This window comes from Mesorhizobium sp. M0923 (genome assembly GCF_040319365.1).
Lineage (GTDB): Bacteria > Pseudomonadota > Alphaproteobacteria > Rhizobiales > Rhizobiaceae > Mesorhizobium.
The window spans coordinates 1-55283 of record NZ_JAMYNW010000014.1; the positions used below are offsets into that span (position 1 = coordinate 1).

A 55283-nucleotide genomic window follows, 5' to 3' on the forward strand; every position below is an offset into this window, starting at 1 on the left:
TTTCCGGTGCGCGCGCCGCCGACGCCGTCGTCGTCGCCGAGCCGGAACCCGCTGAATACGTCAAGATTTGCGACGTCTACGGCGCTGGCTACTTCTACATCCCAGGCACCGAAACCTGCCTGCGCATCGGTGGCTATGTCCGCTATGACATCGGCATCGGCGACGTCGGCTCCTTCGACGGTGCGAAGACCACGGACCAGATGGACGGCGGCTCGCAGGATACCTACTACAAGCACGCCCGATTCACGTTGAAGACCTGGACCGGCCAGGAAACCGAGCTCGGCACCTTGAAGACCTACACCGAGACCCGTTTCAACTGGGGTAACCACAACGATTATCTTGATGACAACTTTAACGGCGGTACGAGTGTTTCGCTGAACTTTGCCTGGGTCCAACTCGGTGGTTTGCGCGTCGGCAAAGACGAATCGGCCTTCGACACGTTCATCGGCTACGCCGGCAACGTCATCCAGGATACGCTAGTCCCCTATGGCGGCTTCGACACCAATGTCGTCCAGTACTACTTCGACGCCGGCAACGGCTTCTCGGCCGTGGCTTCGTTGGAAACCGGTTCGGGCAGTGCCGATGCGGATCCTGGCATTTTCCAAGACAGCAACAGCGGCAATGATTCGATCGACAGCTATGTTCCGTATGTGGTCGGCGGTATTAAATACACGCAGGGTTGGGGCTCGATCACCGGTGTTGCCGCCTATGACAGCACTTGGGAAGAGTGGGCCGGCAAGGTTCGCGTCGACGTTACGCCGATACAGAACCTGACACTGTTCGTCATGGCCGGTTACGGTTCGGACGACAACATCGACCGCAACTTCTATAAGCAGTGGGGCGGCAACTGGGCAGTTTGGGGTGGTGGCACCTACACCATCAACGAGAAGACCTCGTTCAACCTCCAAGCATCGGTTGACGACGACAAGAACTACGGCGTCGCCGCGAACATCGCCTACGATATCGTTCCCGGCTTCACGATCACTGCCGAAGTCGATTGGGCTCGCGACGGTCAGTTTGATAAAGCCTACGATCGCAACTGGACCAATGCCGACGACAAGGACAGCGTCGGCGGGATGCTGCGCTTCCAGCGCTCATTCTAACAATCCGAACCTGATTGAGATCGAACCCGGCGGGCCAACCGCCGGGTTTTTCGTATCGGGCGACGCAGCTAACAACTCTCGGTGCATGAATACAGGCTGCCACTGAATACCTATCGCAGGGCTGAGCTGGTCAATTGTAATGCTCGCCGCGCCCGCTTGTCCGAACGTGCAAAAAATGAAGATCTTGGCACGATCTGAAGGGCTGGCCTACAGGATCAACGGATCTCGACAGCAAGTCACCGTCGACCTCGGCCTGCCGAACGCCACCCACTCGTTCAAAGTTCGGCTAGATCTCCCAAGGCGTGAATCAGCGGCTGAATTGTGCTCTCATATTTTTTCCAGCGCTTGACCGATGATGTATAGATCGGCTGCCGCACCTGCCAGCGGCTGGGGGTATTGACCGACCTGTCCTTCTCGAAAAAGCGCAGGCAGGAATCGTCCCAAGGCAAGCCGAGATGATCGATGAGACGGCGCGACTGCGCCTCCTGATCCGCAATCAGCGTCTCGTAGCGGCTTTCGAAAATACGTCCGGGAAAGACCTTATTCCAATGCCGCATCAAGCGATCATATTCACGGTAGTATAGGCCGAGTGTCTCAAGGTCGGCGTTGTAGCCGTGGTCCTTGGTGAAATGCAAGACGAAGCAGGACACGCAATTGTCGATGGCATCGCGCCGACAATGAATGATGCGCGCGTGGGGAAAAAGAATTCCAATCACTCCGATAAACTCGAAGTTGTGCGGCATCTTGTCGACTATGCGGAGCGCGGCAGGCGCGTGCTGGCGCAGATAAGACAGGTATTCTTCGGCCAGCGCCCTCGACTGATCCCTCGTCATCGACATGATCGAACTGCGCAGGTCCTCATCCGATTGTGTTCTAAAGCCCATCGAGTTCGCGATTCGGCGCAGCTTCGTAAGCTCCCCGGCGCCATGGACGTCCGGATGGCTCGCGCAGATCTGCTCGGTCAGCGTCGTCCCCGACCGGGGCATGCCCAGCACAAACACAGGCACTTCGGATGGACTGCCGTGGCCAGCCTTGGCTTCCAATAGTGACGGGCTGAATATCTCGATCATGGAATCGACACTTCGGCGGTAGTACTCCAGGTCGAAATCGTGACCAGCGGCCTTTTTTGCCTTCTGGAAGTGATCCATCGCCTCATCGTAGCGCTCGAGATCGTTCAGCACTTTGCCTGCAGCGTGATGGAGCTGGGATGCAGCAACCGGTTCGAGCCTGGGATTGGAGAGTTCGCGCAGGATAGAGTCGAGCTCGGCAGGTTTTTCGGTGAACTTTTGCGTGTCGACCAGGTAGTTGTAGGCTGCCCCAACATCGACGCGACGTTCTATTGCCTGATTGAGATAGGCTCTGGCTTCGTCCATGCGACCGAGGCTGGCGAGCGCACCAGCCAGACCAATTCGGACCATGGGATGGTCGCCGTTGATCTTCAGTGCCTTCTCGTAAAGGGGCAAAGCCATCTCGGCCTTGTCGAAGTTGACGTAGGCACGCGCCAGTCCGCAAAGCGCTTCCACCAGATCGGGCTTCAATTCGCAGGCGCGCTGCAGGTGCCTGATCGCAAGCAAGCTGTCGCCAAGCTTCAGACCGGCCTCTCCCAGGCTAAGGTGGAAATACGGATTTTGAGGCGTCTGGCTTACTGCTCGTGCAAAATATTTGAGAGCCAACTCATCGTCGATACCGAGCCCCAGCGTGCCGAGGATGTACAGCGAAAGCGGGTGGTTTGGCGTGCGGGCGAGAACGCGATGGCATAACTCCTCGGCCTCTGGAAGCCGCTTGGCTTGCTGGAGTTCGAGCGCCTGTCGCAACAGCATGTCGTCAGCTTGCGCGCGCGACGGCGGTTTCGCTTTCGGCGGCTGCACTTTCGGCGCCGGGCGGGACTTTATGTGTTTGGACCAAGCGGGCGGCAGTCGGTTGCTCATCATGTCTCGCTAGCAAAATGATCTGGGAGAATCCAGCCTGACGTGCCCGCCCGCCGCAGAACTTGGCAGCCAGGCCGGCAGCTTAGTCTAGCAACCGGTGCCCCGCCGCAATTGCAGCCCCAGCCCACAAACCTGGCGATTCAGATCTCGTGGCCCACACAAATGCAAATTGCCGACTGCAATTCCCGAGTCAAATCTCGGCGAGATCACCGAGCGACTGGATCAGCGGCTGGATTGCGCTCTCATAGTTTTTCCAGCGCTTGACAGATGAACTGTAGATCGGTTGCCGAACCTGCCAGCGACTGGCCGTGTTGACCGATCCCTCCTTGTCGAAGAAGCGCAGGCAGGTATCGTCCCAGGGCAATCCAAGATGATCGATCAGACGGCGCGATTGTGCCTCCTGATCCGCAACCAGCGTCTCGTAGCGACTTTCGAAGATGCGTCCGGGAAAAACCTTGTCCCAATGTCGCATCAGGCGATCATATTCACGGTAGTACAGCCCGAGTGTCTGCAGGTCGGCGATGTAGCTGTGTCCCTTGGAGAAATTCTGGAAAAAACACGAGAGGCAATTGTCGATGGCATCGCGACGACAGTGAATAATCCGTACATTGGGGAAGAGAAGCCCTATGAGACCGATCAGTTCGAAATTCCGGGGCATCTTGTCGACGATGCGAAGCGCGGTCGGCGCACGCTCACGAAGATAGGACAGGTGCTCCTCGGCCAGCATTTTGGATAGGTCGGGGGTGATCGGAACGATCGATTGGTCCAAGGTCCGTGCCGAAACCTTCGTGAGGCCGATAGCATTTGCGGCTCGCCTTATCTTTTTCAGCTCTCCGGCGCCATGAACATTCGGGTGGCTCGCGCAAATCTGCTCGGTCAGGGTGGTGCCCGATCGGGGCATGCCCAATACAAACACGGGCACTTCCGACGGGCTTCCATAACCCGCCTTGGCGGCCAACATGTCCGGGTTGAAGAACTCAATCGTGGAGTCGATCCAGCGGCGATAGGTCTCCAGATCGAACTTATAGCCGGCGGCCCGCTTGCCTTTCTTGAAATGATCTATCGCGTCTTCGTAGCGCCCAAGGTCGTTCAGCACTTTGCCGGCAGCGTGATGAAGTGTCGTCACACTGTCCGGGTCAAGCTTTGGCTCACCAAGCTCGCGCAGGATGGACCTAAGTTCGGCCGGCTCCTCGGTGAACTTGCGCGTACGCACAAGCTCATTATAGGCGGCGGGCATAGCGATGCGACGTTCGATCGCCTCCTTCAGATAGATTTTGGCTTCATCCATGCGACCAAGACCGGTGAGTGCGCTGGCAAGCCCCGTCCGAACGCGGGGATGATCGCGGTTGATCTTGAGCGCTCTCTCGTAAACCGGCACAGCCATGTCAGCCTTGTCGAATTCGACGTAGGCGCGCCCCAATGCGCAAAGCGCCTCCACCAAATCGGGCTTCAACTCCAGAGCGTGCTGGATGTGCGTGATTGCGGGCGAATATTCGCTTACCCTCAGATAAGCTTCACCCAGACTAAGGTGATAATAGGGGTTTCGGGGCTCCACGCCGACGGCTCGCGCCAAATATCGCAGGGCCATTTCATCGTCGAGCCCGATGAATAGCGTGCCCATGATATACAAAGCCAAGGGATGGTTGGGCGTGCGCTCCAGCACGCGACGGCACAGTTCCCGAGCCTCGGCCAACCGCTTGGCCTGCTGCAAGCCATACGCCTGTTTCAGCAGCGCATCGTCGGCCTGCACGCGCGTCAATGGTTTCGCCTTCGGCGGTTCCACTTTCGGCGCCGGGTGGGACTTTATATGCTTGGACCAGGCGGGCGGCAGTCGGTTCCTCATCATGTCTCGCTAGCAAAATGATCCGCGAGAATCCAGCCTGACCGTCGCCGCCGTTCGTGGAACTTGCGCAGGCCCAGCCGGCAGGCTAGCAAGAAGGCTCCTTTTCGAACGAGCCTTTGCTATGCGCCCTCCCCTTACGCCGCTTATCGACGCGCTTCCCTCTACGGTGCCGTTTGTCGGCCCGGAGGCGCAGGAGCGTGGTCGCGGCCGCGCCTTTCGCGCTCGCATCGGCGCCAATGAGAGCAGCTTTGGCCCTTCGCCGCGTGTCGTTGCCCGCATGGCCGAGATTGCCGCCGACATGTGGATGTATTGCGACCCCGATAATCACGATTTGAAGGTAGCAGTAGCCAGGCATCTCGATGTCGGCGCCGAAAACGTCGTCGTCGGCGAAGGCATAGATGGGCTGCTCAGCCTGGTGGCGCGCATGTATGTGGCGCCCGGCGACGCGGTGGTGACGTCGCGCGGCGCCTATCCGACCTTCAACTTTCATGTCGCCGGCGTCGGCGGCCGGTTGGTCGCGGTGCCTTACGAGAACGATCGGGAAAACCTCGACGGCCTGTTGGCGGCCGTGGCCAAGGAAAAGGCGCCGCTGGTCTACCTGTCCAATCCGGACAATCCGATGGGCAGCTGGTGGGAAGCGACCGAGCTCGGCCGCTTCATCGAGGCCTTGCCGGAGACCACCATGCTGGTGCTCGACGAGGCGTATGGCGAATTAGGGCCAGCCTCAGCGCTGCCGCCGATTGATATCGCGCGGCCGAACGTCATCCGCATGCGCACCTTCTCCAAGGCCTATGGGCTAGCCGGCATACGCTGCGGCTACGCGGTGGCCGAAGCCCAGGTGATTCGCGACTTTGAGAAGATACGCAACCATTACGGCGTCAGCCGCATGGCGCAGATCGCCGGCGTCGAGGCGCTTGCCGATCAGGCATGGCTGGAGAGCGTGGTGGCGCGGGTCGCCGCCGGCCGCCGGCGCATCGCCGGAATAGCCGAGGCGAACGGGCTGAAGCCGCTGGCTTCGGCGACCAATTTCGTCACCATCGAGTGCGGCCGCGACGGCGCTTTCGCGCTGAAGGTGCTGCAGGCGCTGTTGTCGCGCGACGTGTTCATCCGCAAGCCGATGGTGCCAGTGCTCGACCGCTGCATCCGGGTCAGCGTCGGCCTCGATCACGAGCTCGACATTTTTGCCGAAGAACTGCCGGGCGCACTGGCGGCAGCGCGGGGGAATTGAGGCGCCAAAAGGGGCGACGGAGCACCACGACCTCCAGTACCGCCGCTACTTCTCCCCACCATCAAGCAGGCGCATGACCCGTTTCAAGGCGTCCGATAATTCGGCAGCCGCGTCATCGGCGAGGCTGGCCGTCAGCCGGGCGAGATCGCGATCCGTCGCAGCCTGAAGCCTGGCGAGTTCCGCACTTCCGCGAGCGGTTAGCGACAGGATGCGTCTGCGCCGATCGGCTGGGTCAGTGCGTATCTCGGTCAGGCCAGCGGCAGCGAATCTCCTCAGGACGCGCGTGACGTAGGCCGGATCGAGCCGGAGTTCGGCGGCGATTTCGGAGGCTGCCGGTCCGAGATCGAGGTGGAACGCCCGTGCCAGAAACCCAACCTCACCGCCGCTATCGGCGGCAGCGCGGGATCGGCGGCCCAATTCGAACAGCAGCCGCGCCTCGCCCAGCGTATAGGCGCTGCGCGTCAAGGTCAGGTCGAGCAGCCCGATCAGGCGCGTGTAGAAGCGATTGAAGCCACGTATCTCCGCGACAAGGGCATTCCGATCGGCCGGCATGTCGACCTCCTTCGCGCTGATCGCTCCTAAGGACCATGATGGTCTATTATTTGACTTAGTCAATCATTGATGGAGACGCCGCCTAGCTCGCACGTGAAGCTGGCAGATAGGGACCGGAGACAGACCTTCGATGCACGTTGCCTGGTTGAATTTGCACGGCGATGCGCCAGACTCGATACAGAGGATGGAGAGCGCGATGACCGACCGGACGGTGCAGGTGCGCATATACGGCAAGGTGCAAGGCGTCAGCTACCGGGTCTGGGCGCGGCGCGAGGCGTCTGGACTTGGCCTTGCCGGTTGGGTGCGCAACGAAGTTGACGGCTCGGTGACAGCCTCGATTGCAGGTGCCGATGCGGCGGTCTCGACAATGATCGAACGTCTCTGGCAAGGGCCGCCAGGGGCAGCAGTTTCGAAGGTCGATGTCGAGGAGATCGAGGCACGCAACATGTCCGGGGGTTTCACGATCGTTGCCTAGCAAGGCATGATCCTGCTCATTCGCTTCCATCGCACAAAATCTCCAGGGTGCAGATAGAGCAAACCTGAAGCCATTGCCTTACCCGAACACACTCCTTGAATTAATTGAACGTTTGTTTTATTGTTCTGAAAAGGCGGCTTGTCATGGCGCGTACGACCGGTTCCGACGGAGAGAAGACCGAAGCTGCGGTCCGGGAGGCGGCGGTCAGCCTGATTGCGCGTCTCGGCTACGAGGCGATGTCGATGCGCCAGCTGGCGGCCGAGGTCGGCGTCCAGGCAGCGGCGCTTTACCGCTATTTCCCGACCAAGCAGGACCTTCTGTTCACGCTGATGCGCGAGCATATGGAAGGCCTGATCGAGGCGTGGCGCACAACACGCCCTGTCGGCGCCGATCCGGCAGCGCGGCTCGCCGCCTATGTTGAAAACCACATCGCTTTCCACGTCGAACGCCGCCATTCCACCCATGTCTCGAACATGGAGCTGCGCAGCCTGTCGCACGAAAGTCTCACGCAGATCCTGCGCATGCGCACCGCTTACGAGAAGGAGCTGCGCGCCATTCTGCGCGACGGCGTCGAAGCGGGCTTGTTCAGCGTCGAGGACACCGGGCTCACCGCCATGGCGCTGATCCAGATGATGACCGGCGTCATCGTCTGGTTCCGGCCGGGCGAACGGCTGTCGATCGCCGAAGTCACCGCTACATATCTAGCAATGACAATGCGCCTTGTTGGAGCAAAGAGCGATGGCGCGAGGACGAGCCACGGCACCGTGCGTCCATTCGAGCGCGCAAAGGACGCTGTAGCACTTTGATTTCGCGCATGATCCCGATTTTCGCGGTCGTGCGCCGGGAGGAACGGCATGTACACGCAGACGCTCAACTTCGGGCTTGACGAAGACATCGAGGCGCTGCGCGATCTGGTGCGGCGCTTCGCCCAGGAGAAAATCGCGCCGATAGCCGCCGAGATCGACCGCTCGAACGAATTCCCGGCACATCTGTGGGCGGAGCTCGGCGGGCTCGGCCTGCTCGGCATCACCGCCGATCCCGATTTCGGCGGCAGCGGCATGGGCTACCTCGCCCATGTCGTGGCGATGGAGGAGATTTCGCGCGCCTCGGCCTCGGTCGGCCTCTCTTACGGCGCCCATTCCAACCTCTGCGTCAATCAGATCAACCGCTGGGCGACGCAGGCGCAGAAAGAAAAATATCTGCCTTCGCTCTGCAGCGGCGAAAAGGTCGGGGCACTGGCGATGTCGGAATCGGGTGCCGGCTCAGATGTCGTGTCGCTGCGCCTGCGCGCCGAAAAGCGCAATGATCGCTACGTGCTCAACGGCACCAAAATGTGGATCACCAACGGGCCGGATGCCGAGACGCTGGTCGTCTACGCCAAGACCGATCCGGAACTCCATTCGCGCGGCATCACCGCTTTCATCGTCGAAAAGGCCTTTGCCGGTTTTTCGGTGGCGCAAAAGCTCGACAAGCTCGGCATGCGCGGCTCGAACACCGGCGAGCTGGTGTTCGACAATGTCGAAGTGCCGTTCGACAATGTGCTGCACGAGGAAGGGCGCGGCGTCGAGGTGCTGATGTCAGGCCTCGACTACGAACGCGCCGTGCTTGCCGGCGGCCCGATCGGCCTGATGGCTGCGTGCCTCGACGTGGCGATCCCTTACGTGCACGAACGCAAGCAGTTCGGCCAGCCGATCGGCGAGTTCCAGCTGGTGCAAGGCAAGCTCGCCGACATGTATGCGACGATGAATGCGGCGCGTGCTTACGTCTATGCCGTAGCCGCCGCCTGCGATCGCGGTGAGACGACGCGCAAGGACGCCGCCGGGTGCGTGCTGTTCGCCGCCGAAAAGGCGACGCTGATGGCGCTCGACGCCATCCAGCTTTTGGGCGGCAACGGCTACATCAACGATTACCCTACCGGCCGGCTGCTGCGCGACGCCAAGCTCTACGAGATCGGCGCCGGCACCAGCGAAATCCGTCGCTGGCTGATCGGGCGGGAAATCATGGCGGAGGGCGCCTAATGGCATTCTTTTGAGATTTGCCAGAAGCCGCACGATATGGCATACTTCTGGACATATGCCATAAATACAAGCGAGACGGACCATGGCGGGCAGAACGGGAAAGTCCGGATTTGATGAAGATCCGCAAGCACAGTTCGATGCTGGCGCTCGCAAAACGCGGCTTCGGGTTCCGGCGAAACGCGAGCGCGTCAAGCTTGGCGAGGGCGGGCGCTTCGTCATCCCTGCTGCGATGCGCGAGGAGATGGGCGTGAAGCCTGGCGAGGACATGATCCTTCATGTCGAAAACGGCGAGTTGCGGGTAAGATCGTGGCTGCAGAATCTGCGACGCGTTCAGGCCGAATTGTCGGCGCTGAAACAGCCCGGTGAAAGCGTCGTCGACGAATTTCTGAAGGAGCGGCGGGAAGAGCAGCGTCGAAGCGACAAGCGTCTCGACCGGCTTCACGCCGAAGGGACGACAGGAAAGCGGGTGAAATGAAGCCCTACGTCATGGACAGTTCGGCGGCGCTCGCAATCCTGCTCAACGAGCAAGGCACCGAGAATGCTTTGGGGTTCGCGCCGGATGCACAATGCAGTTCGGTCAATGCGGCCGAGATCATTGCCAAGCTGATCGACAAGGGACGCAGCTTGGAACAGGCTGCCGACGACCTCGGAAGTCTCGGCATGCCGATCGCCGTTTTCGACCAAGCGATGGGCATCGCCGCCGGCCAGCTTCGCCAACTGACGCGGCATCGCGGCTTGTCGCTGGGCGATCGGGCCTGCCTGGCGCTGGCGATTCGCGAGAACGCCATTGCCGTCACCGCCGATCGCGACTGGGGCGACCTGGATGTCGGCTGCAAGATCGAGCTGATCCGGTAGCGCCATGGCCCCCCTCACCTCGCAGATCTCGCCCGTCTCCGATATTTTCCGCGCCAATGCCGAGCGCATGCGGGCGCTGGTCGCCGATATTGCGGAAAAGGCTGCTACGGTCGAACACGGCGGCTCGGAGGAAGCGCGTGAGCGGCATGTTTCGCGCGGCAAGCTCCTGCCGCGGCAACGTCTTGCCCAATTGCTCGATACCGGCTCGCCCTTCCTCGAGATCGGCCAGTTCGCGGCGTGGTCGATGTATGGCGAGGACATCTCCTCGGCCGGCCTCATCGCCGGCGTCGGCCGCGTCGAAGGCACCGAAGTCATGGTCGTCGTCAATGACGCCACGGTGAAGGGCGGCACCTATTATCCACTGACGGTGAAGAAGCATCTGCGTGCACAGGAGATCGCATTGCAGAACAATCTGCCTTGCGTCTATCTGGTCGACAGCGGCGGCGCCAATCTGCCCAATCAGGACGAGGTGTTTCCCGACCGCGATCATTTCGGCCGCATCTTCTACAACCAGGCCAACATGTCGGCCGCCGGCATTCCGCAGATCGCCTGCGTCATGGGTTCATGCACGGCCGGCGGCGCCTATGTGCCTGCGATGTCGGACGAGACAATCATGGTGCGCAACCAGGCGACCATCTTTCTCGGCGGGCCGCCGCTGGTGAAGGCGGCCACCGGCGAGGACGTCACCGCCGAGGACCTCGGTGGTGCCGACGTGCACACAAGGCTTTCCGGCGTTGCCGATCACTATGCGCTCGACGACGAACATGCGCTGGCAATATGCCGGCGTATCGTCAAAAACCTGAATCGGAACAAGACTGTAAGCCTGGCCCTGAAGAAATCGATTCCGCCGCTTCACGATCCACATGAACTCTACGGCATCGTACCGACGGATTTGCGCCAGCCTTACGACGTGCGCGAGGTGATCGCCCGCATCGTCGACGGCTCCGAGTTCGATGAGTTCAAGCAGAATTACGGCACCACGCTGATCACCGGCTTCGCCCACCTCAGCGGCATGCCGGTCGGCATCGTCGCCAACAATGGCGTGCTGTTTTCGGAAAGCGCGCTGAAGGGCGCGCACTTCATCGAGCTGTGCTGCCAGCGCAAGATCCCGCTGGTCTTCCTGCAAAACATCACCGGTTTCATGGTCGGGCGAAAATACGAGGCCGGCGGCATCGCCAAGGATGGCGCCAAGCTGGTCATGGCGGTCGCAACGGCCAAGGTGCCGAAGGTGACCGTGATCATCGGCGGCTCGTTCGGCGCCGGCAATTACGGTATGTGCGGACGCGCCTATTCGCCACGCTTCCTGTGGATGTGGCCGAATGCCCGCATCTCGGTGATGGGCGGCGAACAGGCAGCAACGGTGCTGGCCGTCGTCAAGCGCGAAGGCATCGAGCGCAAGGGTGGCGAGTGGAGCGTCGAAGAGGAAGCCAAATTCAAGAAGCCGATCCTGATGAAGTACGAGCATGAAGGGCACCCGCTCTATTCGTCGGCAAGGCTCTGGGACGACGGCATCATCGATCCGGCGAAGACCCGCGAGGTGCTGGCGCTTAGCCTGTCGGCCGCGCTGAACGCCGGGATCGAGGAGACCCGGTTCGGCGTGTTCAGGATGTGAGATGAGCGCAGTCGGCCAGAGGATTCGCGTTCACACCGGCGACATCACGAAGCTGGCGGTCGATGCCATCGTCAATGCCGCCAACACCTCGCTTCTCGGCGGCGGTGGCGTGGACGGCGCCATTCACCGCGCGGCCGGCCCCGAGCTTGAGTTCGAATGCCGGATGCTGAATGGCTGCAAGGTTGGCGAGGCAAAGCTCACCAAGAGCTACAGGCTGCCGGCACGCTACATCATCCACACGGTCGGACCGGTCTGGTAAGGCGGCGGTAAAGGAGAAGCCGAGCTGCTCGCCTCCTGCTATCGCCGGTCACTCGAAATCGCCGCCGCAAAGGACTGCCGGACGGTGGCGTTTCCAGCGATCTCGACCGGTGTCTACCGCTATCCTAAGGATCAGGCGACGCAAATTGCTGTCGGTACCGTGAGTGCCTTCATCGGCCAGAATATCGTTCCGGAAACTGTCATTTTCTGCTGCTTCGACGAGCCGACGGCCGAACTGTATCAGCGGGTCGTTGCTGCACTCGGCAGGGTGTGACCCTGCGCGGGCGACGAACCCGTCCACACCTCCAGACCAATTTTTTTGCTTCTTCATCTGGCCAGCCGAAAGAATCACGGCTATTGGTCATGTCAAATACCAATGGGGATTGGGCGAAGATGAAACGGCGGCTTTTCAAGGAAACAACTGCGTCTATACTTGCGGGGTTGCTTATATTAGCGACGCCTGGCGCCAGTGCAGCGGCGTCGCTGGCTGGGAAAGTCGGCGACAAGCGTTCCTTCGTGTATCTCCCTCAGCAAGGCTCGGAAGGCAATTGCAGGCAGGCCTACAACGCCTATGTGGCTGCGGCCGGTCATTCCGCCTACGCATCGACCATCACCGGAGCAAGGGTCCTGTATTTCGTCTGCGGCGTGCACATTAACGCACCGTCCCAGAAGGCTGCCGAAGCGCTCGCGCTTAAGTCATGCGAATCCGGTCGCAAGAAGTTCAAAGTGGACATGGTCGGCGGCTGCGGCGTAGTCGCTTCCAAGTAGCTTTCGGCATCAAAGCGCCAGATAGCAATGGGGGATAGGGCGAAGATGAGACTTCAGCTTTTTCAGAAAACAACTGTATCCATATTTGCAGGGTTGCTCGTGTTGGGGGCGCCCGGTATCGGAGCAGCGGAGTCGCTGGCGGGAAGCAAGGGCGACAGCCGCTATCCCGTCTATTTCGCACCTGGCTCGACGGGAGGCTGTCAGAAGGCATACAGGGCCTATGTGGCGACCGGCAGCCATTCCGCTTATGCGTCGACTCCATTCAATTGGGCGACCGAGTTCATGATTTGCGCGCGTGCAAATGCAACGTCGCAAAAGGCTGCAGAGGCGCAGGCGCTGAAATCCTGCCAGTCAGCCAAGAGGAGCTACAAGGTCACAACCGCGGGAGCTTGCAGCATCGCTGCCTCCAAGTAGGAGATGCTGTTGGCGTTCGCTCTTCCAGGGGGAAAAATGACACCGAGACACGTCAAAAGTACAATCGCTTCGATACTTGCCGGCTTTCTTGTATTCACGGCACCTGGCATAGGAACGGCGGAATCGCTGGCGGGAAGCAAGGGCGAGACCCGTTTCTACCCCTATTTGCCGAAGAATCCGAAGGATCCATGCACCATGGCTTACAAGGCCTATGTAGCGGCCGGTGGCCATTCGGCCTATGCAAGCACTCCGTATTCCCGGGTGCGTTCGCTGTACATCATATGCGGCTCGCGCTTGAATGCACCATCACAGCAAGCTGCCGAAGAGTTGGCGTTAAAATCCTGTCAGGCCACCCGCAACAGTTATAAGGTTACGACAGGCGGAGGCTGCGAAATAGCCGCCTCCAAATAGCTGAATATCTGCCAGTCTTGGGTTTTTCAAATGGGTTGGGCAATGAAATCTTTATCCATCAGGCGAGCAACCATATTGGTACTTGCACTGTTCGTGGCCTCTGCACCGAATATTGGCGCCGCCGAATCGCTAGCTGGAAGCAAGGGCGACGTCCGTTTCTACCCGTATTTGCCGGCAACCGCGGATCGGCCGTGTACCAAGGCATATAAGGCGTATGTGGCGGCCAGCGGCCATTCAGCCTATGCGACCACTCCGTATTCCAGAGTGCGTTCGTTGTACATCATGTGCGGCTCGCGCTTGAATGCGCCCTCGCAAAAGGCTGCCGAGGATATGGCTATGAAATCCTGCCAGGCCACCCGCAGCCATTACAAGGTCACGACCGGTGGAGCTTGCGAAATCGCGGCCTCCAAGTAGGCAGGCCTCGCTTGCCTATCCTTTGACGGCCAGATTACAAAGCGGGGTATTGCCGCAGCTCGCGTGAAGAGAATTCGCGCCGTTGGCGGCGAGCTCTGCCTGTGGAGGCCCGATGTTCGCCAAGATCCTGATCGCCAACCGTGGCGAGATCGCCTGCCGGGTGGTCCGCACGGCACGCAGGATGGGTGTGCGCAGCGTCGCCGTCTATTCTGACGCCGACGCTCGCGCCTTGCATGTCGAGACGGCGGACGAGGCGGTGCATATCGGTCCCTCGCCTGCCGGCGAAAGCTATCTGCGGGGTAACAAGATCATCGCGGCGGCCTTGGCCACGGGTGCCGAGGCCATTCATCCGGGCTACGGCTTTCTCTCGGAAAATCCCGACTTCGTCGACCAGGTGGTCGCGGCGGGGCTGATCTTCATCGGGCCGTCGGCGGCCTCGATCCGCGCCATGGGATTGAAGGACGCGGCTAAGCGGCTGATGGAAAAGGCCGGCGTGCCGGTGGTGCCGGGCTATCATGGCGAGGCGCAGGAGATCGTGTTGCTCGCCTCCAAGGCGCGCGAGATCGGCTACCCCGTATTGATCAAGGCGCGCGCCGGTGGCGGCGGCAAGGGCATGCGGCGCGTCGAGCATCCCGATGATTTTTCGGAAGCACTGTCTGGCGCGCGGCGCGAGGCGAAGGCCGCCTTCGGTGACGACCGCGTTTTGGTGGAAAAATATGTCGACAAGCCGCGCCACATCGAAGTGCAGATATTCGGCGACAGTTTCGGCAATGTCGTGCACCTCTACGAGCGCGACTGCTCGGCGCAACGCCGCCACCAGAAGGTGATCGAGGAGGCGCCTGCCCCCGGCATGACGCCGGCGTTGCGCAAGGCGATGACCGAGGCGGCGGTGAAGGCCGCCAAGGCAATCCACTATTCCGGCGCCGGCACCATCGAGTTCATCGTCGATGCCTCGCAAGGTCTGAAGGCCGACCGTTTCTGGTTCATGGAAATGAACACCCGCCTGCAGGTCGAGCACCCGGTCACCGAAATGGTCACCGGCATCGACCTGGTCGAGTGGCAGTTGCGGGTGGCCTCCGGCGAAAAACTGCCGAAGACGCAGAGCGAGGTCGCGCTCTCCGGCCACGCCTTCGAGGCGCGCATCTATGCCGAGGACGCAGCAAGAGGGTTTTTGCCGGCGACCGGCACCTTGCACCATTTAAAATTTCCGCAACCGGCGCCCGAAGGTGCGAGCATGCGCATCGAAACCGGTGTGCGCGCCGGCGATGCGATCTCGCCGTCTTACGATCCGATGATCGCCAAGCTGGTCATCCATGGCAAGGACAGGCGGACGGCGCTCACGGCACTCGGCGCGGCGCTGTCGCAGACCGAAATCGCCGGCTCGACGGTCAACACCGCCTTTCTTGCCGCGCTGGCCGCTGATGCGGATTTTGCGGCGGGCGATGTCGATACCGACCTGATCGCCAGGCATCAGCAGGCGCTGACGGCGGTTCCGCCGCCGAGCGGTGAGACGATTGCCGCTGCGGCACTTGCCGCGTCTGGTGCGGGCGACTTGCCGTCCTCCGACGATCCCTGGTCGTCACTGGCCGGCTATGCGCATTTCCACGCGGTGGCGCGGCGCACGCTGCTGAGATTTGGCGAGCAGGGGATCGTCGCGCGCGTATCGGTGCGGCCGGACGGGCGGTTCGAGGTGGCGCTGGATGCCCCCTATGACAGCGCCAATTCGCATGATCTCCGCGCCGCGCCTCGCCTCGCCCGCTGGCCGGGCCACGTCACGGTCTTCGAAGGCGCCATCGGCTATGGTTTTGCCGTGCCGGATCCGCTGGCGCGGGCCGACGAAGCCGCAGCCGCTTCCGGCAGCCTGCGCGCGCCAATGCCGGGACTGGTCAAATTGGTTCGTGCTGGCAAAGGCGAGGCCGTGATCAAGGGGCAGCCGCTGCTGATCCTGGAGGCGATGAAGATGGAGCACACCATTGCCGCCCCCCATGACGGGGTAATCGCCGAAATCGCTGCCGAAGGCGCGCAGGTCACCGACGGAACCGTGCTGGTTCGCTTTGCCGAGGAACCACAGCTGACTGCTGTTTCCCTATCCACGAAGTGATCTCGAACGCGTCACAAAGGCATCGCCAAGAACAACATGGCCGGGTTTGACCCCGGCCATGTTCGATTACACCAGCGCAGCTTGCGGCGCCGCGGCCATTACGGCTGGATCGGGGCGTATTTGCCGTCGTGCCACTGGTTGATGTCGTAGCTGGCGTTCTTGAGGTCGCCTTTCTCGTCGAAGGTGACCGGACCGACAACCGTGCTGATCGGCTGGCCGTTCTTCAACGCTTCAGCGACCTTGGCCGGGTCGTCGCTGCCGGCGCGCTTGATGCCTTCGGCGAAGGCCTGGATCACCGCATAGGAAAACAGCGTGAAGCCCTCCGGCACGAAGCCGCCGGCCTTGATCTTGGCGATGGCTTCCCTGGCTTCGGGCTTCGCCTGCGGATCCGATGGGAAGACGAACATGGTGCCTTCACCGGCCGGACCGGCAACCTGCCAGAATTCCGGCGAAGCGATCGAGTCCGGCATGATCAGCTGGAACTTGAGGTTCTGCTCCGCCGACTGGCGCAGGATGAGGCCCGCTTCGGGATGATAGCCGCCGAAATAGACGACATCAGCTTTCAGCTCCTTGAGCTTGGTAACAAGCGCGGAGTAGTCCTTCTCGCCGGCGTTGATGCCCTCGTAGAGGATCTCCTTGAGACCGTTCTGGTTCATCGTTGCCTTGACGGCATCGGCCACACCCTGCCCATAGGCGCTCTTGTCGTGCATGATGACGACGTTCTTGCCGGCATATTTCTTGGCGATCCATGGACCGATGAAAGCGCCCTGCGCATCGTCGCGCGTATAGAGGCGCATGATCGTCGGCCAGCCAGCCTTCGCCGCTGCGTCGGTTAGCACCGGGTTCGAGGAAGCCGGACTCATCATCAGCGCGCCGGCTTCGGCGTAGACAGCGGAGGCCGGGATGCTGGAGCCCGAGCAGGCGTGGCCGTCGATGAACTTGACACCATTGGCGATGATGCGGTTGGCGACCGAAACCGCCTGCTTCGGATCGCACTGGTCATCCTCGATGTCGAGCTTGATCTGACGGCCATCGACACCGCCAGCCGCGTTGATCGCGTCAGCGGCGGCTTGCGCGCCCTGCTTGAACTGATCGCCGATGGTGGCAAGCTGACCGGTCATCGGTCCGACCACCGAAAAGGTGATGTCGTCGGCGAAGGCGACCGGCGCGGTCATCATCAGGCCAAATATGGCGGCGCTCAAAATACTGAATTTCTTCATGGTGACACAACTCCTCCACTCTCGCGCGACCGTCCCGGCCGCGCCTCTTCCAGAGTGGCGGGAGAATTTCATCCTTCACCGGAGCTGTCTAGGCGCATCGTCGGCACTCGATTGGGCCTGCAACACGCGGTCCCAAAGACAAAGCCGCGCCAGCCTTGTTCCGGCCGGTCGCGGCTTTTGTCATGAGCTTCCCAACGCAGCCGCGCCAGGACCCGCTCGCCTTCCCTGTCTATTGCTCAGCGGCTGCCGTGTTCTTGATCTTCTTGGCCCTGCCGTCTTGCGCGGCCTTGATTTTTCGGGCCTAACCGTCTGCGCGGCTTTGACCCGAAGCGTCCCTGTCGTGAACTCAGTACCCCCGTGAAGTCGACGTTGACGAATTCAGTGCATCGTCATCCATTCGCGGGCTTCGCGGAGCGCCTTGGCGATCTCGACCTTCGACATGGCGGCCGACAATTCAGAGCGCAGTTCCGCGGCGCGGGCCGAACCCTTGATCGCGGCGATATTGAACCATTTGTGGGCGGCGACGACATCGGTCTCGCAATCGCGGCCGGTCGCATACATCATGCCCAACTCGAAAAGAATATCGGCCTGGGCAGTTGCCCCCATGGCGCCGAAGCCGGCTTCAAGCATTTCAAAACGTGCCATTTCAAATCCCCTGTTCTGGCTCCCGAGAGGTGTCTCCGTCTGTCCCTCGGTGTCCTTGACTACCTTCGGGGCGGCTCTCTTTCGATGCTTTCGAGAATGCCGCGGAGGCTTGAATCCGTCGTTAAATGGCGTGCTTAATTTGAGGAAAACAAAGCTAAAACAAGAGGTAAACGCGAAAATTCGTTAAGGATACAAAGCCAGCAATCGCGCCGGTTTGCACAAAATTTGAAGAAAACTTGCGAGGCGCGGATCAAGACTCCGCTAACCACGGAACACAAAGACGTGTGCGGCCCGTTTCATTTTTCGCCGGCGCGGCCGTTCGGGAGCGGGCAAAAACCCGCAACCCTTCCGTCGCGGCACCGCTTTTGTTTTTCCGAGAGCTGGACTAGCTTACGTTTGCGTAAGGGGCAGACGGCCGGGGCGGAGCCCGATTGACTTGCCTGAGGGAGGAGAGACATGTTTCGACAAGTGAGCCTGGCCCTCGCGGCCGCAATAACGATGACCGGCGCGGCATGGGCCGATCCGATCGAAGGCAATTGGAAAACGCAAGCCGGATCGACTGCCGCCATTTCGGGTGGCGGCGGGGCATTTTCGATTACGCTCAAATCCGGCAAATTTGCCGGCAAGAACATCGGTTCACTGAAGGTGGCCGGCGACAACAAATATGCCGGCACGATAACCGACCCGGAAACCGACAAGACCTATTCGGGCAAGGCGTCGCTTTCCGGCAGTTCGCTCAAGATGAGCGGCTGCGTGCTCGGCGGGCTGATCTGCAAGAGCCAGACCTGGCATAAGCTCTGATCGAGCCCTTCCTGCCGGGATGAGCGGGGCCAGTTGGCCCCGTTTTCATGTTATCGGTCTCGCAGCCACGGCGTCGCCACCGGTCGCTGCTTTCAAGGCGGCCCGTCCAGAGATCATCAACCATTTTGAACCCCAGATGAACGCCGGCATCAGAGCTGGTTCAGCCGGGGCAAGGCATTGTCATGCGTGTTGAAGGAGACACCGCGCAATGCTTGCCCGCCGCTTCACCATCGTCTGCCTGCTGATGAGCCTGTTCGGCATGTTGTTCGCTGTCCTTGTCGCCGAAGCCGGCCGTCCGGCCCGCGCCTGGGACGTCGCCATTTCCTGCCGGCTCGGTTGCCCGAACCAGCTTCGCCACTGAACCCGACAGCGAGAATCTAGAAAACCACGCCATGACCCACCTCACCGCCAACGTCCTCAAGACCCTTCGGCTTCTGCCGCGGACGGCGCTCATCCTAATGCTTCTGGCGGCCCCGGTTCTGGCCGTACCGACGATGCGCGCCGATGCCGGTTCGACCATCGAGGCGCCTGCGCTGAGGAAGTCCGGTCTCGGCTTTGTGCTGCTGGTCAGCCTGCGGCGCGGTTGAATCGCAGGAAAGAAAACGCCCAACAGCGTTCTGAGACCGCCTTACCCCCTCCCAACCGCGCGCCCAACTCTCTATATTGGGTCATGGAAAAGCGAATCTATCCCCAAGCCATTGAATCGGTCGTCACGCCGGAGCCGTTTGGCCGACAGAGCTTCAACGACGCCAAGAAGGCGGTCGCCGCCCTGCAGGTGCTTTACGACCGCAATACCAAGTTCCTGCGCGATTCATTTGCCGCGCTCGCCGCGGGCGGCGACAACAACAAACGCTACCGGGCCTTCTATCCGGAGATCGGCGTCACCACGAGTTCGTTCACCCAGATCGACTCGCGGCAGGCCTATGGCCACATGCCGACGCCGGGGCATTTCTCGACCACCGTCACCCAGCCTGCCCTTTTCGAAAGCTATCTCACCGAACAGCTTCGGCTGATCATGCGCAACCACGGCGTTCCGGTCACGGTTTCGGAATCGACCACTCCCATCCCGCTGCATTTCGCCTTTCTCGAAGGCACGCATGTCGACGGCACTGCTGCCGAGCGCATTAAACGGCCGATCCGTGACCTGTTCGACGTGCCGGATCTCGACGGCACCGACGACCAGATCGCCAACGGCACGTTCGAAGTGGCATTGGGCGAGGCACGGCCGCTGGCACCGTTCACCGCGCAACGGATCGACTATTCGCTGCATCGGATGTCGCATTACACCGCGACCAGTCCCCAGCATTTCCAGAACTTCGTGCTGTTCACCAATTACCAGTTCTATATCGACGAATTCGTCGCCCGTGCACGCGATTTGATGGCCAATGGCGGTGACGGATACGTCGAGTTCGTCGAGCCGGGCAATATTGTGACCAAAGTCGGGGACAGCGCGCCCGGTGAGGGTGCCGCGCCGCCTCGCCTGCCGCAGATGCCGGCCTATCATCTGAAGAAGCCGAACCATGGCGGCATCACCATGGTCAATATTGGCGTTGGCCCTTCCAACGCCAAGACGATCACCGACCATATCGCGGTGCTCCGGCCGCATGCCTGGGTGATGCTCGGCCATTGCGCCGGTCTGCGCAACACGCAGGCGCTGGGGGATTATGTGCTGGCGCATGCGTATGTACGGGAAGACCATGTCCTCGACGACGACCTTCCGGTCTGGGTGCCGATTCCGCCGTTGGCTGAAATCCAGGTGGCGCTGCAGGAAGCGGTCGCCGAGGTCACCGGGCTTTCCGGCTACGACCTCAAGCGCATCATGCGCACCGGCACCGTCGCCACCATCGACAACCGCAATTGGGAGTTGCGCGACCAGCGCGGGCCGGTGCAGCGGCTGTCGCAGTCGCGGGCGATCGCGCTCGATATGGAATCGGCGACGATCGCCGCCAACGGCTTTCGCTTCCGGGTGCCCTATGGCACGCTGCTTTGCGTCTCCGACAAGCCCCTGCATGGCGAATTGAAGCTGCCTGGCATGGCGACCGAATTCTACAAGCGGCAAGTGGCGCAGCATTTGACCATCGGCATCAGGGCGATGGAGAAGCTGGCCGAAATGCCGATGGAGCGGCTGCATTCGCGCAAGCTCAGGAGCTTTTCGGAAACTGCCTTCCAGTAGCTGCCGATCGCATGTGTCGGTCCACGGCAGGACGTTTCGTCATCTTGATTGAGCCGCATTTCTGCCGATAGACAAAGCGATGGCACGTGTTCGAGACATGACGGTTGCGCTGGCGTTCGTCGCAATGCTTGCACTCTCGGTCGCGCTGGTGGCCGGGTTCTTCGGATCGCTGCATCCGGCCTTCGATTCTTTTGCTCATTTCCGCGTTCATTTTGCCTTCTTGATGGCGCTTTGCGCGCTGCCGCTGCTCGCCACCTCGTTTCGCCTGCAGGCCGCCGCCGGATTGCTGTTTGCGGTGGCCGCCTTTGCCACCACGTCGAATGCCTTGCCGCTTTCGCGGCTATGGCAGGTGCAGGCCGCCTACGACGCCAGGCCCGGCGGCGAGGCGGTCTACCGCCTGCTGCAGATGAACCTCAGGTTCAACAATCCAACGCCTGAGAAGGTGCTGTCGCTGATCGGCCGGACCCAGCCTGATGTGATCACCCTCGATGAGGTGTCCGAAATGTGGAAGGCAAAGCTTGGGCTGCTGTCCGGCGCTTATCCCTACCGGATCCTCTGCCCGTATCCCAATGGCGTGTTCGGCGTTGCGCTGCTGTCCAGACGACCGTTTGCCGCGGGCACAGAGCCGCACTGCGACAGCCGCGGCGCGATGGCAATCGCTACGGTCGATTTCGGCGGAACCGACGTCGATGTCGCCGCCATCCACCTCACCTGGCCATGGCCGCACAACCAATCACGGCAGATTGACGGACTGTCGAACGAAATCGTCTCGCTTGGCGAGACGTCGATCCTGGCGGGCGACTGCAACGCAGCGCCATGGAGCGCCGCTGTGCGGCGCGTCGCATCGCTTGGCAAGCTGACTGTAATGCCATCGGTCGGGCCGACCTGGCTCTACAGAAAGCTGCCGGATTTCCTGCGCTTCGCCGGACTGCCGATCGACCAGGTTTTCAGCAAGGGCGCTATCGCCATCCGTTCGGCGTCGACCCTTGGGGACACCGGCTCAGACCATCTGCCGGTGCTGGTGGAATTTTCGCTGCGCTCGGGTGGACAAGAGCCGCTCGACGAGCACCAGACGGCGACCGCATTTGCGGCGCTGCCTGGCGGGGCCCGAAGCTGAAAAATCCGCAGTCCAATCTCTACCCTGGCTTATTATTGGCCCACAAAAGCGCGGATGAGGTGCTCGACGGGGCCGCCGTCGCGATGCTCGCGCGCATCGAAGGCCTTCTGCTTTGCTTCATATTCGGCATAGATGGCATTGATCCGGCGCTTTGCCTCGCGACGTGCCTCGAAACAGTGCGGGTCATCATCGACTGTCAGCCCTCGAACCGACTTTTCGGTGGCCCGCATCATCTGTCTGGCGATGCGGCCATGGGTCTCTTCATGGGCGCGGACGCCAGCGAGGAACCGCTTCCACCGCTTCTGCAGTGCCGGCGACGTGGCTGAGGCCAGTTTGGGATAGGTATAGAAGAGATTGAGCGTCCCGTTGGCCTGGCGCAGGCGGCAGACGCCGTTTTCCGTATAGGCGTCGAAGGTCCAATCATCGACGCTGTAGCCGGTCTGCGCGATGGCGTGGGTCATGAAGCCGTGCTTCGGCCCACTGCGATCCATGGCCTCGATCAGGGCCGCGCCGGTGGTTCCGGCAATGTTATAAGTTCGTGTCTTGACCAATACTTTAGTGTCGGCCAAGGCTAAAGGGGTGCACAACGCCCCGATCGCCACAGCGCTCGTCAGAACTGCCAGACGCATTTTCCTTCCTCCCTGTCGTCACAGAAAGGAAACACAGGCAGGCGGTCTATTCAACAATCCTATGGTTGCGCTGCTCCTCATCTTGTTTGGTCCGGAGCAAACCTTGTGACTTACATGTTCTGGTAGACCGGGCCCTCGCCGCCCTGTGGCGGCACCCAATTTATGTTCTGGTTCGGGTCCTTGATATCGCAAGTCTTGCAGTGCACACAGTTCTGCGCGTTGATGACGAAGCGCACATCCTTGGCCGCAGGATCGGCGGCGGCATTGCCGTCCTTGTCGACCCATTCGTAGACGCTAGCCGGGCAGTAACGCGTCGAGGGCCCGGCATAGACGTCATGTTCGGAGCGCTTCTGCAGGTCCATGTCGGCGACGAGCAGATGCACCGGCTCGTTTTCCTCGTGGTTGGTGTTGGACAGGAACACCGACGACAGCCGGTCGAAGGTCAGCACCCCGTCCGGCTTCGGGTAGGCGATCTTCTGGTGCGCGGCGGCCGGTTCCAGCGTGGCGTAGTCAGCCTTGCCGTGCTTCATCGTGCCGAAGGGCGAGAAGCCGAACAGCGTGTTCAGCCACATGTCGAGCCCGCCAAGGCCGACGCCGACAATGGTGCCGAAGCGCGTCCATAGCGGCTTGACGTTGCGCACTTTCTTCAGATCCTTGCCGATGTCGGTGGCGCGCCAGGCGGCCTCGTAGGAGGCCAGCTCGTCATTGGCGCGGCCGGCGGCTATCGCATCACAGACATGCTCGGCGGCCAGCATTCCGGAGAGCACGGCATTGTGCGAGCCCTTGATGCGCGGCACGTTGACGAAGCCGGCCGCGCAGCCGATCAGCGCACCGCCGGGGAAGGACAGTTTCGGCACCGACTGCCAGCCACCTTCGGTGATGGCGCGGGCACCATAGCCCAGCCGCTTGGCGCCCTCGAAGGTGCCGCGGATCGCCGGATGGGTCTTGAAGCGTTGGAACTCGTCAAAGGGCGACAGATAGGGGTTCTTGTAGTTCAGGTGAACGACGAAGCCGACTGCCACCTGATTGTCCTCGAGATGGTAGAGAAAGGAGCCGCCGCCGGTCTTCATATCGAGCGGCCAGCCGAAGGAATGCTGGACAAGGCCCGGCCGGTGGTTTTCCGGTTTGACCTGCCAGAGTTCCTTGAGGCCGATGCCGTATTTTCCGGGCTCACGACCGTCGGAAAGCTGATATTTGGCGATCAGTTGCTTGGCCAGCGAGCCGCGCGCGCCCTCGCCGATCAAGACATATTTGCCCATCAGCGCCATGCCCGGCGCAAAGCCCGGGCCGTGCGTGCCGTCCTTCTCGACGCCCATGTCGCCGGTGACGACGCCGGTGACCGCACCGGCCTCGTTGTAGAGCAGGCCGACCGCGGCAAAGCCCGGATAGATCTCGACGCCCAGCGCCTCGGCCTTTGTCGCCAGCCAGCGGCAGACATTGCCGAGCGAGACGACATAGTTGCCGTGATTGTTCATCAGCGGCGGCATCAGGATATTGGGCAGACGGAACGAACCGGCGGCGCCGAGAACCAAGAAATGGTCGTCGGTGACCGGTGTCCTGAAGGGATGACCCTCCTCTTCGCGCCAGCCGGGCAACAGCCGGTCGATGCCGATCGGATCGACGACGGCGCCGGACAGGATGTGCGCGCCGACTTCGCCGCCCTTTTCCAGCACGACGACGGAAAGCTCGGGATTGACCTGCTTGAGACGGATCGCGGCGGCGAGGCCGGCCGGGCCGGCGCCGACGATGACCACGTCGAATTCCATGCTTTCGCGTTCGATATCGCTCATCGACCCCTCACTGGCTCGCTATTCCCAGCATCTTGCTGGCTCACGCGCTGCATAGCGCATCAAATAGCGACGGGAAACCGGCGCGGACGTGACAATACCGATTTCGTCAAAAGTCGCGTCCTGCCGCACAGATTCGCGGTGGCGAGTACCAATCTTCAATCCTATTCCGTCTGTAAGGATATGTCGCACTGATGTTTTTAATTGTTCGACGGCTTGCTTATCGGCCATACTTCCCGCCATGCGCATATTCGGGCCGGCTGGCTTTTCATCGACGCGCTTTTTTTTCACGCCCGGCCGGATTTGCCGTGCGGCGTTCTTGGCGCTTCTGCCGCTGGCGGCCGTCGATGCCCGCGCCGACCCACGACTGGTCTGGGCGACCGGCGCCTACTCCTTTTCCGACGAGCGCGGCGGCTTCCGCATCACCGGGGCTTCGGGCGTCGGCACGAAGGAGGATCCGCTCGTCATCACCGAAGAGCTGAATTCAGCGACGCCGGTAACGCTGGCCATTCGCACGACGAAGCCGATCCAGCCGTTCGGCAAGGCTGGAGACTTCGCCAATGGGCTGATGTACATGCGCATCGACGTGCTCAACAATAGCGGCCAGGCCTGGGTCGAGTTCCAGTTCGAACTCCAGGAGATCCTCGACCAGCCGAGCGTGTTCGGCGACGGCCTGTCGTTCGACCAGCGCAACAAAACGCCCGAAAATATCTGGTCGAGCAGCTACGCCGATTTCGACCGCAATTTCGAACCGTATGACCGCCTGCTGTTCAAGAACGGCAAGATCGACCCGCTGAAGACCGCCAGCTTCTATTTCCTGATCACCGACTACACGCCGCGCTGGACGTTCTATCTGGTGCAGGATCCGCGTATACCGTCGAGCTGAACTTGCAAATTCAAGCTCCGCGGCCGAATGTGAAACCATGACTGCCGCCCCCCACAATAACCGAGCCGATCTCGCCGAACTGCTGGCCTTCTACGCCAGCGCTGGCGTCGATGAGGCACTTGAAGAACAGCCGGTAAACAGGTTTGCAGAAGCCAGGCCGCCGGAGCGGGTACCCGCGGCGGCCGCTCTGCCGGCCGGTGAAAATGCGGCGCCGCAACGCTCGACGAGCGTGTCGCGCGCCGAAATGGGCGAGAGACCGAACACGGCACCGGTAGTGCGAACGCCTCCGGCCACCGCAACGGTGCCCGACGAGGCGCAGGCGGCGTTGGCGCGCCAACTGGCGAGGTCGGCGGCAAACCTCGACGAGCTTCGCCAACACGTGGCGGCATTCGACGGCTGCAATCTCAAATTCACGGCCAAGAACCTGGTGTTCGCCGACGGCAATCCGACTGCCGAGGTGATGCTGGTCGGCGAAGCGCCGGGCCGCGACGAGGACATAGAGGGCCTGCCGTTCGTCGGCCGCTCTGGCCGGCTGCTCGACCACATCCTGGCCGCGATCGGTCTTGATCGAAATTCAGTCTACATCGCCAATGTCATTCCCTGGCGGCCACCGGGCAATCGCACGCCGACGCCACACGAGACCGAGATATGCCGGCCGTTCATCGAACGGCAGATCGAGTTGGTTGCTCCGAAAGTGCTGGTCAATCTCGGCGGCCCGTCGGCAAAGACCCTGCTCAACACCTCCGAAGGCATATTGCGGCTGCGCGGCAACTGGCGCGTCCACACGACCCCATCCGGCGTCGCAATTCCCGCCATGCCGACCCTGCATCCGGCCTATCTCCTGAGGACGCCGGCGCACAAGAAGCTGGCGTGGCGGGATTTCCTCGAAGTGAAGGCGAAGTTGCGGGCGCTGAGTTGAGGTCGCGCGCCTCTTCCTTCTCTCTGTGGTGGAGAAGGGAAAGACAGTGCCGATGACTTCCCAGGTAATTGAAATCCCTCTCCCACCGGCCTAGTCATCTCGTCATGACAGCAGTCCAGATTTCCGCCGGCAGTCTCATTCGCGAATGGCGTACACGCCGGCGCATGAGCCAGCTCGACCTCGCCATGGAGGCCGAGATCTCGCAGCGGCATCTGAGCTTCGTCGAAAGCGGCCGCGCCGCACCCTCGCGCGATATGGTGCTGCATCTGGCCGAGCAGCTTTCGATCCCGCTCAGGCAGCGCAACCAGCTGCTGCTGGCCGCCGGCTTTGCCCCGAGCTTCAGTGAGCGGCCGCTTGACGACGCCTCGATGGCGCCGGCGATGGCGGCGGTCGAGACCGTGCTCAAGGCGCACGAGCCGTTCCCGGCGCTTGCCGTCGACCGGCACTGGAACCTGGTGTCGGCGAACGCCGCCATAGGCCCGTTCCTCGCCAATGTCGCCGATGCCTCATTGCTGACGCCGCCGGTCAACGTGCTGCGCCTCAGCCTGCATCCCGGCGGCATCGCGCCGCGCATCGTCAACCTTGCGGAATGGCGGACGCATCTTCTGGAGCGGCTGAAGCAGCAGAACGATGCTACCGCCGATCCGGTGCTGGTCGAGCTCGAGCGCGAGCTTCGGGCCTATCCGTCCGGCCTCAAAGGCAGCCGGCCGGCGCCGGTCGAACCGAATGCGATTGTCCATCCGCTCAAGCTTGCCCATGGCGACGCGATGCTGTCGTTCATCAGCACCATCACCGTATTCGGCACGCCGCTCGACGTGACGTTGTCGGAGCTGGCGATCGAATCCTTTTTCCCGGCCGACGAGCAGACGCGGGCGGTGCTGGTGCGGCTGGCGAAAGGGCGGGCCGACGCGGCGAAAGGCTGATCACCCCTGTGGCGCGATCGCCTTGCGCGTGCGGGTGCGTTCGAGGCCGAGCTGGCGCTCACGCCAGATAATGAAAATGCCCGCTGCGACGACGATAATGCCGCCGACCAGCATGTTGATCGTGGCGACGTCGCCAAAGACCAGATAGCCGACCACGACGCCGAGGATCATCGAGGTGTATTCGAACGGTGCCACGACCGAAGCTTCGGCATGGCGATAGGCCGAGGTCATCAGGATCTGGCCGAGCCCGCCGCAAAAACCCGCGGCAATCAGAAGCCCCGCCTGCACTGGCGTCAGCGCCTGCCAGCCGAATGGCAGCGAAAGCAGCGCCATGACGCTCGCCGTCACAGAGAACCACAGCACGATGGTCGCCGTCCGCTCGCTCTGGACGAGGTTGCGCACCAGGAGCATGGCGATGGCCGAGATCGCCGCGGCCATGAGGGCGGCGATGACGCCGAGCACCTCCTGGTCGCCAAGGGCAGCGCCCGAGCCCAGCAGCGTCAGTTCCGGCCACGAGATGATCAGCACCCCGACCAGGCCGACGGCAACCGCGCTCCAGCGATAGATGCGGATGGCTTCGCCGAGGAAGATCGAACTGAACACCACGACCAGCAGCGGCTGCGCGTAGTTCAGCGTAATCGCCTCGGGCAGCGGCAGCCGCGTCAGCGCGAAGAAGCCGAGCCCCATGGCGCAAACCCCGACAACACCGCGCGCAATGTGGTTGAGCGGGCGCTTTGTCGAAAAGGCGGTGCCGAGTTTCCCCTGGAAGGCGAGGAAGGCGATGATCGGAAAGATGGCAAAGAAGGAGCGGAAAAAGACGATCTGGCCCGCCGGCACCGTGCCTGCCACCTTGATGCAGGACGACATGCCGACGAAGACCGCCACCGATACGATCTTGAGCACGATCCCGGTTAGCGTGCTGTGTTCGCCGGCGTGGTCGCCGGCAGCAAGCACTGGCAAGTCCCGTTCGGCTGTCACGCCCCTTTTGCTTCCTGGATCGCCGCCAAGATGCGCGCCGGCGTTGCGGGCATGTCGATATGTCTGATGCCGTAGGCGCTATAGAGAGCGTCGGTCACCTCATTGAGCGCGGCACGCGTCGACCCGATCGTACTCGCCTCCCCGGCGCCCTTGAAGGCCTCGCGACGCAGCACCGAGGCGCCCATCCCGAATTTCGGCGTGACGACGGTCATGGAAGCCTCGCGATGATGCTTGGGAAATGATCGCCTGAAATAGACGTCGCTGCAGTTTTGTCGAGGGAGTGTTTCGTGTAAAGAGCGCAGACTTCAATTTATTTGGACCAGCGGACCCGCCCGCCACTCCCGGATCGACAGGAAAAATCAAGGAATGCGCACCGATACCGGCCAGGTCTTCAAGCTCGAAGACTATCGCCCCAGCGATTATCTCATTCCGGAAACCAGCCTGACTTTCCGCCTTTCACCTGAAGCAACGCATGTCACCGCCGTGCTGGCGGTCGAACGCCGCGACGGGATTGCGGCATCAGTGCCGCTGGTGCTCGATGGCGACGGGCTGACGCTCAGCAGCATCGCCATCGACGGCCAGGAAACGAGCCCTGCGGATTTTCTCGCCACGCCCGATCAACTGACAATCGTCAGCCCCCCTGCGGCAAGGCGCTTCCAACTGAGAATCGAAACCGTGCTGGCGCCGGCGCGGAACGAAGCGCTTATGGGCCTCTATCGCTCCAGCGACGTCTATTGCACGCAGTGCGAGGCCGAAGGCTTTCGCCGCATCACTTATTTCCTCGACCGCCCCGACATCCTGTCGGTCTATACGGTGCGCATCGAAGCTCAGCGCCGTGAGGCGCCGCTGCTTTTGTCCAACGGCAACCCGGCCGGCAGCGGCGAACTTGCCGGCGGCAGGCACTATGCGGTCTGGCACGACCCGTTCCCCAAGCCGTCCTATTTGTTTGCGCTGGTGGCGGGCGACCTCGGCAAGATCTCGGACAGTTTCGTTACCCTGTCTGGCCGCAACGTCGAGCTCGGAATCTATGTCGAACCGGGCAAGGAGAGGCTCGCCGGCTACGCCATGGATGCCTTGAAACGCTCGATGAAATGGGACGAGGAGGCGTTCGGCCGCGAATACGACCTCGATGTCTTCAACATCGTCGCCGTATCCGACTTCAATATGGGCGCGATGGAGAACAAGGGTCTCAACATCTTCAACGACAAGTATGTGCTGGCCGACCAGGAAACCGCGACGGACGCCGATTTCGCCAACATCGAAGCCATCATTGCCCATGAGTATTTCCACAATTGGACAGGTAACAGAATCACTTGCCGCGACTGGTTCCAGCTTTGCCTGAAGGAAGGCCTGACCGTTTTCCGCGACCACGAATTCTCCGCCGATCAGCGCTCGCGCGCCGTCAAGCGCATCGCCGAGGTGCGTACGCTGCGCGCCCATCAGTTTCCCGAGGACCAGGGGCCGCTGGCGCATCCCGTGCGGCCGCGCCGCTACCGCGAGATCAACAATTTCTACACGGCGACGGTCTACGAAAAGGGCTCGGAAGTCGTGCGCATGATCCATACCATCCTCGGCGCCGAGACGTTCCGCGCCGGCATGGACCTGTACTTCGAACGTCACGACGGCCAGGCGGCGACGATCGAAGACTTCATCAAGGTGTTCGAAGACGTCTCCGGTCGCGACCTGTCGCAGTTTTCGCTGTGGTACCATCAGGCCGGTACGCCGAACCTGACCGTCAGTTCAGCATATAATCCGGCGGCGCGAGAATTCACGCTCGAAATCGAGCAGTCGGTGCCGCCAACACCGGCGGAAAGCCGCAAGCGGCTGATGCACATTCCGCTTGCCTTCGGCCTGGTTGGCGCCGGTGGCGAGGCGATAGCGCATAGCGGCGTCGAAGGGGCGAACGTCGAGGACAGTGTCATCCATATCCGCAAACGTCGCCATGTCGTCAGGTTTTCCGGGATTGCCGAGCGTCCGGCCATGTCGCTCAACCGTGGCTTTTCGGCGCCGGTGACGCTTTCGGTCGAGCAACGGCCCGACGACCAGTTTTTTCTGGCTGGCCATGACAGCGACGCCTTCTCGCGCTGGCAGGCGTTCAACACGCTTTTGACCGATGCCCTGATTGCAGCCTTCCGTCAGATCCTGGACCACAGGCAACCCGAGTTCAGCGCCCGGCTGACCGAGCTTGCGGGCAAGATAGCCGGCGACGAAGCACTCGAACCCGCCTATCGGGCATTGGCGCTGGCGCTGCCCGGCGAGGCCGATATCGCCCGCGACATTGGCAAGAACATCGACCCCGACGCCATTTTCGCGGCGCGCGAGGCGCTAGTGGTTGCGATCGCCGAGACCAACAGCGAGATATTCTCCAAACTTTACGATCGGCTCGCCGACAATGGTCCGTTCAGCCCGGATGCGACCAGTGCCGGGCGGCGTGCACTGCGCAATGTCCTGCTGGATTATCTCTGCTTGCTGCCGGGAGGCGCGGAACTCGCTGCCCGGCACTTCCAGTCGGCGACCAACATGACCGACCGGGCCGCGGCGTTGACCGTGCTTGCGCACCGTCACCACGGCTCACCGGAGGCGACCAAGGCGCTGGCCGATTTCGAGGCGAGATATGCAACCGATGCGCTGGTCATGGACAAATGGTTCCAGATCCAGGCCAGTGTGCCCGGCCCGCAAACCGTCGATGCGGTGCGCGCTTTGACCGGCCACCCGACGTTCTCGATGGCCAACCCGAACCGGGTGCGCTCACTCATCGGTACGTTTTCCAGCGCCAACCAGACCGGCTTCCATAGCGCCGACGGCGAGGGCTACCGGCTTTTCGTCGAAACGGTGCTGCAGGTGGAAAAGCGCAACCCGCAGGTGGCCGCCAGGCTGGCGACGGCGCTCAGGTCTTGGCGGTCGCTCGAACCGGTGCGGCAGGCCAAGGCAAGGGAGGCGCTGCTTTCGATCGCCAATGCAGAGAAGCTCTCGGCCGATTTGCGAGACATCGTCGAGCGCACGCTGGCCTGACAACGCGCCGGCTCACCACCACAATGGCGTCTCGCCCGAAAACCGCATTATTTTAGTCGATTTTTAATCTTTTTTCGCCGCGCCTCTGGACAAGGCGAATCACCTTTGATTCTTTACAGACGATTCGGAAGTGCGGCGTTGCCGGATCGTCAAGCAGATTGAAAATCGGGGAGTGCCATTTATGGCGAAGGCGGACGCGTGGGGCGCGCCCGGTGGGACGGCTTTTGAGCGACGCGAGGCGCGAAGCGACGGTCTCGCCGGCAATACGCGGCTCATCGCCGAACCTGCCTACCGACGGCTGCTGGCAGCCGAGCCGCTGTTGCGGCGATCGATACCGGCCCTCATCATCATCTTTCTGTTGATCATTGCAGTATTGCGCTTTCTGTCGCTGATGAACGAGCGCGACGAGATCGAGCGCGACGCCAAGGCGATCCTTGCGCTGGCCGCGGGCCAACTGGCCAGTTCGATCGCTGCCGACGCGACCATGGTTTCGACGCCCGGCGCGATCCAGGACCTGCTGGAGGGAACCGGCCGTCAGGGCGCGATGGGCCGAAGCCACGTACTGGCGATCACCGACAGCGCCTTCAAGATCATTGCCGTATCGCCGCAGTCGACGCACTGGGAGGGGCGATCGCTCGATGGCCTCGTGCAGGGCGGGCAGCCGCTGTTCATGTTCGGCGACCGCGCCGGGGTGATGGAGGTCAGCATCGGCGGACAGGACTGGTACGCGGCGGTGAGCCTGGCGAATGGCCGAAGGGGTGCCGCGGCAGCCTTTGTGCCGCAGGAGGCAGTTTTTGACACCTGGCGCAAGACGGTCTCGCTCAACGTCACGCTGTTTGTGCTGACGGCCGGCGTGCTGATCATCATCCTCTACGCCTATTTCGGCCAGGCGGCGCGCGCCCAGGCCGCCGACCGCATCTATCTCGAAGCCCACCAGCGCATCGACATGGCGCTGGTGCGCGGCCGCTGCGGCCTGTGGGACTGGGACATGGTGCGCGGCAAGATGTACTGGTCGCGCTCGATGTACGACATGCTGGGCTACGAGCCTTGCGACACGATGCTGTCGTTCGGCGAAGTCGACGAAATCATCCATCCCGAGGACGGCGATTTGTTTGAACTCGCCAACAGGATCGTCGGGCGCGAGATCGACCACATCGACCAGGTGTTCCGGATGCGTCATGCCGACGGGCAATGGGTCTGGATGCGGGCAAGAGCACAGGTTATCGACCCGGAAGCCCCGGAGATCCAGCTGATCGGCATCGCCGTCGACGTCACCGAGCAGCGGCACCTGGCGCTGCGCTCCGAAGCCGCGGACCTGCGCCTGAGGACAGCCATCGAAAACATCAACGAATCCTTCGTGCTGTGGGATTCGTCCGAGCGCCTGATCATGTGCAATTCCAAATACCAGCAGGATAACGGCCTGTCGGATCGCGACGTGATGCCGGGCGCCCCGCGCGCCGTGCTGGATGAACGCATGTTGGCGTTCGCCTCGGAGCGGCGGCTTGCCAATACCAACGGACCGCAGGGGGGCGTGACCTTCGAGCGCCAGCTTGCCGACGGCCGCTGGCTTCAGGTGAACGAATTGCGGACAAGGGACGGCGGCACCGTCTCGGTCGGCTCCGACATCACCCAGATCAAGCTGCACCAGGAGAAGCTGGTCGACAGCGAGCGCCGTTTGATGGCAACGATCCACGACCTCAGCCTTGCCCGTCGGGCGGAAGAAGAACGGGCCCGCGAACTCGTCGAGCTCAATCGCAAATACATGAAGGAAACCGAGCGGGCGGAAGCGGCGAACCGGGCCAAATCTGAATTCCTGGCCAATATGTCGCACGAGTTGCGCACGCCGCTCAACGCGATCATCGGCTTTTCGGAACTGATGGAACGGGGCCTGTTCGGGCCGCTGGGTTCGCCGCGCTACGAAGAGTATGCCACCGACATCAACGGCAGCGGCAAATATCTTCTCGGCGTCATCAACGATATCCTCGACATGTCGAAGATCGAGGCCGGCCAGTTCGCGCTGGATCAGGAACAAATCGATCTCTGCCCGCTGATCAGGGAAACGGTTCGCGTCGTTTCGCTGCAGGCGGCGGAAAAATCGATCACCGTCGAAACCCGCATCGCCGATTCGCTGACGCTGTTCGCCGACCGCAGGGCGATCAAGCAGATCCTCATCAATTTGTTATCGAATGCCGTGAAGTTCACCGGGCAAGGCGGCCACATCTCGGTCAGGGCCCGCAGCATTTCCAGCGCGCTGATCCTGACGATCGAGGACAATGGCTGCGGCATCCCGAAGGCGGCGCTGAGCAAGCTCGGGCGGCCGTTCGAACAGGTGCAAAACCAGTTCTCCAAGAGCCATGCCGGCTCCGGCCTCGGCCTCGCCATCTCGCGCTCGCTGGCCGAGCTTCAGGGTGGCGCGTTGAAGATCCGCTCGACCGAAAGCGTCGGCACGATCGTCTCGGTACGCATCCCGATCAAGAAAGCCACGCAGGCGGTCAAGGCCGCTGCCTGAAACGACAAAATAAGTCTCCGGCGGCTCGCGCCGCCGGAGAGGTTATTAATTCTCACTGCATGCCGTCATTGCCGTCGCCGCCCCATTGGTGGTGACGGCCGGGACCCTTCGGCAGTTCGTTCTTCTCGATCTTGCCGTCATTGTCGCGGTCGAGCATGGCGAACACCTTCTTCTGGCGGCTGGTGATGTCGTCGGCGGTCAGCGTGCCGTCGCCCTTGGTGTCGTAGCGGGCGATGATGCGCCTGGCCATCTGCTCGAAGCGTGCCTTCTCCAGCGCGTCGGCGAGCTGTGCCACGGTCAGCTTGCCGCCATTGTCGGCGACCATCTTCTTCAGCCGCGCGTTCATGGCGTCGGAGAACTGGTCGAAGGTGATGGTGCCGTCATTGTCCTTCATGACCTTACCGAGGCGCATCATCATGCCCTCGCGCGGCCCGGCGCCGGAGTGCTCGTCTGCATAGGCAGCGGTGCCGACGGCGCCGGCCAGGGCTGCGAAAACGAGTGCAAGTCTGGTCGTCTTTCTCATGGTCTTCTCCTGTTGCATCGTCACCCCCGATGCTAGAGCGGCAGATCTTCAATCCCCGCTCTATCTCCTTGTTTGAGCATCGGAAGCTCCCAAAGCAGGTCGCCACTTTTGGCTCCGATGCTCTCGCCCGTTCGGCCGATTGCCGTCACGGTTATTTCGCACGAAGCAAAAGGTCAAAATCCTTTCTGACCTTCTGCGACGTCTCCTTGAGGTGCGCTTCAAGCACACCGAAATCCGGCAGGTCGGTGACCGCCAGAAGCAGATCCGAAAGCCCTGGCGGAACGTCGTCGCGTTCGAACGCGCCGGTAAGGCAAAGCCGTATTATCTGGGTCAGCGCCAGATAGAGCGAATAGGCATCCACCAGTTCCTGCCTGACCTGGGCGCTGGCGAAATCCGGCGCCAGGCGCGACAGGATGTCAGCCGTGCCGGTGGCCCTGCGGCCTGCCTCGATCTTTCCGGTAATCACCGCAACCTGGGCGATGAATTCGAGATCGATGAGGCCGCCCGGGATCAGCTTGATGTCCCAGGTATCGCGCGGCGGCTTCTCCTTGTCGACCATGGCGCGCATCTCGGATGCCTCGGCCATCACCTTGACTGGATCGCGCGGCAGAGCGAGCACTGCGGCAACTTCCCCTTCGACCTCGCGGCAGAGCTCGGCATCGCCGCCGATCGCGCGGGCTCGCGCCAGCGCCATGTGCTCCCATGTCCAGGCGTCCTGGCGCTGATACTTCTTGAAGGCGTCGACATGCGTGGCCACCGGCCCCTTGTTGCCGGACGGCCGAAGGCGAAGGTCGAGCTCGTAGAGCACGCCCTCGGCGGTCGGCGCGGAAACGGCGGCGATCAGCCGCTGCGTCAGCCGGCTGTAGTAATGCGACGGGGCAAGCGGCTTGTCGCCGTCGGACTCCTCGGCATCGGCGTCGTGATCGTAGAGCAGGATGAGGTCGACGTCGGAACCTGCCGTCAGTTCGCGGCTGCCGAGCTTGCCCATGCCGAGCAGTGCGACCCTGCCGCCGGCAATATAGCCATGACGCAGCGCGAATTCGGCCATCACCGCCTGCAAAGCCGCTTCGATAGTCAGATCGGCGAGGTCGGAAAAAGCGCGGCCGGCGCGCGGCGGATCGATCGACCTGGCAAGCAGCCTGACGCCGATCAGGAACTTTTGCTCCGAAGCAAAGATGCGCAGTCGGTCGAGCACGTCCTCATAGGCCCTGTCGCCTTCGAGGAAGGCGGCAAGACGCGCCGACAGATAGGCACGGTTGGGCAGTTCACTGAGCAGCGCCGGATCGAGCAGGCCGTCGAAGACATGTGGCCGGCGCGTGATGATGGCGGCCAGCCGCGGTGCCGCGCCCATGATCGTCGCCATCAGCTTCAGCAAAGCTGGGTTCGAATGCAGCAGCGAAAACAGCTGGATGCCGGCAGGCAGGCCGGCAAGGAATTCGTCGAAGCGGATCACTGCCTCGTCCGCCCGCCGCGTCTGGCCGAAGGCTTGCAGCAGCGCCGGCGTCAGTTCGGTCAGCCGCTCGCGCGCTTCCGCCGACCGGGTGACGCGATACCGGCCGAAGTGCCAGCCGCGGATAACCCGGCAGATGTCGCTCGGCCGCTGGAAGCCGAGCCGCTTCAGGGTCTGCAAGGTGTCGGGATCGTCGACGTCGCCGGTAAAGACCAGATTGCCGATGCCTGCCGAAAGCTCCGGCGCGGTTTCAAACAGCGCTGCATAGTGGCGCTCGACCTGGTGCAGCGCCGCGCGAAACGCTTCGGCAAAGCCTGCCGCATCGGCAAAGCCCAGCATGCGGGCGACGCGCTCCAGCCCCTCTTCGTCCTCCGGCAGGATGTGCGTCTGCTGGTCGGCAACCATCTGGATGGCGTGCTCGACGCGGCGCAGGAACCAGTATTGCCTGGTGAGCGCCTCGCGCGCATCCGCAGTGATCCAGCCACGCGCGGAGAGTTCGCCAAGCATCGGCACGGTCTCGCGGCCGCGCAGTTCGGGAAAGCGACCGCCGGCGATGAGCTGCTGGGTCTGGACGAAGAACTCGATCTCGCGGATGCCGCCGCGGCCGAGCTTGACGTTGTGACCTTTGACCGCGACCTCGCCATGGCCCTTGTGGGCGTGGATCTGGCGCTTTATCGAATGGACGTCGGCGATCGCCGCATAGTCCATGTATTTGCGCCAGATATAGGGCTGCAGTTCCTTCAGGAACGCGGCGCCGGCGGCAAGATCGCCAGCCACCGGGCGCGCCTTGATCATGGCGGCGCGCTCCCAGTTCTGGCCGCGCGCCTCATAGTAGCGCAGCGCCGCCTCGACCGGGATCGCCAGCGGCGTCGAGCCGGGGTCGGGACGAAGCCTGAGATCGGTGCGGAAGACGTAACCGTGCTCGGTGCGGTCCTGGAGAATGCGGACCAGCCGGCGGGTCAGGCGCGAAAACAGCTCGGTGGCATCGAGCGAATCGACGACGGCAGGCGCATCGGGGTCGAAGAAGACGACGAGGTCGATGTCGGAGGAGAAGTTCAGCTCATGCGCACCGAGCTTGCCCATGCCGAGCAGGATCCAGCCCGAGCGTTGCGCCGGATTTTTCGGATCCGGCAAACTGAGCTTGCCTTGCTCATGCGCGTCGCGGAGCAGGAAATCGACGGCTGCACGCGTGCAGGCGTCGGCAAGATCGCTCAGTCGCCGCACCGTCAGCGAGGTCTCGGCCTCGCCGGCGAGATCGGCCAAGGCGATCAGGAAATGCGCCTCCGCCTTGCATCGGCGCAGCTCCATCATCAGGCTGCCTTCGGAGACGGCCTCTGCGCGCGCTGCCTTGTCGACCGCGGCGCAGATCGATGACAGCCGCGCCTCGATGGTCTCGTCGAAAAGCGCATCGACTATCCGCGGCCGGCGGCGCGCGGTATCGCGCAGGAACGGCGACAGGTCGAAAACGGCGGCGAGGAAATCCTGGACGACCCCCTTGCCGGCGAGAAATTTCGCCAGTCGCGGCAGTTCTTCCTGCCGCGCGGCGTCGGCGATCTCCGCCAATTCCTGCCTGGCGCGGCTTGCATCCAGCGGAACGAGCTTTACCGCCGGCTTCAAAAGCCAGTCCGTCTCGCGGCGTCGCGCTGCCATCCTCGCCACCATCAGCGATCCTCCCGCCCGGGAAAACTCATGACGACGGACAATCCGGGATTGCCGGGCAGAAGCTCAAGCCGTCCATTGTGGAACGTCATGATCGCCTTGGCGAGGCTCAAGCCAAGGCCGGAACCCGGCTGCGAGCGGCTCTTTTCCAGCCGCACGAAACGCTCGGTCACCCTGGCGCGGTCGACATCGTCGGGAATGCCCTGGCCGTTGTCGGAAACAGCAAGCCTGATCTCGCCATCGATACGCTCCAGCGTCACGCGAACCGTAGGCCTGGAGGTCGAGTCGGTCGAATATTTGATCGCGTTGTCGACGATATTGGACAGCGCCTGGCCGATCAGCTCGCGATTGCCGTTGACGGCGAAGGCACCCTGTACCGAGGTTTCGAGCGTCACACCCGCCTCTTCCGCCACAGGCTCGTAGAGTTCGACGACGTCGTGCACGGCAGCGGCCAGGTCGACCCTGGTGGTGCTTTCGGAGGAATAGCCGGCCTCCAGCCGTGAGATCATCAGGATGGCGTTGAAGGTCTTTATCAGCTGATCGGATTCGGCGATCGTTCCTTCCAGCGCCTGTCGGTAGTCGCTGGTGTTGTGCTTGCCGGAAAGCGTCGCTTCGGCCCGATTGCGCAGCCTGGTCAGCGGCGTTTTCAGGTCGTGGGCGATGTTGTCGGAGACCTGCTTCAGCCCCTCGTTCAACGTGGCGATCCTGGCCAGCATGGAATTGAGGTTTTCCGACAGCCGGTCGAACTCGTCGCCGGCGCCGGTGACCGGCAGCCGGCCGGAAAGATCGCCGCCCATGATGCGGCGGCTCGCCTCCGACACGCTGTCGATGCGCTTCAGCGCCGCGCGCCCGACGAAGAACCAGATCAGCAGCCCGCCGACGCCCATCATGCCGAGCGCCAGCATCAAGGCGCGGCGAATGACGGCGCGGAAGCGCTCCGGCTCGCCGAGGTCGCGGCCAACCAGCATGATCATCTGGTTGGGCAGGCGCAGCACCAGGGCGATGGCATTATGGCCCTTCTCGCCTTCGGCCTGTACTTCGCTCTGGGCGGGCTCGTTCGGGTCGGAGACCGGGTTGCGCTGCCGCTCGAGCTCGCCCTCGCCGAAGCGGCGGTAGGAGAACGGTTCGGTGGTCCAGCCCTCGGCCTCGATCACGCCCGGCTCCAGGCTCTGCACGTTGCCGGTCAGGATCTGGCCGTTGGCATCGGCGATCAGATAGAGATTGGCGCCGGGCTGGCGGGAGCGCTGCTCGACGACGCGGACCAGCACCGGCAGGCCGCCGCGCTGATAGGCGCGGGCAAGGCCGAGTACCTCGTCGTTGATCGTCTCCTGCGTCTGGGCAGTCAGCATGCGCGCCGAGAGCGAGGTCATGTACAAGACCAGCAGCACAGCGCACAGCGCAAAAAGCAGAAGATAAAGCGCTGAAAGCCGCGCTGCCGTCGTCCTCATGATGGCCGGCACGGAAAGGGCCATGGGGTTCTAGCCGCTTTTCAGCATATAGCCGGCGCCGCGAACCGTGTGCAGGATCGGCTTGTCGAAGCCCTTCTCAATCTTGCCGCGCAGCCGCGAGATATGAACGTCGATGACGTTGGTCTGCGGATCGAAATGGTAGTCCCAGACGTTCTCGAGCAGCATGGTGCGCGTCACTACCTGGCCGGCATGGCGCATCAAATATTCGAGCAGGCGGAACTCGCGCGGCTGTAGCGTTATCTCGCGCCCGGCGCGCCGCACCGAATGCGACAGCCGGTCGAGTTCGAGATCACCGACCCGGTAGACGGTTTCTGCCTCCCTGGCGCTGGCGCGGCGGTTCAGCACCTCGACGCGGGCGAGCAGTTCGGAAAAGGCGTAGGGCTTGGTCAGATAGTCGTCGCCGCCGGCACGCAGACCGGTGACCCGGTCGTCGACTTCGCCGAGCGCCGACAGGATCAGCACGGGCGTCGTATTGCCTCTGGACCTGAGCCCGGCAATGACGGACAGGCCGTCGCGGCGCGGCATCATGCGGTCGACGACCATGACGTCATAGTCGCCGGAATCAGCGAGTGCGAAGCCGGTTTCGCCGTCTCCGGCGACATGGGCGGTATGGCCGGCCTCGGCGAACGCCTTCTGCAGGTAGTCGGCCGCCTCGCGATCGTCTTCTATGACGAGAATCTTCATAGAACCGTCATACGCGATTTCGCTGGAAGATTGAGTGGCCGGCATATGCATCGTGGCCGTCTCCATGGCGTATCGCGAACAAGGTGATTCAGGGATACGCGGTAAGTCTTTGTTTTAGCATGCCGTAGCCTAAACCGCTTCACGCTTTGAGCGGCATGTTCGAGCGGCAGCGGGCGATCGGAAGCCCGCTGCCGCTGGGGCGGAACACGATGACTGACTAACGTATTCAGGCCCCGTGCTTTCCCGTGCGGCGGCTCGGGGGTGTGAAAACCGCCGCACCGGAAAAGTCGAGCCGGTCGTCAGCCCTTGGCGACAGGCAGCGCGACGAAGCGGTTGCTGTCGTCGCGGGTGATCTGCATCAGCACCGCCTTGCGTCCGGACTTCACCGCGTCGGCCATCGCCTTGTCGATGTCGCCGGTGCCGGTCACTTCCGTCGAATTGACGGAGGTGATGACGTCACCGGGCTGGATGCCGCGATCGGCGGCATCGCTGTCGGGGTCGACATCGGTCACCACAAGACCCTTGCCATTGTCGGACTTGGTGACGGTCAGGCCGAGATCGGCCAGCGTGTCGGTCTTCGGCGCGGGTGCAGGCTGCTGGTCGGCCGAGGCCTGCTTGTCGCTCGACGGCAGCTTGCCGAGATCGACCTTGACCGCCTCGCTCTTACCGTTGCGCCACACCGTGACATCGACCGATTTGCCGGGCGGGTAAGCGCCGATCAGACGGGCGAGTTCCTTCGGCGAAGCAACGTCCTTGCCGTCCACCTGAGTGATCACGTCACCGGCAGTGATGCCGGCCTTCTTGCCGGGACTGTTGTCCTGCGCGCTGGCAACGAGCGCGCCCTTGCCGGACCCAAGGCCAAGCGACTCGGCGATTTCGGGCGTGACCGGCTGGATTTCGACGCCGAGCCAGCCGCGCTGGACTGTGCCGTTCTTCATCAGATCCTGCACGACCTGCTTGGCGGTCGAAGCGGGAATATCGAAGGCAATGCCGACGCTGCCGCCTGACGGCGAGAAAATCGCGGTGTTGATGCCGACGACCTGGCCGTTGAGATTGAAGGTCGGGCCGCCCGAATTGCCGCGGTTCACCGAGGCGTCGATCTGGATGAAGTCGTCATAGGGACCGGCGCCGATATCGCGGCCGCGGGCCGAAACTATGCCTGCGGTAACCGTGCCGCCGAGGCCGAACGGATTGCCTACCGCCACCACCCAGTCGCCGACGCGAACCTTGGAATCATCGGCGAAGTCGACATAGGTGAACTTGCTGCCATCATTGACCTTGAGCACGGCAAGGTCGGTGCGCGGATCGGTGCCGATCAGCTTGGCGTCGAGTTCCTTGCCGTCATTGGTCACCACGGTGAAGGCGGTGCCTTCCTCGACGACATGGTTGTTGGTGACGAGATAGCCGTCATCGGAGATGAAGAAGCCCGACCCTTGCGCCACCGGCCGCGGCTGGTCGTTGTTGCGGTCACGGTGCCCAAAACGGCGCATTCCGTTCGGACCCTGGTCGCCGCCTTGGTCGCCAAAGCCGCGGAATTCGCGGAAGAACCGGCGCAGCTGCGGATTGTCGGGAAGATTGCCTAGGCCGTCCTCGTCGTCCATCTGGCCGGAACCGTCATCGGCCGTCGACTGGATCTTGGCCTTGACGCGCACGCTGACGACCGCCGGCGAAACGCGCTCGACCACATCGGCGAAGCTCGGGACCTGCGGTGCCTCGACACGCACGGCGTCGGCCAGAACCGGGGCTGTCCCGGTAGCAACAGCACCAAAGCCGATCGCGCCGGCAATGGCCAGGGATGCGGCTGCGGCCAGCAGGCGTTTGCGGGTGCGAAGATATGAATTGGGGGCAACATTCATGGTTCTCGTATCCTCTTTTCAAGGGACGCCCCTTGATTGGCATCCTCGACAAAGGAAATAGAGAACCGCACATTACGGCGCCATTTCCGGTACATGAAACTTTCGTAATGTTAGGATCAATCGCGGCGGAGTATCGCGTCCAGCGCCGCCTTCTCGTCCGCGGTCAGGGCATTGGTCGCCGTCGAGCGGCGCGAGCGGGCGGCCAGCAGGATGAACGTCCCGCCAACGAGCAGCAGAAGAACTGGCGTCCCCCAGAGCAAGGCGTTGCGCAGATTGAAGCGTGGCTTCAGCAGCACAAATTCGCCGTAGCGCGAAACGACATAGTCCATCACCTGCCGGTCGGTATCGCCGGCGACCAGGCGCTGGCGCACAAGGATGCGCAGGTCACGGGCAAGGTCGGCATCGGACTCGTCGATCGACTGATTCTGGCAGACCATGCAGCGCAAGCCTTCCGACAAAGCGCGCGCCCTCGCCTCGAGCGCCGGGTCGGCGAGCACCTCGTCGGGCTTGACCGCCTGCGCGGCGCCGGCGAACAACAGCGCCAGCAAGAGGACCAGCGAGGCCAGCGTGACCCTTTGGCTCATGGCGGGCTCGCCGATGGCACGGCGCCCGCCGGCTTGCGGGACGACGGCGCGCCGACACGCAGGCGGCGGTCGAGCAGCGACATCGCCGCACCCGCCATCATCACCAGGCCGCCACCCCAGATCAGCGTCACCAGCGGCTTCCACCACAGACGAACGACTACAGAGCCGTCGCTGGCCTCGTCGCCAAGCGAGAGATAGAGCTGGCTGAAGGCGATCGTGCTGATGCCGGATTCGGTCGTTGTCATCTGGCGCACCGGGTATGAGCGCTTGGCTGAGGTGATCTCGCCAGCGATGCTGCCGTCAGCGCCAAGCAGGGCGAAGCGGCCGCGATCCTCGCTGTAGTTAGGCCCCTGGGCCGGGTAGAGCCCCTCGAAGCGCAGGGTGTGGCCGGACAGTTCGACTGTATCGCCGGCATGCATCGACAGGATTTTTTCGGTGCCGAAGCAAAGCGTGCCGACAATGCCGAGCGTCGTCAGGCCGAGGCCGAGATGCGCAAGCGCTGTGCCGAAGACCGAGCGCGGCAGGCCGGCGAAGCGCCTGAGCACGGTGGCGGGCGCGACGGTGCCGAAGCCGGATTTGACGGCGAGATCGGTGAACGCGCCGCAGATCAGCCAGAAGGCAAGGCCGACACCGAGTGCCGCCAACACCGAAGCGCCATCGATGAACAGGGCGGTCACCAGCACGGCGAGCAGCGCCGCCGCGAAAGCCGCCATCAGGCGTTGGGCGACCGCGAAAATGTCGCCGCGCTTCCAGGCGAGCAGTGGCCCGAACGGCACGACGACCAGCAGCGGCACCATCAGCGGGCCGAATGTCAGGTTGAAGAACGGCGCGCCGACAGAAATCTTGTCGGCCGAAAGCGCTTCGACTACGAGCGGGTAGAGCGTGCCGACCAGCACGGTGGCGGTGGCGGTGGTCAGGAACAGATTGTTGAGGACCAGCGCGCCTTCGCGCGAGATCGGGTGAAACAGGCCGCCGGCCGTCAGCCGGGAGGCGCGCAAGGCAAACAGCGCCAGCGAGCCGCCAATGAACAGCGTCAGGATGCAGAGGATGAAAACGCCGCGCGTCGGATCGGTGGCGAAGGCGTGGACTGAGGTCAGCACGCCGGAGCGCACCAGGAAGGTGCCGAGCAGCGACAGCGAGAAGGTCAGGATCGCCAGCAGCAGCGTCCAGATCTTCAGCGCCGAGCGCTTTTCCATGACAATCGCCGAATGCAGCAGCGCCGTGCCCGCCAGCCACGGCATGAAGGACGCGTTCTCGACCGGATCCCAGAACCAGAAGCCGCCCCAGCCGAGCTCGTAGTAGGCCCAGTAGGAGCCCATGGCGATGCCGCCGGTGAGGAACATCCAGGCGACCAGCGTCCACGGCCGCACCCAGCGCGCCCACGATGCGTCGATGCGGCCCTCGATGAGGGCGGCGACCGAGAAGGAAAAGCATATCGAAAAGCCGACATAGCCGAGATAGAGCAGCGGCGGATGGATGGCGAGGCCGAGATCCTGCAGGATCGGATTGAGATCGCGGCCCTCGATGGGCGCCGGATTGAGCCTGACGAACGGGTTCGACGTCGTCAGGATGAACAGCAAGAAAGTAGCGCCGATCGCTCCCTGCACCGCAAGCACATTGGCCCGGAGCGTCGCCGGAAGATTGCCGCCGAAGACGGCGACAAGCGCGCCGAAGAAGGTCAGGATCAGCACCCAGAGCAGCATCGAACCTTCGTGATTGCCCCAAGTGCCGGTGATCTTGTAGATCAGCGGCTGCAGCGAATGCGAGTTCTCCCAGACGCTCTCCACCGAAAAGTCGGAGCCTGCATACGCGGTCGCCAGCGCCACGAAGGACAGCGCTGTCAAGGCAAAGCCGGTCAGCGCGGCGGGTGCGCCGACGGCCATCATCTTGTGGTTGCCGGTGCGCGCACCGAACAGCGGCACCACCGTCTGCACCAGGGCCAGCGCAAACGCCAGGACCAGGGCGAAATGTCCGGTTTCAACCATTGTCGCCGCGCTCGCCAGGTTTTGCCGCAGGTTCTTGCCGCAAAACCGTGGAACACTTTTGCGGAACCTCTCTAGTCACTCTTGCTCTCCTGCCAGACGCCCTTGGCCTTGAGGCCGTCGGCCACTTCCTTGGGCATATAGGTCTCATCATGCTTGGCGAGCACGCTGTCGGCGACAAAGATTCCGTCAGGGCCGAACGAGCCTTCGGTGATCACGCCCTGCCCTTCCCGGAAAAGGTCGGGAAGAATGCCGGTATAGGTAACCTTGACGTCCTTCTGGTTGTCGGTCACCGAAAAGGCGACGGTGGCGCCCTGGCTACGCTCTACTGTGCCTTTTTCGACGAGGCCGCCGAGCCTGATACGCTGGCCCGGCTGAAGGCTGGCGGTGGCCAGATCGGCCGGCATGTAGAAGTAGGAGGCCTTCTGGCCGAGCGCATAGAAGGTCAGCCCGGTGGCAACCCCGAGGAAGGCCAGCCCCGCAGCGATCACCGACAGTCGTTTCTGCTTGCGCGTCATCGTCTACTCCGTCGCCGTCACGCCGAGCGAGGCGGCAAAGGCGGTGAATTTCCTGGCCTGGTCGCTGTCCGCGCCAAAGACGGCGATACCGCGATTGAGTGCGTCACGCGCCTGATCTGTCTTGCCCAGCACGGCATAGGAACGAACGAGCTGCATCCACCCTTCCTCGTCGCGCGGATTTTGCCGAAGCTTTTCGTCGAGACCGGCAACCATGGTGCTGATCATGGCTTGCCGGTCCTGCGGCGACATCGAGGAGGCAGCATCGATATCGTCGGCGCTCGGCCCTTTCGCGGGCGCCTCCGAAGCGACGTTGCGGGCGGCGGATTCAGCGAGCGCCTGCTCGACGGCACCGCGCCACGGCGAGCCCTGCGGCAAGGCGGCAAGCATCTTTTGCCAAGCCGCCGTCGCTTCAGCTGTGCGGCCTTCCTGCGCTAAGCCCATGGCGAGATAGAACGAGGCCTTCGGGTTTGCCGGATCGAGCTTCAGCGCCGCCTCGAAAGCAGCCTGGGCGTCGGCTGAAACGATGCCGCCGGCCGCATTGGCGATCGCCTCGCCGAGGCCGGCTTGACGGGCGGCACTGTCGCCGTCAAGGCGAATGGCATTGCGGTAGGCGGTTACCGCATCGGCGTATCGCTGCATGCGCAGATAGACCGGCGCCAGCACGTCCCAGCCGCGGCCATCGGACGGGTTGGCCGCAAGGTGCGCTTCGGCGCGTGCCACCAGCTCGTCCACCGAGCTGTCGGCGGGGTTCTTGGCCAGGCGTTCGCTGAGCGGCTGCGACGGCAGGTCGGGTGAGCCGAGCTGGCCGTAAAGGCCCCAGCTAACCAGCGGAACCACCAGCACGGCAGCGGTCGCCACCAGCCTTGTCGACCGCTGTGTCGCCGTCGTGCCGGCCGGGCCGGCATTGCTCAGGCGAAGGATGCGGCGGGCGATCTCGGCGCGCGCCTCTTCGGCCTCCATTGGCCGGATCAGGCCACGCGCCACGTCGCGGTCAAGCTCGGCCAATTGGTCGCGATAGACTTCAAGGTCGTGATCGCCGGCAGCGGACGTGTTCTTTGTTTCGCCCGCCAACGGCAGCAGCACCGCCAGGCTTGCGCCCAGCGTCAGGATTGCGGCTATGACCCAGAACAGCATGGCTCTTCCAATAGAACGAGACCCTTGCCCTGCCAACACAAGCGTGCTGCGACGCTTTGACGGGACCGCTCCGATCGATAGTGCCGGACCGGGATCGGTGTATCAACGGCCGGCGAGCTACGTCAGCGGGGTCCAGCTGCCGTCGGCATTGCGACAGGCGGTTCCGCGCGCGGTGGCGCCGGCAGCGCCGGTAAACACCGTATGGGTGTATTGCCGGCAGTCCTGCGAGCCGACGCGATAGGGCTGGGCGGCGACAACTTCGCCGCGATGGGCCGAACTGTCGCTCTTCCACGCCACCTTCTGGCCGCTCGCCGTATATTCAAGCGCCTTGTATTCCGCCTCGAGCGCGCTGCGCTTCTCGGTCTCGCTCAAGCCGGTGCCGATCGAGCCACCGACGAGGCCGCCGCCCATGGCGGCGATGATCGTCGTCGCGACCTTGGCGCCACTGGGAGGCGTGGCGGCCGGTGTCACCGTAACGGCTGGGCCCTTGCCGAGCGTCGTACAGCCGGAGACGGCGAGCAGGGCGGAAACGAGCGCGACGCGAATCTTCATGCCAATACCGGCTTTCTTGAGCTGGACCGCCGCGCTGTCAGCAGGCTGGCGCGGCCATAATGTCGATGTTTATCGGAAATTTGGCCGCAGCCAGCCGCCCGGAAAAGCATTACTGAAGGCTCCGCAATCGAACCACCGCCTTCAATCCACCCATGACGGATCGTTCCAGCGCCAGAACGCCTCCATACTCGTTGATAAGGTCGGCGACAATGGCAAGTCCGAGCCCGCTGCCGGGTTTTGTCTCGTCGAGACGCCGTCCGCGCTGCAATGCCTCGCGCGCCTTGTCTTCGGGAATGCCGGGGCCGTCATCCTCGATGGCTATCTCGAACAGATTGGCCGCCCCTTCCCTGCCGGCGATGGGCTTGACGGAAACGGCGACCGCGCTCCTTGCCCATTTCATCGCATTGTCGAGCAGATTGCCGAGCAGCTCCTCAAGGTCCTCACGTTCGCCGGCAAAGACGATGTCGGTGGCCGGCAGCGACAGCGAGAGCGCGGTCCGCGGGTTGAGCTTCTGCAGCACGCGCACCATGCGCTGGACCAGCGGCGCCACCGGCGTGCGGTAAACGACGCTGTCGCGCTGCGCGGCAACGCGGGCACGTTGCAGATAGTGGTCGACCTGCTTCTGCATGGAAGCGGCCTGCTCGGCGATGAGCTGGCCCTTGGCGCCACCCAGCGCCCGCCCCTCGTTGAGCAGCACGGCCAGCGGCGTCTTCAGCGAGTGCGCGAGGTTGCCGACCTGCGTGCGCGACCGCTCGACGATACGCCTGTTGTTCTCGATCAGCGCATTGGTCTCGTTTGCAAGCGGCTCGATCTCAGCCGGGAAGCGGCCGTCGAGCCGTTGCGCAGTTCCTTCGCGCACCATGGCAAGGGCATTCCTGACCCGGCGCAGCGGCTGCAGGCCGAGCAGGATGGCGATTGCATTGATGGCGATCATGCCGACGCCGAACAGCGACAGATAGGTCAAAAGGCGCCGCTGGAAGGTGGCGATTTCCTGCTCGAGCTCGGTCTGGTTGCCCATGACACGGAAGCGCGCGGCGCGGTTTTTCGCATCGAGGACGAACTCGCTCTCGAACACCTCCAGTTGCTCGCCTTCGATGCCGTCCGCCGAATAACTGCGCTGGAAGCTGGCATTGAATGGCACCTCGGCAACGCTTGGCGACGGGATCGCCTTGCTCATCGACGACGAATGGAGATCGCCGTGCACGCCTTCCGAGGCGGGCTCGACCGACCAGTACCAGCCGGAATTCGGCTCCGAGAACCTCAAATCGCCAAGGTCGGGAGCGCCGGTCAATTGGCCGCTTTCGGAAACGCCGACCGAGCCGATCAGGTTGAACAGATGCGCCGAGAGCAGGCTGTCGAAACCGCGCTCGCTGGCCTGGCGATAGAGCGTGGTGATCAAGGTGAAGATGACGACCAGAGTGAGGATCGCCCAGACCGTGGAAAAGGCGATGACGCGAAACGCCAGCGAACGCGGCCATGACCGCAGCGACGGCGTGTTCGAGACGGCGGGTTTTGTAGGCAGCGGTTCCGCGTTACGTCTCCGGCTTACGCATGCGGTAGCCCATGCCGCGAACGGTTTCGATCATGTCGATGCCCATCTTCTTGCGAAGCCGTCCGACGAAGACCTCGATCGTATTGGAATCGCGGTCGAAATCCTGATCGTAGAGATGCTCGACCAGTTCGGTCCGGGACACGACCTCGCCCATATGGTGCATCAAATAGGCAAGCAGGCGGAATTCATGCGATGTCAGCTTCAGCGGTACACCATCGACGTCGGCCTTGGAGGCCTTGGTGTCGAGGCGCAGCGGTCCGCAGGTCAGCTCCGACGAGGCATGCCCGGCGGCACGCCGGATCAAGGCCCGCACCCTGGCCAGGATTTCCTCGATGTGGAAGGGTTTGGTGACGTAGTCGTCGGCGCCGGCGTCGATACCGGCAACCTTGTCGCTCCAGCGGTCGCGTGCCGTCAGGATCAGCACCGGCATCTTGCGGCCGCCACGGCGCCAGCGCTCGACCACGCTGATGCCGTCCATCTGCGGCAGGCCGATGTCGAGCACGACGGCATCGTAGGGCTCGGTGTCGCCGAGAAAGTGCCCTTCCTCGCCGTCGAAAGCGCGATCGACGACATAGCCGGCATCGACCAGCGCGTCGCCGATCTGCCGGTTGAGATCCTTGTCATCTTCGACGACGAGTACGCGCATGCGGGAGGCCTGTTGAAGCTGTTCAGATATAGGCCGATTCCGGCAGACTGGGAAACGGCACGGTTCAGTTCAGCGGAACGACGATCTCCGAGCGACGCGGACGCTGCCCTTCTTTGCCCGGAACCAGCACGACGATGACGCAGACCGGCTGGCCGCCGCGTGTCGACTGCGAGGCCTTGGCCAGGGTGCCGCCATTCTGCTCGGCCACCTGCTGGCCGATCGCATAGCAGTCCGAGGCGGCGAGGACGACCGGTTGGGGCTGCTCGGGCACGACAACGGGGATCGCCATCGCCTGCGACGCAAGCAGACCGGCGGCTGAGAGCGCCAGTGCCGCGGTCCGGAAGTGGGAGCAAAGGATGTTCATGGTCAGCGTTCTAACGCGCTGGTGCTGAACGTGATATGAACGGTGAACGCTCGAATGCATGCCCGCCACACCCCTGAAGCGCGAGATTACCGGATTGCCATCTCGCCGCCCGTCTCGCGAAATCGCCAAAGTTTAACCTAGCCCTCCGATCCTTCGCCGACAACCGGCATCATTTGGCGGAGAAGGCAATCGCTTCAGGTGTGCGCCGACTTCGACAATCGATCCGGGACAATCGATCCGGCAACCGAAGGCAGGTTCAGGCGAACCGACCCGCTCGCCTGAAACAAAAAAACCGACCTGAAACAAAAAAACCCGCTCGGCGGCGGGTCGTTGGCGCCAATCAGCACCATAGTGAAATTAGTAGCATAGCTGCCGGCACAAAGCAAGAACAAAATTGCCCGATTCTTACGGAAAGTGCCCGGCGGTCAGCCCTCATCCTCGATCATGGCGCGGAAACGCAGCAGCCCGTGATGGGCCGAAAGGTCCTCGTCGTAGCGGGCTTCGGCGAATTCGAGCTTGAGATAGGCGCGGCGATGTTCGCCAAGCGAGAGTGCCGCATCTCGCAAGCGGGCGCTGACCAGGTCCATGATGTCGAGCGTTTCCTTGCTGGCCTCGGACTTCGACCAGACATGCAGCGTCAGCAACTGCTCGGCGTTGTTCTCCGTGCCCGTAGCCCAGTCGTAAACGCTGGTGCGGCCGAAGGTCATGTGGGGAAACGCAACATTTTCCGGCGCACGGTCGAACAATCTTGCGTCGCCCAGTGCCGCCGATAAATCGGGATCGCCATTCACTGCCTCGAATATGGCCTTCTGCAATTCGACGGGTGGCGCGGTCATTGTCTTTCCCCTCGCCCGTCGCGTCGACCTCCCTGCTGCGTAGCTGCGTTGCATGGCGGCATCCCGGCAAAGCGCGAATCAGCGCGTCTCATACGGATTATGAACCTTCATGATCTCGGGAATAAGCCCTGCTACTGGAACCCGCGACGCCGCGGCCTTTCGCGTCACGGACGCCCTTGAGGGTGACGCGAATTCATTTGGCGTGCAGGGCGTTCGAAGAACGATGCTATGAAGATTCTGGTTTCCAAACATTCGAGGTCGTTTTCGTGCGCGAGCCATCGCTGCTGCCTGTTTTCGGAAAGCTTGGGGTCAGGGCGCGGCCGGTCGCGATTGCGGCGCCGACCATGTCGATGACCATCAAGAATTTGGTCAACCGCACTCGGGAGCTGCTCTCGGCGCACGGTAGCCTGGCCCTGAAGCTGTTCGTCGTTTTGTGGACGGTGCTTGTCCTGGCGGCAATATTCTTCGTCGCCCAAGCCTGACCGAGCGACATTCATCGATCGGGCGGAAACTAAAGGATGCCAAGATGGCAAACCGCTACGCGCTGCGTATGGAACGTCCTCACAGCTGGACCGTCTTCTACGTCTTCACCGGCCAGCCTGTCGAGCTCAAGCAGCAATCCATGGTCGGCATGAACACGTGCGATGCGCACGCGATGGTCGATCGGCTGAACAGTCGTGACATCGCGGCGGATGCAGGCGGACCGGAAGCCCCGAGAAAGCGTCTTGTGGACGGATCGCGACGGATCTAGCGAAAATCGGCCGCAGTCAGCACATATATGCTCCTGCGGGTGCGGGCATAGGCATTCCTGGCGACATCGTGGATCGAGCTGGAAGCCGTGTCGAAGGCCGCCAGATAGGTAGCTTCCGAGGCCGCCGTTCCCGGCTGCACTTTGGAGATGGCATCGGTTGCGACAGAGAAGGAAATCTGGAACATGCCGTCATGGCCGACGAAGCGGATGCGTTTGCTTGCCTCGTCGTAGCTGCGGCTGGGATTGGGAAATGTCAGGCTCATGATTTGGCCTCCGTCGATGCGGATACGGCCTGCTTGACTGTCCGCGCCGCCCGCTTCTTCTTTGGGGCGACCGGATTCAGAGCTGCCGCCGCGCGATCCGCCTCTTCCTTGGCCAGTCGCAATTCCCTCAGTCTTGCCGTTTTGATCGCCCTGGCCTTGGCCTCCGAGAGATATTCGGCAGTTGCCTTGTTCCGCTCCGCCGTTTTCTTTTGATTTTCCATGAAGCGAGCCTGAGCTTTTTCCATGATGTTCTGATTGCCTTCGGCCATCGGTAAAATCTCCCTTGCAGCGAAAGTCGTGAGTGTGAACTTCACCATAAAATAGGTGTTCAAAGACAGAAATTCAATTTCATTAATATTCGGCAATGCCCGAACACCAAGGGATAGCCAGGCAAAATAATTCATTCAATATTTGACATACCCCATGAATATTTTTTGGCACTCCTATCAATCGAGTGCCAAGGCGCCTATAGAGAGGGGCGGCCGCCTAAGCCGGCCCCAGAAAGAGTCCCCATGAAATTCCGGCCACTCCACGATCGCGTCGTCATTCGGCGCGCCGAAAGCGACACCAAATCCAAGGGCGGCATCATCATCCCCGGCAATGCCAAGGAAAAACCGCAGGAAGGCGAAGTGATCGCCGTCGGGCCGGGCGCGCGGGACGAAAGCGGCGTGCTGATGGCGCTCGACGTCAAGGCCGGCGACCTCATCCTGTTCGGCAAATGGTCCGGCACCGAGGTCAAGATAGACGGCGAGGACCTTGTGATCATGAAGGAGGCCGACATCATGGGCATCATCGACAAGAGCGAGATGGGTATCATCGACAAGAGCGTGGCTACCAAGAAGGCCGCCTGATTGGAATGCCGCGCGCCCTGCCGGGCGCGCAAAGGATGCTCCAAGCTTTGATTCAGGCGCGCTGCAAGCGTCTTGCCACAACCAACCGAACTGGAAAAAATCATGTCTGCCAAGGAAATCAAATTTTCCACCGACGCGCGTGACCGCATGCTGCGCGGTGTCGAAATCCTCAACAACGCCGTCAAGGTGACGCTCGGCCCTAAGGGCCGCAACGTCATCATCGACAAGGCCTATGGCGCGCCGCGCATCACCAAGGACGGGGTGACGGTGGCCAAGGAAATCGAACTTTCCGACAAGTTCGAGAACATGGGCGCACAGATGGTGCGCGAAGTGGCCTCGAAGACCAACGACCTCGCCGGCGACGGCACCACCACCGCCACGGTGCTTGCCGCTTCCATCCTGCGCGAGGGCGCCAAATTCGTTGCCGCCGGCATGAACCCGATGGACCTCAAGCGCGGCATCGACCTTGCCGTCACCGCCGTCGTCAAGGAAATCCAGGCTCGAGCCAAGAAGGTCAAGTCCTCAGGCGAGATCGCGCAGGTCGGCACCATTGCCGCCAATGGCGACACCAGCGTCGGTGCCATGATCGCCAAGGCGATGGACAAGGTCGGCAATGACGGCGTCATCACCGTTGAGGAGGCCAAGACCGCCGAAACCGAACTCGACGTCGTCGAAGGCATGCAGTTCGATCGCGGCTATCTCTCGCCCTATTTCGTCACCAATGCCGAGAAGATGCGCGCCGAGCTGGAGGAGCCTTACGTGCTCATCCACGAAAAGAAGCTCGGCAATCTGCAGGCGCTGCTGCCCATCCTCGAAGCCGTGGTGCAAAGCGGCAGGCCGCTGTTGATCATCTCCGAGGACGTCGAGGGCGAAGCGCTGGCGACGCTGGTCGTCAACAAGCTGCGCGGCGGCCTCAAGGTCGCGGCCGTCAAGGCGCCTGGCTTCGGTGACCGCCGCAAGGCGATGCTGGAAGACATCGCCGTGCTCACCGCCGGACAGATGATTTCCGAGGATCTCGGCATCAAGCTGGAGAACATCACCATAGAGATGCTCGGCCGCGCCAAGCGCGTGCTGATCGAGAAGGACACCACCACGATCATCGACGGCGCCGGCGAGAAGGCCACCATCCAGGCGCGCGTCCAGCAGATCAAGGGGCAGATCGAGGAAACCACTTCCGACTACGACAAGGAGAAGCTGCAGGAACGTCTCGCCAAGCTGGCGGGCGGCGTTGCCGTCATCCGCGTCGGCGGCGCCACCGAATCCGAGGTCAAGGAAAAGAAGGACCGCATCGACGATGCGCTGAACGCCACCCGCGCGGCCGTCGAGGAAGGCATCGTTCCCGGCGGCGGCGTCGCGTTGCTGCGCGCCAAGGCTGTGCTGAACGGGCTGACCGGAGCCAATGCCGATGTAACGGCGGGCATTTCGATCGTGTCGAGAGCGCTCGAAGCGCCGATCCGGCAGATCGCCGAGAATTCCGGCGTCGAAGGTTCGATTGTCGTCGGCAAACTCGCCGACAGCAAGGACCACAATCAGGGCTTCGATGCCCAGAACGAGGTCTATGTCGACATGATCAAGGCCGGCATCGTCGACCCCGCGAAGGTGGTGCGGACGGCGCTGCAGGACGCGGGCTCGATTGCGGCGCTACTGATCACTGCTGAGGCCATGATCACAGACGTTTCAGCCAAGGAAGCCGCTGCTTCGCCCGGCGGCATGGGCTATTGACCAGCCGCTGCCGGAAACAAGCCTGAAAGACAGCCGCCGGGGGATATTCCCCGGCGCGCGCCATCGGCAAGGAGATCGATCCATGATCGCATTCGTCCCGAAGCCAAATGCAGCCACGAAGACCAAAGTGGCAGAGGAAAGCCGCTTCGATCGCATTCGCAGGCTTGCCGACAAGCACAGGAAAGCCGACGCCGGCACGATAGGCCGCGACCCGAAAAAGATCGCGGACAAGCGTCCCATGTGACGATTGCCAATCCTCGGCACCCCGCGCAAGCGCGGCACCAGACCCTTATCGCGTCTCGTCGCTGATCAGCGCCAGCTGAATGCGATTCTTGCCCGAACGCACAAGCGCCGTCAGTGCCTGCATGGTGCGGTCAAGCTTATCTCCGAGCGGCGGCAACTGGGGCCGCTACTTGGCGGCGTCATCGTACCGTTGGTTCTGCGCCATGAGGTGGCGGACCACGAGGTGAAGGAAAGCCTGATCGTTCAATCCAGGCTCGACTGGACCATCGTGGAGCCGCCCAGGTTGAGCAATGGAGCGGCAACGGGCGAATTCCGCCACGGCAACGGCATCCGGTCGGCGTCGCTGCTGCCGACGCTGGCGCGTGCCGACGTGGCGGCCTTCATGCTCGCCCAACTCGACGGCACCACCTACTCGCGCAGGGTAGCCAACATCCTGCGCTGACGCCTCGCAGGAGCCGTCTTCCCCTCGACGAACCGCCCGCTATATCTTCATCGTCCTTACCTTCATCGCCCTTGTCGGCAGCACCAAAATGGACGAATAGTCTTGCAAGGTGCGCCGCCGTGAAATTGCCGGCATGCGGTTTCTCAGTTGGCGGCATCGCCGCAGCCGGATCCTGGAATGGCTAGTCCTTTGGAACCACGCAAGAGAAGAGGTCCGATCGCCGCAAGGCTGCTGGCGGTGGATGCGTGGATCGATTCCTCGGTCTACGAAATCGGCTTCAGGGCGCGTCAGTTCTGGGAAGCGGCGACCATCTTCTCGCGGCGTTTCCGCGTCGGCGGCTGGCGCCGCGGCATGATTGAACTGTTGAGTGAAGGATTTACGCTCGGTGCGGGCGGCATCGTTGTGCTTTTGGCGCTGGCCTTGCCGGCCTTTCAGATAACCGCCGGCGACTGGCGCACGCAGGGCGACTTCGCCGTCACCTTCCTCGACCGCTACGGCAACGAGATCGGCCAGCGCGGCATTATCCAGCGCGATTCGGTGCCGGTCGACGAGATGCCCGACCATGTCATCAAGGCGGTGCTGGCCACCGAGGACCGGCGCTTCTTCGACCATTACGGCATCGACGTGCTCGGCCTGTCGCGGGCGATATTCGAGAACGTACGGGCGAATTCTGTCGTCCAGGGCGGCTCGAGCATCACCCAGCAGCTGGCCAAGAACCTGTTCCTGACCAATGAGCGGACATTCGAGCGCAAGATCAAGGAAGCCTTCCTGTCGCTATGGCTCGAAGCCAATCTGTCGAAGAAGGAAATCCTGCAGCTTTACCTCGACCGCGCCTATATGGGCGGCGGCACCTTCGGCATCGAGGCGGCGGCAGATTTCTATTTCGGCAAGAGCGTCAAGGACCTGAACCTTGCCGAGGCGGCGATGCTGGCCGGCCTGTTCAAGGCACCGACCAAATATGCGCCGCACATAAACCTGCCCGCCGCCCGGGCGCGCGCCAATGTCGTGCTGTCCAACCTGGTCGATTCCGGCTTCATGACCGAAGGCCAGGTGCTGCAGGCAAGATTACACCCGGCCGAAATCGTTGATCGCGGCGAGCAGAAAAGCCCCGACTACTATCTCGATTGGGCCTTCGAAGAGGTCAAGAAGATCGCCGCCAAAGGCGGCCCGCACTCGCTTGTCGCCCACACCACCTTCGACGCCAACATCCAGAAGGCGGCCGAAGAATCGATGGAGTTCCACCTCCGCCAGTTCGGCAAGGAATACAACGTCACCGAGGGCGCCATCGTCGTCATCGAGACCAACGGCGCGGTCCGGGCGATCGTCGGCGGCCGCGACTACGGCGCCAGCCAGTTCAACCGCGCCACCAAGGCACTTCGCCAGACCGGCTCCTCGTTCAAGCCCTATGTCTATGCGACGGCGATGGAGCATGGCTTCACGCCGGATTCGGTGGTTTCCGGCGGACCCATCTCCTGGGGCAGTTGGTCGCCCCACAATTACAATGGCGGGTCGGCCGGCAAGGTGACGCTGATCACGGCGATGGCCAAATCGATCAACACCGTGCCGGTGCGGCTGGCCAAGGATTATCTCGGCATCAAGCCGATCAAGGCGATGGCCGAGGCG

At 62.6% G+C, this 55283-nt stretch carries 56 protein-coding genes and 1 pseudogene (1 of these 57 running past the window's edge); 31 read left to right on the forward strand and 26 right to left on the reverse strand.

Translation table 11 applies throughout. The annotated features are described in order from the left end of the window. The coding region (locus NKH89_RS22405) for a porin (protein ID WP_352909982.1) at positions 1-1103 on the forward strand (1103 nt) is incomplete at its 5' end. Positions 1104-1378: 275 nt separating this feature from the next. Here NKH89_RS22405 and NKH89_RS22410 read toward each other — a convergent pair. Both NKH89_RS22410 and NKH89_RS22415 read right to left on the reverse strand, forming a co-directional pair. Beyond that, a complete protein-coding gene (locus NKH89_RS22410) occupies positions 1379-3031 on the reverse strand; it encodes a tetratricopeptide repeat-containing sulfotransferase family protein (RefSeq protein ID WP_023718349.1) in 1653 nt (550 codons plus the stop codon). 190 nt (positions 3032-3221) lie between these two features. After that, complete coding sequence (locus tag NKH89_RS22415; protein WP_023718350.1) at positions 3222-4874, reverse strand: tetratricopeptide repeat-containing sulfotransferase family protein; 1653 nt, start codon at positions 4872-4874, stop codon at positions 3222-3224. A 121-nt stretch (positions 4875-4995) separates the two neighbouring features. Here NKH89_RS22415 and NKH89_RS22420 point away from each other — a divergent pair, with 121 nt between their 5' ends. Next, on the forward strand, positions 4996-6102 hold the full coding sequence (locus NKH89_RS22420) for a pyridoxal phosphate-dependent aminotransferase (protein ID WP_352909985.1): 1107 nt from the start codon (positions 4996-4998) through the stop codon (positions 6100-6102). Positions 6103-6147: 45 nt separating this feature from the next. Here NKH89_RS22420 and NKH89_RS22425 read toward each other — a convergent pair whose 3' ends face one another. Further along, positions 6148-6654 (reverse strand): MarR family winged helix-turn-helix transcriptional regulator, encoded by a 507-nt coding sequence (locus NKH89_RS22425; RefSeq protein ID WP_352909987.1) that lies wholly within the window; start codon positions 6652-6654, stop codon positions 6148-6150. A gap of 196 nt (positions 6655-6850) precedes the next feature. Here NKH89_RS22425 and NKH89_RS22430 point away from each other — a divergent pair, with 196 nt between their 5' ends. The 12 genes and pseudogenes from NKH89_RS22430 to NKH89_RS22485 all read left to right on the forward strand — a co-directional run bounded on the left by NKH89_RS22430 (position 6851) and on the right by NKH89_RS22485 (position 15980). Then, complete coding sequence (locus NKH89_RS22430) at positions 6851-7129, forward strand: acylphosphatase (protein ID WP_352909990.1); 279 nt, start codon at positions 6851-6853, stop codon at positions 7127-7129. A 143-nt stretch (positions 7130-7272) separates the two neighbouring features. Beyond that, the gene (locus tag NKH89_RS22435) at positions 7273-7935 is read left to right on the forward strand and encodes a TetR/AcrR family transcriptional regulator (RefSeq protein ID WP_352494840.1); all 663 of its coding nucleotides are present in this window, start codon (positions 7273-7275) and stop codon (positions 7933-7935) included. A gap of 48 nt (positions 7936-7983) precedes the next feature. Continuing rightward, a complete protein-coding gene (locus NKH89_RS22440) occupies positions 7984-9147 on the forward strand; it encodes an isovaleryl-CoA dehydrogenase (RefSeq protein WP_352909993.1) in 1164 nt (387 codons plus the stop codon). A gap of 82 nt (positions 9148-9229) precedes the next feature. Then, positions 9230-9622: an AbrB/MazE/SpoVT family DNA-binding domain-containing protein gene (locus tag NKH89_RS22445; protein ID WP_023718356.1), complete on the forward strand. Its 393-nt coding sequence runs from the start codon at positions 9230-9232 to the stop codon at positions 9620-9622. Further along, complete coding sequence (locus NKH89_RS22450) at positions 9619-10002, forward strand: type II toxin-antitoxin system VapC family toxin (protein ID WP_023718357.1); 384 nt, start codon at positions 9619-9621, stop codon at positions 10000-10002. Before NKH89_RS22445 ends, NKH89_RS22450 begins: the two co-directional genes overlap by 4 nt. A 4-nt stretch (positions 10003-10006) precedes the next feature. Next, positions 10007-11614 (forward strand): carboxyl transferase domain-containing protein, encoded by a 1608-nt coding sequence (locus NKH89_RS22455; protein ID WP_352494838.1) that lies wholly within the window; start codon positions 10007-10009, stop codon positions 11612-11614. Between the two features lies 1 nt (position 11615). Next, a pseudogene (locus tag NKH89_RS22460) lies at positions 11616-12146 on the forward strand (O-acetyl-ADP-ribose deacetylase). Between the two features lie 89 nt (positions 12147-12235). After that, positions 12236-12640: a hypothetical protein gene (locus NKH89_RS22465; RefSeq protein ID WP_352909995.1), complete on the forward strand. Its 405-nt coding sequence runs from the start codon at positions 12236-12238 to the stop codon at positions 12638-12640. Between the two features lie 45 nt (positions 12641-12685). Further along, positions 12686-13054 carry a hypothetical protein gene (locus tag NKH89_RS22470; protein WP_023718361.1) on the forward strand — a complete coding sequence of 123 codons (369 nt, stop codon included), beginning with the start codon at positions 12686-12688 and terminating at the stop codon, positions 13052-13054. A 36-nt stretch (positions 13055-13090) separates the two neighbouring features. After that, a complete protein-coding gene (locus NKH89_RS22475) occupies positions 13091-13465 on the forward strand; it encodes a hypothetical protein (protein ID WP_023718362.1) in 375 nt (124 codons plus the stop codon). Positions 13466-13507: 42 nt separating this feature from the next. Beyond that, the gene (locus NKH89_RS22480; RefSeq protein WP_023718363.1) at positions 13508-13879 is read left to right on the forward strand and encodes a hypothetical protein; all 372 of its coding nucleotides are present in this window, start codon (positions 13508-13510) and stop codon (positions 13877-13879) included. 112 nt (positions 13880-13991) lie between these two features. Then, positions 13992-15980 (forward strand): acetyl/propionyl/methylcrotonyl-CoA carboxylase subunit alpha, encoded by a 1989-nt coding sequence (locus tag NKH89_RS22485; RefSeq protein WP_352494835.1) that lies wholly within the window; start codon positions 13992-13994, stop codon positions 15978-15980. A gap of 98 nt (positions 15981-16078) precedes the next feature. Here the strand turns inward: NKH89_RS22485 and NKH89_RS22490 are convergent, their stop codons facing one another. Both NKH89_RS22490 and NKH89_RS22495 read right to left on the reverse strand, forming a co-directional pair. Further along, the gene (locus NKH89_RS22490) at positions 16079-17200 is read right to left on the reverse strand and encodes a branched-chain amino acid ABC transporter substrate-binding protein (protein ID WP_352494834.1); all 1122 of its coding nucleotides are present in this window, start codon (positions 17198-17200) and stop codon (positions 16079-16081) included. Between the two features lie 378 nt (positions 17201-17578). After that, positions 17579-17845 carry an SEL1-like repeat protein gene (locus NKH89_RS22495; protein WP_010915070.1) on the reverse strand — a complete coding sequence of 89 codons (267 nt, stop codon included), beginning with the start codon at positions 17843-17845 and terminating at the stop codon, positions 17579-17581. Positions 17846-18301: 456 nt separating this feature from the next. Between NKH89_RS22495 and NKH89_RS22500 the strand changes: the two genes are divergently transcribed. The 5 genes from NKH89_RS22500 to NKH89_RS22520 all read left to right on the forward strand — a co-directional run bounded on the left by NKH89_RS22500 (position 18302) and on the right by NKH89_RS22520 (position 21936). Next, positions 18302-18646: a DUF2147 domain-containing protein gene (locus NKH89_RS22500; RefSeq protein ID WP_023718366.1), complete on the forward strand. Its 345-nt coding sequence runs from the start codon at positions 18302-18304 to the stop codon at positions 18644-18646. Between the two features lie 208 nt (positions 18647-18854). Further along, complete coding sequence (locus NKH89_RS22505) at positions 18855-19007, forward strand: hypothetical protein (RefSeq protein WP_023718367.1); 153 nt, start codon at positions 18855-18857, stop codon at positions 19005-19007. Between the two features lie 31 nt (positions 19008-19038). Continuing rightward, positions 19039-19233 (forward strand): hypothetical protein, encoded by a 195-nt coding sequence (locus NKH89_RS22510; RefSeq protein ID WP_352494833.1) that lies wholly within the window; start codon positions 19039-19041, stop codon positions 19231-19233. Between the two features lie 83 nt (positions 19234-19316). Continuing rightward, the gene (locus NKH89_RS22515; protein ID WP_352494832.1) at positions 19317-20819 is read left to right on the forward strand and encodes an AMP nucleosidase; all 1503 of its coding nucleotides are present in this window, start codon (positions 19317-19319) and stop codon (positions 20817-20819) included. Positions 20820-20898: 79 nt separating this feature from the next. Beyond that, positions 20899-21936, forward strand: coding sequence for an endonuclease/exonuclease/phosphatase family protein (locus NKH89_RS22520; protein ID WP_352494831.1), 1038 nt, complete (start codon positions 20899-20901; stop codon positions 21934-21936). A 32-nt stretch (positions 21937-21968) separates the two neighbouring features. Here the strand turns inward: NKH89_RS22520 and NKH89_RS22525 are convergent, their stop codons facing one another. The 3 genes from NKH89_RS22525 to NKH89_RS22535 all read right to left on the reverse strand — a co-directional run bounded on the left by NKH89_RS22525 (position 21969) and on the right by NKH89_RS22535 (position 24643). Further along, positions 21969-22565 (reverse strand): DUF922 domain-containing protein, encoded by a 597-nt coding sequence (locus tag NKH89_RS22525; RefSeq protein ID WP_352494830.1) that lies wholly within the window; start codon positions 22563-22565, stop codon positions 21969-21971. Positions 22566-22675: 110 nt separating this feature from the next. Further along, the gene (locus NKH89_RS22530) at positions 22676-24355 is read right to left on the reverse strand and encodes an electron transfer flavoprotein-ubiquinone oxidoreductase (protein WP_352494829.1); all 1680 of its coding nucleotides are present in this window, start codon (positions 24353-24355) and stop codon (positions 22676-22678) included. Positions 24356-24373: 18 nt separating this feature from the next. After that, on the reverse strand, positions 24374-24643 hold the full coding sequence (locus NKH89_RS22535) for a hypothetical protein (protein WP_352910078.1): 270 nt from the start codon (positions 24641-24643) through the stop codon (positions 24374-24376). Between NKH89_RS22535 and NKH89_RS22540 the strand changes: the two genes are divergently transcribed. The 3 genes from NKH89_RS22540 (at position 24594) to NKH89_RS22550 (ending at position 27080) form a co-directional block, all read left to right on the forward strand. Beyond that, positions 24594-25238, forward strand: a complete 645-nt coding sequence (locus NKH89_RS22540) for a hypothetical protein (RefSeq protein ID WP_023718372.1) — start codon at positions 24594-24596, stop codon at positions 25236-25238. The two genes, NKH89_RS22535 and NKH89_RS22540, sit on opposite strands and share 50 nt — an antisense overlap. A 37-nt stretch (positions 25239-25275) precedes the next feature. Further along, positions 25276-26157: a uracil-DNA glycosylase gene (locus NKH89_RS22545; protein WP_352788986.1), complete on the forward strand. Its 882-nt coding sequence runs from the start codon at positions 25276-25278 to the stop codon at positions 26155-26157. Positions 26158-26261: 104 nt separating this feature from the next. Continuing rightward, entirely contained in the window at positions 26262-27080 is an 819-nt protein-coding gene (locus tag NKH89_RS22550) for a helix-turn-helix domain-containing protein (RefSeq protein ID WP_352481886.1), read from the forward strand. Here the strand turns inward: NKH89_RS22550 and NKH89_RS22555 are convergent, their stop codons facing one another. Continuing rightward, positions 27081-28058, reverse strand: coding sequence for a DMT family transporter (locus NKH89_RS22555; protein ID WP_502896928.1), 978 nt, complete (start codon positions 28056-28058; stop codon positions 27081-27083). After that, positions 28055-28270, reverse strand: coding sequence for a hypothetical protein (locus NKH89_RS22560; RefSeq protein ID WP_023718376.1), 216 nt, complete (start codon positions 28268-28270; stop codon positions 28055-28057). Before NKH89_RS22560 ends, NKH89_RS22555 begins: the two co-directional genes overlap by 4 nt. A 154-nt stretch (positions 28271-28424) precedes the next feature. Here NKH89_RS22560 and pepN point away from each other — a divergent pair, with 154 nt between their 5' ends. After that, positions 28425-31070 (forward strand): aminopeptidase N, encoded by a 2646-nt coding sequence (gene pepN, locus NKH89_RS22565; protein ID WP_352481888.1) that lies wholly within the window; start codon positions 28425-28427, stop codon positions 31068-31070. A 181-nt stretch (positions 31071-31251) separates the two neighbouring features. Then, positions 31252-33579: a PAS domain-containing sensor histidine kinase gene (locus tag NKH89_RS22570; protein WP_352910001.1), complete on the forward strand. Its 2328-nt coding sequence runs from the start codon at positions 31252-31254 to the stop codon at positions 33577-33579. A 52-nt stretch (positions 33580-33631) separates the two neighbouring features. On the opposite strand, the gene NKH89_RS22575 is transcribed toward NKH89_RS22570, so the two are convergent. The 14 genes from NKH89_RS22575 to NKH89_RS22640 form a co-directional block, all read right to left on the reverse strand. After that, on the reverse strand, positions 33632-34102 hold the full coding sequence (locus NKH89_RS22575; RefSeq protein WP_352481890.1) for an EF-hand domain-containing protein: 471 nt from the start codon (positions 34100-34102) through the stop codon (positions 33632-33634). 151 nt (positions 34103-34253) lie between these two features. Beyond that, positions 34254-37214 carry a bifunctional [glutamine synthetase] adenylyltransferase/[glutamine synthetase]-adenylyl-L-tyrosine phosphorylase gene (locus tag NKH89_RS22580; RefSeq protein ID WP_352910003.1) on the reverse strand — a complete coding sequence of 987 codons (2961 nt, stop codon included), beginning with the start codon at positions 37212-37214 and terminating at the stop codon, positions 34254-34256. Then, positions 37214-38683: a sensor histidine kinase gene (locus tag NKH89_RS22585; protein ID WP_352481892.1), complete on the reverse strand. Its 1470-nt coding sequence runs from the start codon at positions 38681-38683 to the stop codon at positions 37214-37216. Before NKH89_RS22585 ends, NKH89_RS22580 begins: the two co-directional genes overlap by 1 nt. A gap of 6 nt (positions 38684-38689) precedes the next feature. Then, on the reverse strand, positions 38690-39364 hold the full coding sequence (locus NKH89_RS22590) for a response regulator transcription factor (RefSeq protein WP_254819962.1): 675 nt from the start codon (positions 39362-39364) through the stop codon (positions 38690-38692). 299 nt (positions 39365-39663) lie between these two features. Then, entirely contained in the window at positions 39664-41220 is a 1557-nt protein-coding gene (locus NKH89_RS22595) for a Do family serine endopeptidase (RefSeq protein ID WP_352481893.1), read from the reverse strand. Positions 41221-41336: 116 nt separating this feature from the next. Beyond that, on the reverse strand, positions 41337-41804 hold the full coding sequence (locus NKH89_RS22600; protein WP_352588740.1) for a cytochrome c-type biogenesis protein: 468 nt from the start codon (positions 41802-41804) through the stop codon (positions 41337-41339). After that, positions 41801-43789: a heme lyase CcmF/NrfE family subunit gene (locus NKH89_RS22605; RefSeq protein ID WP_352494823.1), complete on the reverse strand. Its 1989-nt coding sequence runs from the start codon at positions 43787-43789 to the stop codon at positions 41801-41803. Before NKH89_RS22605 ends, NKH89_RS22600 begins: the two co-directional genes overlap by 4 nt. 71 nt (positions 43790-43860) lie before the next feature. Beyond that, positions 43861-44304 carry a cytochrome c maturation protein CcmE gene (gene ccmE / locus NKH89_RS22610; RefSeq protein ID WP_023718386.1) on the reverse strand — a complete coding sequence of 148 codons (444 nt, stop codon included), beginning with the start codon at positions 44302-44304 and terminating at the stop codon, positions 43861-43863. A gap of 3 nt (positions 44305-44307) precedes the next feature. Then, the gene (ccmI, locus tag NKH89_RS22615) at positions 44308-45438 is read right to left on the reverse strand and encodes a c-type cytochrome biogenesis protein CcmI (protein ID WP_023718387.1); all 1131 of its coding nucleotides are present in this window, start codon (positions 45436-45438) and stop codon (positions 44308-44310) included. Between the two features lie 117 nt (positions 45439-45555). After that, positions 45556-45990 (reverse strand): RT0821/Lpp0805 family surface protein, encoded by a 435-nt coding sequence (locus tag NKH89_RS22620; protein ID WP_023718388.1) that lies wholly within the window; start codon positions 45988-45990, stop codon positions 45556-45558. Between the two features lie 109 nt (positions 45991-46099). Then, positions 46100-47512 (reverse strand): ATP-binding protein, encoded by a 1413-nt coding sequence (locus NKH89_RS22625; RefSeq protein WP_352494883.1) that lies wholly within the window; start codon positions 47510-47512, stop codon positions 46100-46102. A 10-nt stretch (positions 47513-47522) separates the two neighbouring features. Then, positions 47523-48188, reverse strand: coding sequence for a response regulator transcription factor (locus NKH89_RS22630; RefSeq protein ID WP_352494822.1), 666 nt, complete (start codon positions 48186-48188; stop codon positions 47523-47525). Between the two features lie 64 nt (positions 48189-48252). Continuing rightward, complete coding sequence (locus NKH89_RS22635) at positions 48253-48552, reverse strand: hypothetical protein (protein ID WP_023718391.1); 300 nt, start codon at positions 48550-48552, stop codon at positions 48253-48255. A gap of 425 nt (positions 48553-48977) precedes the next feature. Then, complete coding sequence (locus NKH89_RS22640) at positions 48978-49388, reverse strand: DUF3168 domain-containing protein (RefSeq protein WP_023718393.1); 411 nt, start codon at positions 49386-49388, stop codon at positions 48978-48980. A 266-nt stretch (positions 49389-49654) separates the two neighbouring features. Here NKH89_RS22640 and NKH89_RS22645 point away from each other — a divergent pair, with 266 nt between their 5' ends. Both NKH89_RS22645 and NKH89_RS22650 read left to right on the forward strand, forming a co-directional pair. Then, positions 49655-49870 carry a hypothetical protein gene (locus tag NKH89_RS22645; protein WP_352494821.1) on the forward strand — a complete coding sequence of 72 codons (216 nt, stop codon included), beginning with the start codon at positions 49655-49657 and terminating at the stop codon, positions 49868-49870. Between the two features lie 44 nt (positions 49871-49914). Then, complete coding sequence (locus tag NKH89_RS22650) at positions 49915-50139, forward strand: hypothetical protein (RefSeq protein ID WP_031193831.1); 225 nt, start codon at positions 49915-49917, stop codon at positions 50137-50139. Here NKH89_RS22650 and NKH89_RS22655 read toward each other — a convergent pair. Both NKH89_RS22655 and NKH89_RS22660 read right to left on the reverse strand, forming a co-directional pair. Next, positions 50136-50402 carry a DUF1488 family protein gene (locus tag NKH89_RS22655; RefSeq protein WP_023718394.1) on the reverse strand — a complete coding sequence of 89 codons (267 nt, stop codon included), beginning with the start codon at positions 50400-50402 and terminating at the stop codon, positions 50136-50138. The genes NKH89_RS22650 and NKH89_RS22655 overlap by 4 nt on opposite strands. Further along, entirely contained in the window at positions 50399-50671 is a 273-nt protein-coding gene (locus NKH89_RS22660; protein ID WP_023718395.1) for a hypothetical protein, read from the reverse strand. The genes NKH89_RS22655 and NKH89_RS22660 overlap by 4 nt, the downstream gene beginning before the upstream one ends. A gap of 243 nt (positions 50672-50914) precedes the next feature. On the opposite strand from NKH89_RS22660, the gene NKH89_RS22665 reads away from it, so the two are divergent. From NKH89_RS22665 to NKH89_RS22685, 5 genes are all read left to right on the forward strand, one after another. Beyond that, complete coding sequence (locus NKH89_RS22665; protein ID WP_352910006.1) at positions 50915-51253, forward strand: co-chaperone GroES; 339 nt, start codon at positions 50915-50917, stop codon at positions 51251-51253. A gap of 102 nt (positions 51254-51355) precedes the next feature. After that, the gene (gene groL / locus NKH89_RS22670) at positions 51356-52975 is read left to right on the forward strand and encodes a chaperonin GroEL (RefSeq protein ID WP_352481903.1); all 1620 of its coding nucleotides are present in this window, start codon (positions 51356-51358) and stop codon (positions 52973-52975) included. Between the two features lie 82 nt (positions 52976-53057). Then, a complete protein-coding gene (locus NKH89_RS22675) occupies positions 53058-53219 on the forward strand; it encodes a hypothetical protein (RefSeq protein ID WP_023718397.1) in 162 nt (53 codons plus the stop codon). Between the two features lie 3 nt (positions 53220-53222). After that, a complete protein-coding gene (locus NKH89_RS22680; RefSeq protein ID WP_023718398.1) occupies positions 53223-53660 on the forward strand; it encodes an NAD(P)H-binding protein in 438 nt (145 codons plus the stop codon). A 177-nt stretch (positions 53661-53837) separates the two neighbouring features. After that, positions 53838-55283, forward strand: the 5' portion of a protein-coding gene (locus tag NKH89_RS22685) for a transglycosylase domain-containing protein (RefSeq protein ID WP_023718399.1). It continues 714 nt past the right edge of the window; the window shows 1446 of its 2160 coding nt (coding positions 1-1446); its start codon is at positions 53838-53840; the stop codon falls past the right edge of the window.

What these genes read in the sequence shown, in the direction of transcription:
- NKH89_RS22410 (WP_023718349.1), bottom strand. Translation starts at nt 3,031, where the DNA reads ATGAGCAACCGACTGCCGCCCGCTTGGTCCAAACACATAAAGTCCCGC.
- NKH89_RS22415 (WP_023718350.1), bottom strand. Translation starts at nt 4,874, where the DNA reads ATGAGGAACCGACTGCCGCCCGCCTGGTCCAAGCATATAAAGTCCCAC.
- NKH89_RS22420 (WP_352909985.1), top strand. Translation starts at nt 4,996, where the DNA reads ATGCGCCCTCCCCTTACGCCGCTTATCGACGCGCTTCCCTCTACGGTG.
- NKH89_RS22425 (WP_352909987.1), bottom strand. Translation starts at nt 6,654, where the DNA reads ATGCCGGCCGATCGGAATGCCCTTGTCGCGGAGATACGTGGCTTCAAT.
- NKH89_RS22430 (WP_352909990.1), top strand. Translation starts at nt 6,851, where the DNA reads ATGACCGACCGGACGGTGCAGGTGCGCATATACGGCAAGGTGCAAGGC.
- NKH89_RS22435 (WP_352494840.1), top strand. Translation starts at nt 7,273, where the DNA reads ATGGCGCGTACGACCGGTTCCGACGGAGAGAAGACCGAAGCTGCGGTC.
- NKH89_RS22440 (WP_352909993.1), top strand. Translation starts at nt 7,984, where the DNA reads ATGTACACGCAGACGCTCAACTTCGGGCTTGACGAAGACATCGAGGCG.
- NKH89_RS22445 (WP_023718356.1), top strand. Translation starts at nt 9,230, where the DNA reads ATGGCGGGCAGAACGGGAAAGTCCGGATTTGATGAAGATCCGCAAGCA.
- NKH89_RS22450 (WP_023718357.1), top strand. Translation starts at nt 9,619, where the DNA reads ATGAAGCCCTACGTCATGGACAGTTCGGCGGCGCTCGCAATCCTGCTC.
- NKH89_RS22455 (WP_352494838.1), top strand. Translation starts at nt 10,007, where the DNA reads ATGGCCCCCCTCACCTCGCAGATCTCGCCCGTCTCCGATATTTTCCGC.
- NKH89_RS22465 (WP_352909995.1), top strand. Translation starts at nt 12,236, where the DNA reads ATGTCAAATACCAATGGGGATTGGGCGAAGATGAAACGGCGGCTTTTC.
- NKH89_RS22470 (WP_023718361.1), top strand. Translation starts at nt 12,686, where the DNA reads ATGAGACTTCAGCTTTTTCAGAAAACAACTGTATCCATATTTGCAGGG.
- NKH89_RS22475 (WP_023718362.1), top strand. Translation starts at nt 13,091, where the DNA reads ATGACACCGAGACACGTCAAAAGTACAATCGCTTCGATACTTGCCGGC.
- NKH89_RS22480 (WP_023718363.1), top strand. Translation starts at nt 13,508, where the DNA reads ATGAAATCTTTATCCATCAGGCGAGCAACCATATTGGTACTTGCACTG.
- NKH89_RS22485 (WP_352494835.1), top strand. Translation starts at nt 13,992, where the DNA reads ATGTTCGCCAAGATCCTGATCGCCAACCGTGGCGAGATCGCCTGCCGG.
- NKH89_RS22490 (WP_352494834.1), bottom strand. Translation starts at nt 17,200, where the DNA reads ATGAAGAAATTCAGTATTTTGAGCGCCGCCATATTTGGCCTGATGATG.
- NKH89_RS22495 (WP_010915070.1), bottom strand. Translation starts at nt 17,845, where the DNA reads ATGGCACGTTTTGAAATGCTTGAAGCCGGCTTCGGCGCCATGGGGGCA.
- NKH89_RS22500 (WP_023718366.1), top strand. Translation starts at nt 18,302, where the DNA reads ATGTTTCGACAAGTGAGCCTGGCCCTCGCGGCCGCAATAACGATGACC.
- NKH89_RS22505 (WP_023718367.1), top strand. Translation starts at nt 18,855, where the DNA reads ATGCTTGCCCGCCGCTTCACCATCGTCTGCCTGCTGATGAGCCTGTTC.
- NKH89_RS22510 (WP_352494833.1), top strand. Translation starts at nt 19,039, where the DNA reads ATGACCCACCTCACCGCCAACGTCCTCAAGACCCTTCGGCTTCTGCCG.
- NKH89_RS22515 (WP_352494832.1), top strand. Translation starts at nt 19,317, where the DNA reads ATGGAAAAGCGAATCTATCCCCAAGCCATTGAATCGGTCGTCACGCCG.
- NKH89_RS22520 (WP_352494831.1), top strand. Translation starts at nt 20,899, where the DNA reads ATGGCACGTGTTCGAGACATGACGGTTGCGCTGGCGTTCGTCGCAATG.
- NKH89_RS22525 (WP_352494830.1), bottom strand. Translation starts at nt 22,565, where the DNA reads ATGCGTCTGGCAGTTCTGACGAGCGCTGTGGCGATCGGGGCGTTGTGC.
- NKH89_RS22530 (WP_352494829.1), bottom strand. Translation starts at nt 24,355, where the DNA reads ATGAGCGATATCGAACGCGAAAGCATGGAATTCGACGTGGTCATCGTC.
- NKH89_RS22540 (WP_023718372.1), top strand. Translation starts at nt 24,594, where the DNA reads ATGCGCATATTCGGGCCGGCTGGCTTTTCATCGACGCGCTTTTTTTTC.
- NKH89_RS22545 (WP_352788986.1), top strand. Translation starts at nt 25,276, where the DNA reads ATGACTGCCGCCCCCCACAATAACCGAGCCGATCTCGCCGAACTGCTG.
- NKH89_RS22550 (WP_352481886.1), top strand. Translation starts at nt 26,262, where the DNA reads ATGACAGCAGTCCAGATTTCCGCCGGCAGTCTCATTCGCGAATGGCGT.
- NKH89_RS22560 (WP_023718376.1), bottom strand. Translation starts at nt 28,270, where the DNA reads ATGACCGTCGTCACGCCGAAATTCGGGATGGGCGCCTCGGTGCTGCGT.
- pepN (WP_352481888.1), top strand. Translation starts at nt 28,425, where the DNA reads ATGCGCACCGATACCGGCCAGGTCTTCAAGCTCGAAGACTATCGCCCC.
- NKH89_RS22570 (WP_352910001.1), top strand. Translation starts at nt 31,252, where the DNA reads ATGGCGAAGGCGGACGCGTGGGGCGCGCCCGGTGGGACGGCTTTTGAG.
- NKH89_RS22575 (WP_352481890.1), bottom strand. Translation starts at nt 34,102, where the DNA reads ATGAGAAAGACGACCAGACTTGCACTCGTTTTCGCAGCCCTGGCCGGC.
- NKH89_RS22580 (WP_352910003.1), bottom strand. Translation starts at nt 37,214, where the DNA reads ATGGTGGCGAGGATGGCAGCGCGACGCCGCGAGACGGACTGGCTTTTG.
- NKH89_RS22585 (WP_352481892.1), bottom strand. Translation starts at nt 38,683, where the DNA reads ATGGCCCTTTCCGTGCCGGCCATCATGAGGACGACGGCAGCGCGGCTT.
- NKH89_RS22590 (WP_254819962.1), bottom strand. Translation starts at nt 39,364, where the DNA reads ATGAAGATTCTCGTCATAGAAGACGATCGCGAGGCGGCCGACTACCTG.
- NKH89_RS22595 (WP_352481893.1), bottom strand. Translation starts at nt 41,220, where the DNA reads ATGAATGTTGCCCCCAATTCATATCTTCGCACCCGCAAACGCCTGCTG.
- NKH89_RS22600 (WP_352588740.1), bottom strand. Translation starts at nt 41,804, where the DNA reads ATGAGCCAAAGGGTCACGCTGGCCTCGCTGGTCCTCTTGCTGGCGCTG.
- NKH89_RS22605 (WP_352494823.1), bottom strand. Translation starts at nt 43,789, where the DNA reads ATGGTTGAAACCGGACATTTCGCCCTGGTCCTGGCGTTTGCGCTGGCC.
- ccmE (WP_023718386.1), bottom strand. Translation starts at nt 44,304, where the DNA reads ATGACGCGCAAGCAGAAACGACTGTCGGTGATCGCTGCGGGGCTGGCC.
- ccmI (WP_023718387.1), bottom strand. Translation starts at nt 45,438, where the DNA reads ATGCTGTTCTGGGTCATAGCCGCAATCCTGACGCTGGGCGCAAGCCTG.
- NKH89_RS22620 (WP_023718388.1), bottom strand. Translation starts at nt 45,990, where the DNA reads ATGAAGATTCGCGTCGCGCTCGTTTCCGCCCTGCTCGCCGTCTCCGGC.
- NKH89_RS22630 (WP_352494822.1), bottom strand. Translation starts at nt 48,188, where the DNA reads ATGCGCGTACTCGTCGTCGAAGATGACAAGGATCTCAACCGGCAGATC.
- NKH89_RS22635 (WP_023718391.1), bottom strand. Translation starts at nt 48,552, where the DNA reads ATGAACATCCTTTGCTCCCACTTCCGGACCGCGGCACTGGCGCTCTCA.
- NKH89_RS22640 (WP_023718393.1), bottom strand. Translation starts at nt 49,388, where the DNA reads ATGACCGCGCCACCCGTCGAATTGCAGAAGGCCATATTCGAGGCAGTG.
- NKH89_RS22650 (WP_031193831.1), top strand. Translation starts at nt 49,915, where the DNA reads ATGGCAAACCGCTACGCGCTGCGTATGGAACGTCCTCACAGCTGGACC.
- NKH89_RS22655 (WP_023718394.1), bottom strand. Translation starts at nt 50,402, where the DNA reads ATGAGCCTGACATTTCCCAATCCCAGCCGCAGCTACGACGAGGCAAGC.
- NKH89_RS22660 (WP_023718395.1), bottom strand. Translation starts at nt 50,671, where the DNA reads ATGGCCGAAGGCAATCAGAACATCATGGAAAAAGCTCAGGCTCGCTTC.
- NKH89_RS22665 (WP_352910006.1), top strand. Translation starts at nt 50,915, where the DNA reads ATGAAATTCCGGCCACTCCACGATCGCGTCGTCATTCGGCGCGCCGAA.
- groL (WP_352481903.1), top strand. Translation starts at nt 51,356, where the DNA reads ATGTCTGCCAAGGAAATCAAATTTTCCACCGACGCGCGTGACCGCATG.
- NKH89_RS22675 (WP_023718397.1), top strand. Translation starts at nt 53,058, where the DNA reads ATGATCGCATTCGTCCCGAAGCCAAATGCAGCCACGAAGACCAAAGTG.